Here is a 57671-nt window from a genome sequence, read left to right on the forward strand (position 1 = left end):
AAAGAATATTGATTTTTTAAGATATTATCTCAAATTGATAAAATGCACCATCAAAAAAGAAGAGGCTGTACCATTTATTTATGATACAGCCTCTTGCTGTTTAGTATATGTTCACGGTTATAATTTACACTCGTATACGATAGAACTGCAGCGATCTACTGTTTTCAATCCTTTCCGGTAGGAGCGGAAGCCGTGGAAGAAGCCCTGGAACAGGCGGCTTTTACCGGTTTTGTATTTTTCACTCAGCAGGCTTACATAAAAGCCATCAAACACCATGGGATGTTTCTTTACCAGCCTGATCTGGTGTTGCGCCAATAAACTTTCCATCGAAGCAGGAGAGAAATGATAGAGGTGGCGGGGTACATCGTAGGCCGCCCAGTAAGCTTTATAGTAATCTGCATCAACGGAAGTATAGTTGGGAACGGCTATCAGTAACGATCCGCCTGGCTTCAGCAGGGTACGGATATGATCGAGGTAACGATGCAGTTCGTGCACATGTTCCAGTACATGCCACATGGTAATGGCATCGTATTGCCCTGCAGGTAAAGTGTATAATGATTCAATGGGTAACGCGGTGATATTGTAGATATCTTTTGCATTACGGCGGGCATTTTCGTCGGGCTCCAGGCCGGTGACGGTCCAGCCGCCCTGTTGCATATAATGCAGGAAAGCGCCAGTGCCGCTGCCTATATCCAGCAGGGTGCCGGTTTTGATGCCGGCGGCATTGCGTACCCAGTTTTGTTTGGAGCGCAGGGTAATTTTCCTGACACTGTGATACAGCCGGTTAATAAGTCCCTGTTTGGTTTCAGAATGGGAAATATATTCCTGCGATTGGTAATAGCGGCCAATGTGGGCGCCATCGGGCACATTTTGCGTAAAACGGCCGCCACAGCCTCCGCAATGGAAGATGTTAAAGGATTCGTTGGATACAGTGTAGTCTTTGGCAGTAAGCGCTTCGTGTATCTGTGAAGAACCACAAAGCGGACAGTTGTTGTGATAGATTAAACTCATTTGAATGTTGAATACGCTGATATAATTATTTATATTCTCCCCATACTTCTCTCAGTACATCTGATATTTCACCCAGTGTACACAGGTGTTCTACGGCTTCCAGTACCAGCGGCATCAGGTTTTCGCTGGTACTGGCGGCCTGGCGTATACGTTGCAGGGAATTTTGTACCGCTGCATTATCCCGCCGTTCCCGCAGTGATTGCAGGCGTGCTGATTGTATGACGCGGATACTATCGTCGATACGGAATACTTCCGGTGCCACATGATCAGCCGCTGTAAATTTATTAACCCCGATGATTATTTTCTCATTATTCTCAATTTCCTGTTGATATTTATAAGCGCTGCGGGCTATTTCATCCTGGATAAAGCCTTGCTCTATAGCGCTGACAGCGCCTCCCATGGCGTCAATTTTATGAATCAGTTCCCAGGCTTTGCCTTCTACTTCGTTGGTGAGCGCTTCTACGTAAAAGGAGCCGGCCAGGGGATCTACCGTATCGGCCACGCCACTTTCATAGCCAATGATCTGTTGGGTACGGAGCGCAATACGGGCGGCTTCTTCCGTGGGTAACGACAACGCCTCATCGTAGCCGTTTGTATGCAGCGATTGGGTGCCTCCCAGTGTGGCTGCCAGGGTTTGAACCGCTACTCTTACAATATTATTCTGCGGCTGCTGAGCGGTGAGCGTGCTGCCGCCGGTTTGTGTATGGAAGCGCAGCATCTGTGCCTTGGAATCGGTAGCACCTAGTTCCCGCGTAATATGTGCCCACATACGGCGTGCTGCCCGGAATTTGGCAACCTCTTCAAACAGGTGGTTGTGCGCATTAAAGAAAAAGGAGAGCCGTTTGGCAAAAACATTAATGTCCAGTCCTTTCTCCTGCGCTGCTTTAAGATAGGCTTTCCCGTTAGCCAGTGTGAAGGCAAGCTCCTGCACGGCATTTGCGCCGGCTTCCCGAATATGATAGCCGGAAATGGAGATGGTGTTCCATTTAGGTACTTCCTTGCTGCACCAGGCAAAAATATCCGTAATCAGCCGCATAGAAGGCTGGGGTGGATAAATGAATGTGCCTCTTGCAGCATATTCTTTCAGGATATCATTTTGTATGGTGCCGGAAATTTTCTTCAGATCGGCGCCCTGCCTTTTGGCAAGGGCAATGTAAAGCGCCAGCAGTATAAATCCTGTGGCGTTGATAGTCATCGAGGTGGATATCTGCTCCAGGGAAATACCTTTAAACAATATCTCCATATCCTCCAGCGAATCTATGGCCACACCTACCTTTCCTACTTCTCCCTCTGCCATTGGATGATCCGAATCATATCCTATCTGGGTAGGCAGGTCAAAGGCAACGCTCAGTCCCATTACGCCCTGGCTCAGCAGGTAATGATAACGTTTATTGGATTCTTCCGCCGTGCTGAAACCTGCATACTGCCGCATGGTCCATAACTTATCGCGGTACATACTGGCATGTATACCGCGGGTAAAAGGAAAGCTGCCGGGTTGTTCTTCCATGGCTACCGGCTGTGTATACAGCGGCGCGATTACAATCCCCGAATCGGTTTGAATGGTCTTTTCCATAGTGTCTATAACTAGCGTTGCAATGTTACATAATTATTATGGTACTTCGCCGCTGAGAAAAATATTGATAATTTGTGTCAAAGTTTGGCTGGCCATTATGATCATTTATTGTTTACTAGGTATTACCCTTGCCCTGGCTTTATTTAGTTTATACCTCGTTTGGAAAGCCGGTAACCGCCCACTGCGCGGCACTTACAGCTACCTGCTGCTCGGCCTTTCCATGGGCTTATTCCTCTATTTATTTGGTACCTGGGTATATCTTTCTATTTATGCCAAATACGTTTTTGGCGTCCTCCTATTATTATGTATAGCTGCCTATACCTTGCGGAAGCATGATCATTCGGCCCGCCCGCTGCCCCGATGGAAGCACTATTGCAACCTGTTGTTTACCGGGCTGTTTGTTTTACTCGATATCGGTTACTTTACCGGTAGTACCGGCCACCCTCACACGGTGGAGCTGTCGTTTCCTTTCAAACCAGGTAAATACTTTGTACTACAGGGTGGTAAAGGCCTGCCTACCAATGTATTTCATTTTAGTCTCCGTGGCGCTATCTATGCCATGGATATCGTAAAACTGAATCCACAGGGAGGACGTGCCAGGAAGATCTTTTCCCGGCAGCTCGACGACTACGGTATTTTTGGCGATACGGTATATGCTCCCTGTGACGGGTTGGTACTGCGGGCGGAGAGCAATAACCCCGATAATATTCCACCCAATATGAACAGGGGGCCCAAAAATACCAACCAGGTATTGCTGGAAACTCCCGGTTATTATGTTTTCATGGGCCACCTCAAGATGGGAAGTGTATGCGTAACCGAAGGACAGTATGTGAGACAGGGAACCGCATTGGGCTGTGTGGGCAATTCGGGCTTCAGCACAGAGCCTCACCTGCATATACAGGTACATGCAAAACAGGCCGGCATCCCCTGGTACCGGGGACGGCCGCTGTATATATTATTTAACGGGAAAGGCTATCTGCTGAATGAAGTAATTACCGAGAAATGACCGCTATCTCATTACTTTCTTGGCTTCTGCATTGATAATCTGGGAAGTGAGTTCGGCAGGAGATTCGCCCGCCTGCATAAATACCTCCAGTATCTGTTTGTTTAACTCTATGGCTGGTGCATCCTGTGGCAATTGTACCGCTACCTGGTTAATAACGGAGATCGTTTGTTCTTTCAATGTTTTTACCGCCTCCCAGGTCATCGCCGATACATAAATCTGTTGGGTAATGTTATGTTCGTATTCGGCTTTAATATTCTGTACCATGGCTATCTGCATGTCTACAGCGCTGAGCCCCGGCTGGTAAATACGCCCGATCAGGCTCTGCGGCGTGATCCGGTCTACATATAACGCCATCCGTTCGTAGGCCTGCAGTTGTAATGGCAACACAGCAGCATTTACCGGGGGCTGCTTTTCATCTGCGGCTGTTCCGGCAGGCTTGTTCTTTTTGAAAAGGTCTTTTATGGTCGGATATACAATGGCTATTGCCCCCGCGGCAATGGCTATGTATAGTATATTATTCAACTCCATCGTTACATGTTATAAGAACAAATATATATAATATATTTATATATTGGTATCCCAACTCATTAATTTACAAAAGATAATCCTGATGCGGTTTCCTTTCCGGTCAGAAAAGAAGCACACCAGGATTATCATAAAATAGTAGTTATTTTTTCTTACGCCAGTTTGGCCAGCCAGGTTTTCATTCTTTCCACCCCTTTTTCCAGTTTATCCATGCTGGTAGCATAAGAGAGGCGGATGCAGTTAGGTTGCTGGAAAGCCACGCCTGTAACGGCAGATACATTGGCTTTATGCAGCAGGTACATACAAAGGTCGTCGGCGCCTTTGATATGTGAATCTTCGAACGATTTATTAAAGAACGCACTTACATCTGGAAACATATAAAATGCGCCCTCGGGATCGTTTACTTTTAATCCGGGAATGCTTTTCAGCGCCTCATGTATAAATGCGCGGCGTTTTTTAAATTCTGCCACCATCGCTTCCGCGGTACTGAGATCGCCGGTGAGCGCGGTCACAGCAGCCCGCTGTGTAATAGAACAGGTAGCTGAAGTAAATTGACTCTGAATTTTATCACAGGCTTTGGCAATATCCAGCGGTGCGGCCATAAAGCCCAAACGCCAGCCGGTCATGGCAAATCCTTTACTCAACCCATTGATGATAATGGTGCGGTTAATCAGATCACCAAACTGGGCAATGCTTTCATGCTTGCCTACATAATTGATGTATTCATATATTTCGTCGGAAATGATAAATATCTGCGGGTGTTTGGCAAATACAGCGGCCAATCCTTCCAGCTCCGCCTTGGAGTACACCGAACCAGTGGGATTACAGGGAGAGGAGAACATAAACAGCCTGGTTTTAGGCGTAATGGCTGCCTCGAGCTGCGCAGGCGTAATTTTATAATTGTTTTCAATGCTGCAGGGCACAAACACTACCTCTCCCTGGCACAGGCTCACCTGCTCGGAATAGGTAACCCAGTACGGAGTAGGAATAATCACCTCATCGCCCGGGTTTACAATACTCAGTACTGCATTAGCCAGGCATTGCTTGGCGCCGGTGGATACCACAATCTGTTCTGGCGTATAGTCAAGACCGTTATCTCTCTTAAATTTATGTACAACTGCCTGCTTTAATTCCGCAATGCCTGCCACCGGGGTATAGTGAGTAAACCCTTCATCGATCGCTTTCTTGGCGGCTTCCCGGATATGTGCCGGCGTATCAAAGTCCGGTTCTCCGATGCTGAGGTCTACGATGTCTATACCCTGGGCTTTCAACTCACGGCTGAGTTTAGCCATTTTAATTGTCTGAGGCTCGGAAATCCGTGACAGCCTGTCTGCTAATTGATTCATATCTTAACATTGTACCGCAACAAACCTACTGAAAAAAAGTAGATAATACATGGAAAGATCATACAGGGCTGCCATACAAACGCAGAACGGGCCGCAATCACGGCCCGTTCTGCGTTTGTAACAACAATATTTTTACTAGTTGTAGTAGCTATAGAAAGCATTTACCAGCGGTTTATCTATTCCAGTGCTACCGGAATTACCTGCATAATAAATAGTATACACATTACCAGTGTTTAATGACCCTACTCTCAACTGTGTAGAGTTAGCAGTTGCCAGTACTTGATCTGTACCTGCTCTTTTAATGGTAACGGTGTTATTGACGCTGAAGTTACTGAACTGCACAAATTTAGTTGCAGCATACAGATCGCTCAATCCCATGGGATTTCTGTTACTGTCGATCCTTTCGCTACCTACATAAAAATCTACTTTATCTGTACCATTCGACAAGTTCAGACAACGGATGTTAATTTTATTACCATCTGCAGAAGTGAAGTCTGACTGAATAACAACAGATTTGACCGGGTTCCCCATGGCAATGTAGGTATAAAAGGCGGTGGAATCGTAGTTGGTAGTTACACTGGTGATAACGCTATCGCCTTTTTTGTTTTTCAGGTCAAATTTATGGAGACCACCATATACCGCGTAACGGTAGTAAGAGCTGAAAGTAACATTAGTGGTATCGTTGCTGATTTTCTGGTCATTGTCATAGAACGAAGCAAAAACAGGGCTGTTGGAAACGTTCAACACAGTGATCTGCGCCTGTGCCCTGGGCGGTGTGTAGTTATTATTACTTTTCAGACAGGACGAAAATCCGGCTACTCCGGTCAACAGGGCAACAACGGCCCATACGCGATTTTTCTTGGTTAGCATTTTGCGCTCAGTTTTTAAAGTTGTGTTATTAGTCAGATATTTTTTCATCATTTACAAACCGGAAACGGGAAAGATCGGGCAATACAGCTTTGGGCCGCGCTTTTTCCGCTTCATAAATAACTTCTCCCAGTGTACGGAGAAAGGGTTTACCCGTTTTTTCAAAAGCTTGTTGATCATCTCCCAGGATACCCGTTGTATTAACAAAGATGCTGGCGGACAACAAAAACTCTGTGTTATTGGCAAAATCCACAATATAGGCAGTATCAGTTAAAAATCCGTATGCCCAACCGGGTTTGTTAAAGATCCGGATGCTTGCCGGAATCCGGGAGTGCCGGCTTCCTCCAAAAAGCAAAAACCGGGTATATGCCTGGTGGTATTGCTTTGGGTTGTAGCGTGGATCCGTTGATTCTTCCGGGTATTGCGACATACACCGATACAAAAAACTATAATCTTTGCTAGTTAAACGGAAACGTTGTCGTTTTGTTACAGCCTCCGGAAAAATTATGCTGCGTAGGATATGATGCAGGTCGGCGAGGGGAAGTTTATTACGGTGCGAGAAGTTCATGGGATAAGGTTCCAGCTGATCGAGATGGTTATAGTGACTGGTACCGGCGAAATCCGTTCTCGCTGAAAATGCCAGGGAGCTGTATTGGGCGGCCTGACGGTAAAATACCTGGTTGTCCACCCGGAACAAAACGGCATTGGTATGCCTGTTGGCTTCTTCATAGAGGGGAAGACCCACCCGGTGCCTGATCTGCGCCTGGTCATACCCCATTTCCCATAGGCGCCGGTTAAAGGTTTCCTGCCCAATCAGTTCATATAGCCGGTTGAAGGCGTCGTTGTCGCTGGTAAGAAAGATTTTTTTAATATAATGCCCCACGGAGGGCACGCCGGCGGCCGCTGAAGGGTCGCTATCCACCCCTGAATTGATATCGGGCAGCGGTTCGGTAAACATAGGTGTGGTCTGGTCCAGTCCCGGTACCTGTAGATCGTGGAGCTTTTCCAGGGCCAGGGCGGCGGCAGGCAACTTAACCGTGGAAGCAGGGTAGAAGTAAGTATCCGGGGATACCCCGTACCGGTATTCTGTAAAATGCGGCACCTGAGTCTGGTCCCTGTCTATCCGGGTAAAAATTACCTGTAAACGGTACCGCTCAGGATCACTAAAAATCTCGCCCAGGCGCTTTTTTTGACTTTTCAGCAAAGCTCCCAGAAAATTATCTGTTGCCGGATAATGTGGCGTTTGCATATATTTGTCGTTGTTATTGATTGTAAAGCAAAGGAATAATATTAAAAAGACCACAAACCAGGATCTGCAGATTTACAAAAAAGTATGCCAACCAGCCAGCAAACGCAGGCGCATACTGATTTTGCGCGTCTTTTAACAAGGGCTTTAATATATCGATTTAAATTCTATCTTTGCAACTCTTAAAATTTTTTTTTATAAACCCGAAACAAACAGTATGCAACTTAAAGGACTGGTAAGATTTTTTGCCATCGCACTGATCCTTATCTCTTTGTACCAATTGTCCTTCACGTTTTTAGTGCGGAACTATGAGAAGAAGATAGAGCAGCAGGCCGAAAACGATGTGGCCAAACAATACCCTACACCTGAAAAGAAATATCCTGGCAGTCAGGAACTGCAGAGTTTCTACTCAGATACACTGAAAGGGTTTATTAAACAGAGGAGACAAGAGATTTTGGACAGTACCAGCAGCACGAAGATTGCAGGTTTCCCATGGAATGTCAACTACACCAAGGCTAAAGAAAAAGAATTGAATCTGGGTCTGGATCTCGTGGGTGGTATGAACGTGGTACTGGAAGTAAACGTGGAAGACGTGATCCGCGCTTTATCCGGTCAATCCAAGGACGCTGCATTTAACAAAGCGCTGGAAAGGGCTAATGAACTGAAAAAGTCTAACCAGGCCGATTTTGTTACGCTGTTCGGACAAGCATACGCCGAAGTAGCACCCCAGGGTAAACTGGCTACCATCTTTGCCAACGCCTACCAAAAGGATATCAACTTTAACTCCTCTAACCAGCAGGTACTGGACATGATCCGCAAGGAATCACGGGTGGCTATCAAAAATACCTATATCGTACTGCAAAAACGTATTGATAAATTCGGGGTAGCACAGCCAAACATCAGCCTGGACGAGAATAAAGGGCTGATCTCCGTGGAACTGGCGGGTGTGGACAACGCCGCCCGCGTGCACAAATACCTGCAGGCTACTGCTAACCTTGAGTTCAGGGAAGTTTACAAAAACAACCCGGAGTTTATCCAGAATGTGCTGACGCCCATGAACGAGGCGATTAAAAATACCCTCAACACGCATGCGCCCGCAGCAACCGCCAGCACCGACACTACGGCAAAAGCGTCTGCTACTGCTGCCACCAAAGAAAAAACGGATACCAGTGGAAGCCTGACCTCTTACCTGTCTAAAACGGATACCAGTAAGAACGCCAGCAAAGAACTGCAAATCAAAGAACAGCAGAAACAAAATCCGCTGTTCATGGTACTGTTCCCGAATGTAGACATGCAAACCGGTTCTGTTTATCCGGGCCCGTCCATCGGAAGAATTTTACCTAAAGACACTGCCACTTTTAACCGTTACCTGCAAATGCCTGCCGTTAAGGCGGTACTGCCTAAAGATGCAGTATTTGCGTACGGTCCTGAAAATAAAGAAGATAAGCACGGCCCCATCGCGGTTTATGTACTGAAAGTAAACCCTGCTAACCCTGCTCCCCGTGTAGGCGGCGAAAGAATCGTGGACGCCCGCCAGGATATGGACCAGAACAACCAACCGGAAATCAGCATGACCATGGACAACGTAGGCGCCCATGAATGGAAAAAGTTGACCGGCGAACTGGCCCCTACCAATCCCAAAGATCCAACCACCCTCAACTATGTAGCCGTAGTACTCGATAATATCGTTTATTCCGCTCCGTCTATCCAGGGTGAAATCGCAGGTGGCCGCTCTTCCATCGCTGGTAGCTTTACCATTGAAGAAGCGAATGACCTGGCCAACATCCTGAAATCCGGTAAAATGCCGGCTCCTGCACAAATCGTACAGGAACAGGTGGTAGGACCTACCCTCGGCGCTGAATCTATCGCTGCAGGTGCGAAGTCTTTCATGATCTCCTTTGGAATCATTTTCGTACTCATGCTGGTATATTATAACTCTGCCGGCTGGGTGGCTAATATCGCGCTGGTGCTCAACCTGCTGTTTACCTTCGGTATCCTGGCTTCTATGGGCGCTACGTTAACAATGGCCGGTATCGCCGGTATGGTACTCACTATCGGTATGGCAGTGGATACCAACGTAATCATCTTCGAAAGAATCAAGGATGAACTTACCCATGGTAAGTCCTACCACGACGCCGTGGCAGATGGTTACAAACGTTCCTATGCACCGGTACTGGATGGTCACGTTACCTCCCTGCTCACCGCCTTCATCCTGTTCTACTTTGGTTTAGGTCCGGTACTGGGCTTCGCCACTACCCAGATCATCGGTCTGTTCCTGTCCCTGTTCTGCGGTATTCTGGTATCCCGTATGGTTACCGATTTCTGGATGAAGAAGAAAAGACACTTCGAATACTTTACTCCTATTTCCCGTAAAGTATTTAAACATGCTTCTTTCGACTTCGTAGGCAAACGTAAATACGCTTATATCATTTCCGCTGTGGTAATGGTAGCTGGTATCTCTTCCTTCTTCCACGGCTTCGACCACGGTATCGATTTCTCCGGTGGCCGTAGCTACACGGTTCGTTTCGAACACCCAATGAACAGACAGGAAGTGGCAGACGTACTGAAAAAGGAATTCGAATCTGAAGTATTCGTTAAAACTATCGGTAGCACTAACCAGTTAAATATCACTACTTCTTATAAGATCGAACAGCAAAACCTCGCTGTAGATAAGGAAGTAGCTGATAAATTATACAATGGCCTGAAGAAATTCTATGACAACTCCGTTACACAGGATGTATTCAATAACCGTTATGTAGTAGGATCTCAGACCGTATCGCCGACCATTTCAGACGACTTAAGGGCTGGTGCAGTAAAAGCAACGATACTGTCTATTGTGGTGATCTTCCTGTATATCCTGTTACGTTTCAGCAAGTGGCAGTACTCAATCGGTACTATCTTCTCTCTGCTGCACGACGTACTGGTTACACTGGCAGTGTTCTCCTGGTGCCGTTCTTTTGTACCATTCACCCTGGAAATCGACCAGCACTTCATTGCGGCGATCCTGACAGTAATTGGTTTCTCCATGAACGATACCGTAATCGTGTTTGACCGTATCCGTGAGTACTTCAGAACCGGTAACCATGGCCGTAACAGGGATGTAGTGATCAATAAAGCGATCAACGATACCCTGAGCCGTACCATTATGACCTCGCTGACCGTGTTCCTGACCATCCTGATATTGTTTATCTTCGGTGGTGAAGTAACCCGTGGTTTCGCCTTCGCTATGTTAATTGGTGTGATTACCGGTACTTACTCTTCCATCTTCGTGGCTGCTCCAGTACTGGTTGACTTCGACAAGAAGAACCAACTGGCTAACGAATCAGATGCGGTAGAAGTGACTGCTCAAAAAGCAACACCTGCTACTAAATAAGTGAGATAACTGAAATAATGTTTGATAAATAAAAAACCTCCTGGTCATCCGGGAGGTTTTTTTATGTGTGTCAGGAAAATAAAAAGCAGTATTAGCTGCCGGGTTGCCTGAATACAAAGCCCGTAGCCTCTTCGCCTTGCTGATAATCTATTTCCATGCCCATCAGGTACATGCCATGCGCTTTCTTCACAATGACCGGGATACCATCAACTTCGAAGAGGTCGTCATCTTCCATCCGGGCATCAAATCCCAGCATATAAGCCATACCGGAACAACCGCCTCCCTTTACGCCTACGCGCAGGAAAGGAGCGTCAGTAGCACCCTGTAACAGGTCCTTTATGATGGCTGCCGCCTGGGCAGTTAGTTGTATGGGAGATATATTCGCCTTGCTCATCTTTTCATCCATATTTTTATCAAAGTTAGGGAAACGGCCAGCGCGGGATACTACCGGTATACCCAAGGTAACCGCTAATGGGCGGCAGCCAGTGCCAGCAGCTGTTCATGCAGGGCCAATACCTGGGGAATGACCATCCGTTGTTCATCGTTATAAATAATGTAGTCGCTCAGGCGCATTTTAATGGTTTCATCAATTTGCTTGTTGATACGCGCCAGTACTTCATCGCGGGTAACGTTATCACGCTTCATCACGCGATGTATCCGCAGTGGCTGCGGGGCAAAAACACCGATGATCTTATCGAGGTGGTGAAAGGATTCTGTTTCAAATAACAGTGCGGCCTCCTTTAATACATAGGGGGCCTTTTGTTGTTGTGCCCATTGGTTGGAGTCGCGTATAGTAGCGGGGTGAACCAGGGAATTGAGCAGCGCCAGCTGGCGCTTGTCGTTAAATACGATATTGCCCAGGTATTTCCGGTTTAATACGCCATTTTCATCGTATACTTCTGCTCCGAAATGGGCTTTCACAGCTGCTATCAGCTCTGAATCCCTGGTCAGGATATCCTTTGCCCTTTCATCGGCATAATAAACAGGAACGCCTAATAGTTCAAATATTCTACTAACGGTACTTTTCCCGGAGCCAATGCCGCCGGTGATGCCTATCTTTAACATGCCTCAATTTAAATAAAAATAGGAATTACCCTATATGAATTACGGAGTTGCGGGTAGATATCACTATCTACTGGCAACTCCGTAATAAAATGGATAACTCCGTAATGTCTTATTTGGTATCAGCTGCTTTTTGCTGAGCTGAAGTATATTCCATGCTGATGGCAGAACGTTCGATAACGAAACTAGTTCCTGGACTAACTTCCATTAATACGGTATTGTTATCGTTAATTTTCTTCACTTTACCGTGTATACCGGCAATAGTAACGATTTTATCTCCTTCCTTCAGATTATCGATAAATTGTTTCTGCAGTTTAGCTTTCTTAGTCTGTGGGCGAATCATGAAGAGCCACATAACGAGAATCATACCACCAAAAAACAGGAACGAAATCATGGAGCTACCTCCACCTTGGGCTCCTGCCTGAGGTGCCATTAAAGAAATGTTCAGGATGTTCATCTATAATTGATTTAATAGTTTAATCTGGGCTACTTGGTAATAATATTACACTGAATCTTAGGACCTAGCACATAGCCATCATTATTATTGATTTTAACAGAGATTTCTTTCTCCGTATAACCAGATTTACCATGACTGTCGAAAATTACTTTCATATAGCCCGACTGGCCTGGTTTGATCGGTTCTTTGGGCCATTCCGGTACGGTACATCCGCAGCTGGAAATAGCATCTTCAATGAGCAATGGGCTGGTGCCTGTATTCGTGAATTTAAAGGAATACTCTACTTTTTCACCTTGTACAATCTCTCCGAAGTTGTGTACCTTTTCTTCAAAAGATAAGGCAGCGGATTGACCAGCCTCATTTTTTTGCGCACTACCAGCGGTTCCGGTCGCGCTGGCATTGTTTTTTGCGCTGTTGTTGCAAGCCGCTATCAGCAGGCTTCCACAGGCGAGTAAACAGAACAGTCTTTTCATGGTGTTGCTATTTTTTAGGTAAAAATAACTTTTCCCACTTACTTTTTGGGACGGTCCTGTTTCTGCACTAACTGCTCTTTTTCCAGGTCTTTCAGGATGTTATCAAGAATACCGTTGATAAACTGGCCACTTTGCGGTGTGCTGTAAGCTTTTGCCAGGTCAATGTATTCGTTGATAGTAACCTTGGTAGGAATAGTCGGAAAATAGAGAAATTCACATACGCCCATTTCCATCAGCAACATATCTACCGCGGCAATACGCTCAGAATCCCAGTTTTGCAGTTTAGGTTTGATCAGCTCCAGGCAGTACTCTTTTTTATCCATTACTGTCAGCAGCAGCTCCCGCGCATAATCCAGTTTCTCTTTACTGATCAGTTGGAGGAAGTTGAAGAGATGAGGTTTGTTGAAATAGTTATTGATCAGAATCCCCATCATTTCCTCATCATCACCCCAGTGCAGGAAGGTGTCTTCCATATGCTGGGCAAATAATTCACTTTTTGCCAGTATTTCTTTATAAATGAACTCCAGTATTTCCTTTTCACCGGCTTTAGTGCGGCTGTTATCCGCGATGTAAGCCTTATAGGTATCGGTAGCCACTAACTGGTTATATAGCTTTCTGAGAAGATCGTCATCCGTATGCAGCTTCATCTTCCACTGCTCCAGGTTCACCTGGAACCCCTTATCATTGACTATCTGGAAAATAAACTCATTTCCTGCAATTTTGGTATTTACCTGCAGGTCCTCGGCAGAGGGCAAGTGTTTGGAGGCACGGGCAGCCGCATCAATTTCTGCATATTGCGCTACCTGTACTACTGAATTAAGTATGTAGGTAAAGATCTGGCAGGTTTGGTCCAGCTTCTCATTCAAAAGTCTGGTAGCCGTACCTGGCTTAATGCTGCTTTGCTCCATCGTTTCCAAGGCATAAAGTGTTTGCATCACCTTTACCCGGATGTTTCTTCTACTGATCATCGTATAAAAAAGAACTGGTATAAGGGCGCAAAATTAGAGAAAAAAATTCATATTTGATATCCGGGAGAATTTTGCCCGCAAAGCAATCACGCGAAGTGATTAAACAGCAAAGCAGTAAAGGAATTTTGCCAATACAGATCCTGGTCTACTTTGTTCTTATTTTTATTCCCTTTGCAGCTTTGCTTCTTTGCCATTTTGCGGGCCTCCTTTTGCCAGGTACTGTCATTTTTTCGGCTAACCTGTCATGATTTGTCAGTATCCGCGCCAGTCCTAACGGTCCAACCTGTAAATTTGACCCGAAATCCGCCTTGGCACAATTCTCGTGGACGGGAAGAACATTAATTCTAAACATCTTTTTTAAATAAAAACTACTATGGCTAAACAATTAAGTATTAAACCTTTAGCTGACAGGGTAATTGTGAAACCTGCAGCGGCAGAAGAGAAAACAGCTGGTGGTATCATTATCCCCGATACTGCAAAAGAAAAACCCGTAAGAGGCACTGTAGTGGCTGCCGGTCCTGGTAAAAAAGATGAGCCGATCACTGTGAAAGTTGGCGATACTGTTCTGTACGGTAAATACTCTGGTCAGGAGCTTCCTATCGAAGGTGAGGATTACTTAATCATGCGTGAATCAGATATCCTGGCTATCGTTTAAGATAAAGCCGGATAATGCATTAATTCCTAAAAGAAAAATCTACAAAAAAGTATTATGGCAAAACAAATTTTCTTCAATATAGACGCCCGCAACAAAATGAAGAAGGGCGTGGATGTACTGGCTGATGCCGTTAAAGTAACCCTGGGACCTAAAGGTCGTAACGTAGTTATCGAAAAGAAATTCGGTGCTCCCGGCGTAACTAAAGATGGTGTTACCGTTGCGAAAGAAATCGAACTGGAAGACGCTATCGAAAATATGGGTGCGCAAATGGTAAAAGAAGTAGCTTCCAAAACTGCTGATCTGGCAGGTGATGGTACTACTACTGCTACTGTTCTGGCACAGGCTATCATCGGCGAAGGTTTGAAAAACGTAGCTGCCGGTGCTAACCCAATGGACCTGAAACGTGGTATCGACAAAGCTGTAAAAGCAATTGTGGATAACCTGAAGAAACAATCTGAAAGTGTTGGTAACGACACCCAGAAAATTGAACAGGTTGCTTCTATTTCCGCTAATAATGACAGCGAAATTGGTAAACTGATTGCCCAGGCAATGCAGAAAGTAACCAAAGATGGCGTAATCACCGTAGAAGAAGCAAAAGGTACCGACACTACTGTAGAAGTAGTAGAAGGTATGCAATTCGATCGCGGTTACCTGTCTCCTTACTTCATTACCAACAGCGAAAAAATGCAGGCTGAACTGGCTAACCCTTACATCCTGATCTACGATAAAAAGATCAGCACCATGAAGGATATCCTGCACATCCTGGAAAAAGTAGCGCAGCAAGGCGCTCCACTGGTAATCATCTCTGAAGACCTGGAAGGTGAAGCACTGGCTACCCTGGTGGTAAACAAACTGCGTGGTACCCTGAAAGTTGCTGCTGTTAAAGCTCCTGGCTTTGGCGACAGAAGAAAAGATATGCTGCAGGACATCGCTACCCTCACAGGTGGTATCGTTATCAGCGAAGAACAAGGTTACAAACTGGAAAATGCTGACCTGACTTACCTCGGTAAAGCAGAATCTATCACTATCGATAAAGATAACACTACTATCGTAGGCGGTAGAGGCGAAAAAGACGCTATCCAGGGCCGTATCGGACAAATCAAAGCACAGATCGAAGTAACTACTTCTGACTACGATCGCGAAAAATTACAGGAACGTCTCGCTAAATTAAGCGGTGGTGTGGCTGTACTGTACGTTGGTGCTGCTACTGAAGTAGAAATGAAAGAAAAGAAAGACCGCGTTGATGACGCATTACACGCTACCCGCGCTGCTGTTGAAGAAGGTATCGTACCTGGCGGTGGTGTTGCTTACATCCGCTCTATCGAAGCCCTGGACGATCTGAAAGGTGCTAACGAAGACGAACAAACCGGTATCTCTATCGTTAAACGTGCTATCGAAGAACCATTACGTCAGATCACCGCTAACGCCGGTATCGAAGGTTCTATCGTAGTACAGAAAGTGAAAGAAGGTAAAGGCGACTTTGGTTTCAACGCACGCTCCGAGAAATACGAAAACTTACTGGCTGCAGGTGTAATCGATCCTACTAAAGTAAGCCGTATCGCACTGGAAAATGCCGCTTCTATCGCTGCTATGCTGCTGACTACCGAATGCGTAATCGCAGACAAACCAGAACCGAAAGCTGCTGCTCCTGCAATGGGCGGTGGTGGCCACGGTATGGGTATGGATTATTAATCTGTATTATTACTATACAAAAAAACTCCTGCAGGTTCGCCCTGTCAGGAGTTTTTTTATCCCCCACTACAACGATTGTAACATTTTCCGACAAATCGCCGTTTAATACACTGGATAGTAAATAGAAGCGGATGAATACAACTGTAAAACTTATAGTAAGCGCATGCCTCCTCCTGATAATGGGAAGCTGTCTGAAAAAAGATAATATGTCGCAAATGCCCCAGGTAGATGTCCGGGCTGAAAATATCATTCAGGATTATCTCAATTCGCATAACCTGACCGCTCAGCGCGACGTTTCCGGCTTGTACTACCAGATTGTTCAACCGGGAGACAGTGTTCACTTTGTGAAAGCTACCTCTATTGCTACCGTGATCTATACTAACCAGCTGCTCACCGGGGAAACGGTAGGTTCCTCTTTTGGTCCAACAGACTTCGACCACCGGGAACTGAAAAACCATATCCCCGGATGGCAGATAGGACTACAAAAAATTTCCCTTGGCGGTAAAATCAGGCTGTACATCCCGCCTGCCCTGGCCTATGGCTCTATCGGTATCCCGGGTATTATTCCTCCGAATGCGGTACTGATTTCAGACCTGGAATTAGTAAGTATCAGATAAAAAGCATTTATTGCATACTTGTTATTTGTCACCTTAATTATATTAATAATCGAAACCGAAATTGTATGAAGAAAGTTTTTCTGTTGGGAGGATTGTTCCTGCTTGCACTGGTAGCCTGTTCAAAAAAAAATGATACGCCACCCTATGACTGGGGAGTACAGTATAACATTGATTCCGCCAAAATCGTTGCCTATATTGCTGCAAATAATATTCCCAATGTACAGCACGAACCAGGTGGTATTTTTTACCAGGTGATTACACCGGGCACAGCCGACAAACCCAATGCAGCGGCTTATGTAACAGTAGACTATGTCGGTACGCTACTCAATAAAACTACTTTCGAAAGCAATCAGAACATTAAGTTCGGTTTAAATGAGGTCATCCAGGGTTGGACCGTTGGAGTCCCTAAAGTAGGAAAGGGGGGTGAAGTAAATCTCTTCCTGCCTTCCGGATATGCTTACGGACCAGGAGGTAATGGAGCTATTCAGCCTAACACGGTATTGATCTTTAATATTAAGCTGAAAGATTTTACAAATAGATAATAACGTGTCGGACCGTTAACAATACAGCGCCGCGCAAGGTAAAACTTGCGCGGCGCCGTTGTTTTATTCGCTGCCTTTCCGTTAATTTTACAGATAAATCAATTAACTAGTGGCACACGAATGTATTTCCGTATTCGATATTTTTAAGATTGGCGTTGGCCCGTCCAGTTCACATACCCTGGGCCCCTGGAGAGCAGCACTCCGCTTCCTGGCTGACCTGGAAAAAGATCATAAATTAGCAACTGTCAGTAAAGTACAGGTATTACTATATGGCTCCCTGGCTAAAACCGGCCATGGACACGGTACCGACATCGCCGTACAACTCGGCCTCTCCGGAGATGACCCCGTAACGTTCGATGTTAACCAGATCAATCCTAAAATGGATGATATTCGCCGTCATCGCAAAATGATGCTGGGCGGTAAATATGAAATAGACTTTGATCCCGTAGAAGATATCGATTTCCTCTTTGAAGAATCATTGCCCTTTCACCCAAATGCCATGACCTTCCTGGTTACTTTCCAGGATGGACAACAAGTTGCCTCCACCTGGTATTCCATTGGTGGTGGCTTTGTGGTACAAGAAGGCGAATCCGGTAGTAGCGCCGAACAGGTAGACCTGCCATTTCCCATCGACACTGCCCGCCAGTTACTGCAATGGTGTATCAAAACAGGTTACAGCATTTCCGAACTGGTGATGGAGAATGAACAGGCCTGGCGCTCAGAAGCAGCTACCCGTGAGGGGTTGCTCAAAATCTGGCGCGTCATGCAGGAATGTACTTTCCGCGGCTGTCATACCGGTGGCGACTTACCCGGCGGCCTCAAAGTAGCCCGCCGCGCAGCCTTGCTCAATAAAAAACTCTTACAGGGACGCACCTACAGCGACTATAGCTCCTGGATTACTGCCATCCGCGCAGGTGGAGAGCATTTTAGCTATACGCTCGACTGGGTAAGCTGCTTTGCGCTGGCCGTAAATGAAGAAAATGCTTCTTTTGGCCGGGTAGTAACGGCTCCCACCAACGGCGCTGCCGGCGTAATTCCAGCCGTATTGCAATATTTCATCGCTTTCTGCGACGGTTTCCACGAAGATAAAATTCAACAATTCCTGCTTACTGCCTCTGAAATAGGCAGCATCTTTAAAAAACGATCTACTATTTCGGCCGCCATGGGCGGATGCCAGGCGGAAATCGGCGTTTCTTCAGCCATGGCAGCTGCTGCCCTCACCGAATGTTTGGGAGGCTCCCAACGCCAGGTGCTGATGGCCGCAGAAATAGCTATGGAACATCACCTCGGGCTTACCTGCGACCCAATCGGCGGACTGGTACAGGTGCCCTGTATCGAAAGAAACACCATGGGTGCTATTAAAGCGATCACCGCTTCCCAGTTGGCATTGCAAAGTAATCCTGAACTGGCAAAGGTATCCCTCGATGCTGTGGTAAAAACGATGTGGGAAACCGCACAGGACATGAATTCCAAGTACAAGGAAACCTCCGATGGAGGCCTGGCCGTTAATATTCCTATCAGTTTGCCGGAGTGCTAACCCGGTACAACCAACGATGATAAATTACGAATGGCAGATATAAGCAGAGATATAAACGAATGCTTGTGGTTATATAAGGAAAGAACTATATTTTCGTTTATACATTATTGCAACTGTTTAGATCCGTTATTCGTAATTTAATTCATCACTTTTTATGCGTGCTATCCTTGCCATTACGCTGATTTTCCTCTCCTTTTCTTTATCAGCACAGCAATTCGGAGGAAATCCACCTTCGCTTAAATGGCAGCAGATCAACAACGATACCGTCAGGGTGATCTTCCCTAAAGGCATGACTGCCCAGGGCGAACGCGTAGCCAATATCGTACATTACCTCAACCGCTATACACGTAACTCTATTGGGCCGCTGGAAAGGAAAGTAAACATCGTTTTACAGAACCAAACCATGCAATCCAATGGATACGTACAACTTGGGCCCTTCCGCTCTGAGTTTTACCTGACCCCTTCTCCTTCTTCCCTCGACCTGGGCTCCCTGAACTGGGAAGAACAACTGTCGGTACACGAGTACCGACACGTACTGCAGAATATGAATTTCCGCCAGGGCGTATCTAAGGTGTTTTCCATTCTCGGTGGCCAGCTGGGACAGGCTGCCATTACTAACATTGCGGTACCCAACTGGTTCTGGGAAGGCGATGCCGTGGTAATGGAAACCGCACTCACCCCACAGGGCAGGGGCAGGCTCCCCGGCTTCTTCGATGGCTTCCGTGGACTGTCGCTGGCAGGTAAACATTACGCCTATATGAAAATCCGTAATGGCTCGTACCGCGACTTTGTACCGGATCATTACCCTTTGGGGTACCTGATGACCAGCTATGGCCGCGAACATTATGGCACAACCTTTTGGAAAGATGTTACGACAGACGCAGTGCGCTTCCGGGGACTTTTTTACCCCCTGTCGCATAGCCTGAAGAAACGTACCGGCTATAATATCACCGGCTTTTACCAGGCCATGCTCAAAGAATACCAGCCCCTGTGGAATAACTATGCCGCCCGCCCTGATACCACGGCGGCTACCGGCATATTACCGGTGGCAAAAACGGTTACGAACTATAAATATGTATATGCCGCCGGCAACAGCGAATGGGTAATACTTAAAGATGCCCGTGATAAAGTACCTGGATTTTACCTGCTAAACGCAGCTGGCCAGGAGCGCCTGCTGGTAAGGCCAGGCATCGTGTACGATGATTTTTTCAGCTACCGCAATGGCCGCATCGTATGGGCTGCTGCCCGCTTCGATGCCCGCTGGGGATGGAAAGACTTCTCCGTTATCCGTATCTGGGATAACGCCAGTGGCCAAACGAAAACCATCTCCGCCAGGGGAAAATTCTTCTCTCCGGATATCAGCGAAAACGGGCAACTGGTGGTTGCTGTAACTACCTCTCCCAACATGCAATACAGTTTACAATTGATTAATACCCAAACCGGTAAGATAGAAAAACAATTGCCCAATCCGCAAAACTGGTATTATACCTATCCCCGCTTCGCCGCTGGCGACCAAGCGGTGATCACCGCCGTACGCAACAGCAAGGGGGAGATGGCGCTGGTACGGCAATCGCTTTCCACCGGAGAAAGCACTGTGCTAACACCTTTCAGTTATACCGCCCTGGGCATCCCGGTAGTGAAAGCCGATACCGTTTATTTTACTGCAGGATATAAAGATGTGAATAACGTATATGCCATGACGTTATCAGACCGGAAGGTATATGAAGTAACCGACCGGGGAAATAGCGCCATGCACCTGGCTATTGATCATAACAGCGATAGTCTCGTTTTCAGTGAGTTTACCATTAAAGGATATAAATTATACCACGCGGCGTTAGATGAAAATAACTGGAAGCAGGTATCCGGTGAAAGCCGCAGCGCCTGGCTGCATCCTGAGTTTAAAGAGGGCGGTAACATCCTGGAGATCGTGCCTCGGGATTCGCTGCCAGTAAAGAAATATGCCCAGTTTACCCATCCGTTTAACTTCCACAGCTGGGTGCCGTCTTTCAATGACCCGGATTATGGCATCTCCCTTATCGGCGAAAATATATTAAGTACCACCAATACCACGATTGGGTATACTTATAACCGGAATGAGGAAAGCTCCAATATCGGCGCTGGATTTACTTTTGCCGGTTGGTTCCCGGTGCTGTACCTGGGCGCCGACTATACCATTAATCGCAACGGACTGGATCAGAACCGGCAAAGAGTATACTGGAATGAGGCTACCGCTTACCTGGGTTTCAGCATACCGCTCAATTTATCTGCCGGCATGTACAGCCGCAGCCTGTCTTTTGGCAGTAACTATAATATCCGCCACCGTTACCTGGATAGTAAATACAAGGGAAATGATTTACAGTTCCTCTCCAATTCCATTATCTTCAGTAATCAACGCGTCAAGGGTACGCAGAATATCTTTACCCATTTTGGTCAATACCTGGCCTTGCAGTACAACCATTCTATTACCGGCTTATTTGCAGAACAGCTATATGGGCGGTTAGATCAGTACCTGCCGGGGTTATGGCACAATCATAACCTGGTGTTGCAGGGAGCTTTCCAGCAAAGGGACAAGTCATTCAATTATACCTTCACCGACAATTTCGTATATGCAAGGGGGTATAATACGCCGTTATATACCCGTATTTATAAGCTAGGCGCGAATTATCACCTGCCATTGGCCTATCCCCACTGGGGCTTTGCACAATTGCTCTACTTTAGCCGTATCCGGGCCAACCTGTTTTATGATTATAGTGTAGCTAATTTTTACCAACAGAATGTCAATACCCGCTTTACCTCTGCAGGTACCGAATTGTTCCTGGACACGCGTTTAGGTAATGCGCTGCCATTCACATTCGGGGTACGTTTCAGTCACCTGTTCGATGAAGATCCGGTAGACAATGCGCAGAACCGCGTGGATTTTATAATCCCGATCCAGCAATTATTTAATTATTGAGTTATTTAACGTTAATGCGGATGGAAGGCGCTTTGTAGTATTTTTCTTCCGCATATTTGATGATGATTTCATCGAAGTATAAGACATCGCCTGATTGCAAAGATTCCTTCAGGCCTTTGCTCCAGAGCGGAGTAAGGGTCGGTGATTTAAAATTATCTCCCGTAAAATCTTTATAGATGGCCGGTTGGCCGGTAGTATCATTCAGATAAGGCTCATGCTTTTCGTAGGTAAAAGCAAAGGAAATAACTGGGTACTTGTTATTTTTTTCATCTCTTACTACCAGTGCAGAATCCAGTAGTTTGGTTACTTCCGTTTTAGGCAGGGTATCGCTCAGGTAAATACCCCAGCTGCTACGCAGCTTCATGGGTCTTTTGTTGCTGGCAGCGGTAGTGGTAGCGGCAGAAACTTTTTTATGGGTTTGCGCAAATACCGGCATGGCAACAGCGGAGAGTAAGCAACTAAGTAACAGGTGTTTTTGCATGATAGTACCGGGATATAAAAAAATCGCCCGGTATAGTAACGACCGGGCGATCATAAAAATTATAAGGATTTTAAACTTTCCTCGATCACCGAAATTTTTGCTTCGGCATCTGCTTTTTTCTTACGTTCTGCTTCTACCGCTTCAGGTTTTGCTTTCTGTACAAAACCTTCGTTGGAAAGCTTCTTCTCCACAGATACCAGGAAGCCTTTCAGGTATTCCAGGTCTTTCAGCAGCGTGGCTTTCTGTGTAGTGGTATCCAACTCGGTTTCAGTACCCAGGTAAAATTTATCTTTACCGATAACCACTGTAATACAACCAGGTACTGGTTCCTGTACATAATGAATAGCAGATGCATTCACCTGTTTCACGAGCATACCTTCCAGTTGTTTGAAGGTATTGTCGTGTTTGGTTTCTACGTGCAGTACAATCGGATCTTTCGGCTTAATCTGGTTTTTATTACGTGCGTCACGGATGCTGGTGATCACTTCTTTAGCCAGCGCTCCTTCCAGCAGGGTAGCATGTACCGGTGCCGCAGGTGTGCTAAATTGTTTCATCATCAGGGAATCATCGTCGCTGCGAACTATTAACTGCTGGTATACTTCCTCTGTAATGAACGGCATATATGGATGCAGCAGTTGCATCAGTTGTTCGAAGAAGTAAACCGTTTTGTTATATACGGAAGCAGCGATAGGTTGTTCAAAACCAGGTTTCACCCATTCCAGGTACCAGCTGCAGAAATCATCCCAGACAAGGCTGTAGATGGCTTTCAGTCCTTCGCTGAGACGGAAATCTTTATGCAGCGCAGCTACTTCAGCTTGTACTTCATTCAGCCTGCTTTCAAACCATTTTACGGCGAAGTTATTGATGGCAGCTTCCGCAGCGCTATCATTTTCCTGGCGTTGCTCCCACATTTTCACCAGCTTCAGGGCATTCCATATTTTATTGCAGAAGTTACGTCCCTGTTCGCAACTGGCATCATCGTAGAGTAAGTCGTTACCGGCAGGAGAGGAGATCATGATACCAAAACGTACGGCATCCGCGCCAAAGGAGTGGATCAGTTCCAGCAAATCGGGAGAGTTACCTAACTGTTTACTCATTTTACGTCCTTGCTTGTCGCGTACCATACCCGTAAAGTATACGTCGCTGAAAGGCTTCACGTCTTTATATTCGAGGCCAGCCATAATCATACGGGCCACCCAGAAGAAGATAATATCCTGACCAGTTACCAATACGGAGGTAGGGTAGTAGTAGTTGATATCTTCGTTGCCAGGTTGGGAAATACCATTAAATACTTCCATTGGCCATAACCAGGAGCTGAACCAGGTATCGAGGCAGTCCTCATCTTGTTTAAGTTCTGCTGCGCTGAGGGTAATATTGCGGGCGGCAAACTGCGTGACTGCTTCCGCAGCAGTGGCAGCTACTTCAAAAGTGCCATCCGGTGCGTACCAGGCAGGTATTTGTTGTCCCCACCAGAGCTGACGGGAAATACACCAGTCCTTCACATTTTCCATCCAGTATTTGTAGGTAGCCAGGAAGCGGTCACCGGGATGTATTCTTACATCGCCATTTACCACTGCATCCAGGGCTGGTTTGGCCATTTCAGCCATTTTTACAAACCATTGGGTGGAAATACGGGGCTCCACTACGGTGGTAGGGTTACGCTGACTGTAGCCAACGCGGGTAGTGTACTCCTGTTCTTTTACCAGCAGGCCGGCTTCAGCCAGGGCGGCAACTACTTTCTTACGGGCCACGAAGCGATCTTCACCTACGAAAACAACAGCGGCAGCACTGAGAGTACCGTCGTCGTTCAGGGTATCTACGATTTCCAGGTGATGTTTAAGGCCCAGGTTATAGTCGTTGATATCGTGTGCTGGTGTTACTTTCAGCGCACCGGTACCAAATTCTTTATCTACATAGGTATCAAATATTACCGGTATGCGGCGGTTTACTAAAGGCACAGTAGCAAAATGACCTTTCAGGTGTGTATACCTTTCATCTTCGGGATTTACGCAGATAGCTGTATCGCCCATAATGGTTTCAGGGCGCTGGGTGGCGATAGTAATGAACTCGCCGGTAGGCGTGCCTGCGGCGTCGGTGATGGCATACTTTACATGATACAGTTTTCCCTGTATGTCTTTGTATTCCACTTCCTCATCGCTCAATGCAGTTTTTGCCTTGGGATCCCAGTTGATCATACGTGCACCGCGATAAATCACTCCTTTCTTATAGAGATCAATAAAAACGGTGATTACCGCTTTATAGTAATGATCATCCATGGTAAAGGTAACCCGGTCCCAGTCGCAGCTGCAGCCGAGCTTTTTTATCTGGTGGTAGATGATATCACCATATTTATCTTTCCATTCAAAGGCATGTTTGAGAAACTCTTCGCGGGTAAGCTGGGATTTTTCAATTCCTTTTTCCTGCTTGAGCATATTTACCACTTTCGCTTCAGTAGCAATGGACGCGTGATCGGAGCCCGGTACCCAGCAGGCATTGAATCCGCTCATACGGGCACGGCGCACCAGGATATCCTGTACGGTTTCATTGAGCGTATGGCCAAGATGCAATACCCCGGTCACATTGGGAGGGGGGATGACGACAGTAAAAGGTTGACGGCCATCCGGTTTAGACCGGAAGTAGCCTTTGTTCATCCATTGTTGGTACCATTTTTCCTCCACCGATGCCGGCAGGTAATTTTTCGAGAGTTCCATGCTATTCATAATATAAGGTTGCAAAAATAACGGAGATTAGGGAGAGATGAAAATTTAAAGAATGAGGATCTCTCCCGGTACTACGCCATTTCTGCGATTATTTCGCAGGTACGCGCTACCATTTCCGGTGTAATATCGAGATGTGTGACTATTCTGACCTGTGTAGGGGAGATGGGCATTACCAGGATATCTTCGCTTTTAAGGTAGTCGGCAAAGTATTGCGGTGTCCAGTCGCCGGTGACTTCAAAGATGAGAATATTGGTTTCTACCGGCAGCATATGGCCAACAAAAGATTTTTCCAGCAGGGCCTGGGCTATTTGTTTGGCGTGCAGGTGATCTTCGGCGAGCCTGGCGATATTGTTTTCCATGGCATAGATGCCGGTGGCGGCCATGTAGCCGGCTTGCCGCAGGCCGCCGCCGAACTTTTTGCGGATGCGCCGGGCAGATTTGATAAATGCTTCACTACCAAGTAATACGGAACCCATCGGGCAGCCCATGCCTTTATTGAGGCATACAGAGATGCTGTCAAACAGTTGCCCGTATTGCTCCGGATTTTGCCCTGTGGCTACCAGCGCGTTAAAGAGCCTGGCTCCATCGAGGTGGAGCGCCAGGCCATGCTCCTGGCATACAGCTTTGATTTTTTCCATTTCCTCCCAATCGTAGCAGCATCCGCCGCCCCGGTTGGAGGTATTTTCCAGGCATACCAGGCTGGTACGGGCTTTATGTACATCGTCGGGGTTAATGGCAGCTTCCACCTGGGCTGCGCGGATCATGCCGCGGTCGCCGATAATGGCGTGTACCTGGGCGCCGGAGTTGAAGGCTATGCCGCCGCCTTCATAAATATATACATGTGCAAGATTACTGCAAACCACTTCATCCCCCGGCAACGTATGTACTTTAATAGCAATCTGGTTACTCATTGTGCCGGAAGGGCAGTACAAGGCTGCCGCTTTGCCAAAATAGGCTGCCATCATGGCCTCCAGTTTGTTGATGCTGGGATCTTCACCAAAAACGTCATCACCGGTTTCTGCCTGTAACATGGCCTGTAACATGCCAGGGCCGGGACGTGTAAAAGTGTCGCTTCTAAAGTCAATCATTTTATTGAAAAATTTGCAACGCCTTAACCAATAAATTAGTTAAGATGTTAATTTGATAATGATTCTTTATCAATTGTTAAAATTTGTATAAAGCAGCCTTTTATGGGGACTAAAGCACTATAAAATTCCGTTTTAAAACTGTATTTTGTTATAAGGCTGACAAATATAAGAAGGATTTGGTAGAGTGATTGGTTAGCACGATCTTTGCAGACTTATTTTTGAGGAAAACGATAAAAGCGCGGGAAACTTTGTAAGTTAATAATTTTTGAAAATTCGAACAAAAATTTTCTTTCGCTGTTATTTTATTTATAAACCAATACAATTTTTCATATGAGGCAACTTAAAATTGCCACCCAGATCACCAATCGTGATTCGCAGGCGGTAGAAAAATACCTGCAGGAAATCTCGAAGATCCCTTTGTTAACACCCGAAGAGGAGACCGTTTTGGCGCAGCGCATTAAAATGGGCGATCAAAAGGCTCTTGAAAGATTGACTACAGGAAACTTACGTTTCGTTGTATCTGTTGCAAAACAGTATCAGCACCAGGGGCTTAGCCTCAGTGACCTTATTAACGAAGGTAATCTTGGCTTGATCAAGGCAGCACAACGTTTCGATGAAACGAAAGGTTTCAAATTCATTTCTTATGCAGTATGGTGGATTCGCCAATCCATCCTGCAGGCGTTAGCAGAACAAGGTCGTCTTGTCAGGTTACCGCAGAACAAAATTGGCACCTATAATAAAGCTAACAAAGCTTACATGGCATTTGAACAGGAAAACGAGCGCGAACCTTCTACCGAGGAACTCGCAGAAATCCTGGAAATGTCTGAATCAGAAATTAACAATATCTTCCAAAGCAATACCCGCCACATGTCACTAGATGCACCTGTGCACGAGGCCGAAGACGTTGCCATGGGCGATCTGCTGGAAGGTGGAGATATTACTGACGATGACGTTATGAGAGATTCACTCCGTGAGGAAATCCGCAGGGTCCTGAAATCCCTGAGCCCCCGCGAAGCTGAAATTGTGAATGCTTACTTTGGTCTGGATGGTGAAAACGGCGCAACAATCGAACAAATCGGTCAGAAATACGATCTGACAAAAGAAAGAATCAGGCAGATTAAAGAACGTGCTATCAAAAGGCTGCAAAAAGCCCGTTATAGCGGCGCTCTGAAATCATATCTGGGATAATCCTTTTGCTCCATTGGCCATACCGCTGTATCGCGGCATGACCAGTTGAATAAATCTACTAATCCTCTTTATTCTATAAGAACACCGGCCTTGTAAATACATGGCCGGTGTTCTTATTTACTACACACCCCTTATTTTTGCAGTCTATGCGTAACTGGCTCTTCTTCCCGTTGCTTACACTGATCTTTTCCGCCTGTGAAAAAGATATCAGCGTTCACCTGCCGCAGCAGGCGCCGCAACTGGTAGTGGAAGGCCGGATCGAAGATGGGACCTATCCCCTGGTAATACTCACCAATAGCCTCGGCTATTTTTCCCGGATAGATCAGGCTACCCTGCAAAACTCCTTCGTGCATAACGCCACCGTCACCGTTTCCGACGGCAGCAAAACCATGAAACTGGTAGAACAATCCGTAGATACCGGTAACCTAAAGCTCTTTGCATATGTACCAGATACCAACCAGCCGGCTGCCAACCTCTTTACAGGAAAAGTGTCAGGTACCTATACGTTAAAGATTAGTGCTGACAATAAGACATACGAGGCAGTGACAACCATACCCGCTGCGGGAATGAAACTAGACTCTATGTGGTACAACTCCGTTGTGGTAGACGGGTACGATAATAAGGTGCGCCTATGGGTGAAAATCACTGATGCACCGGCATTTGGCAACTATGCCCGCTACTTTACCAGCCGGAATAGCGAAACATTTCTACCCGGACTCACTTCTGTACTGGATGATAAGCTGGTGAACGGCACAACATTTGAAATTCCCCTGGACGCCGGCGTGAATAAAAATGAACGGCTGAATGCTACTACTTATGCATTATTCAACACGGGTGATACAGTAACCCTCAAGTTTTGTAATATTGACAAAGCAACGTGGGACTTCTGGCGAACACTCGACTTTGCATTTAACAGTAATGGGAATCCATTTTCATCGCCCATGAAAATATTGGGAAATATTCCCGGCGCATTAGGCTACTGGGGCGGATACCAGGCAACCTATAAAACAATTATTATAAGCAAGTAATTATACAGCAAAAAAAGTATGGAAAACAAGCAACAAGAGCATGTACATTTATTGATCATCGGTTCCGGACCTGCCGGCTATACCGCTGCCATTTATGCTGCAAGAGCCAACCTTAAACCAGTATTATACCAGGGTATTCAACCTGGAGGACAATTAACCATCACCACAGAGGTAGAAAACTATCCCGGCTACCCCGAAGGTATCCAGGGCCCTGAAATGATGGTAGATTTCGAAAAACAGGCTACCCGCATGGGGGCTGATATCCGCTATGGCTTAGCTACCTCCGTGGACTTCAGCAAACAACCTTATAAAGTAATCATCGACGAGGAAAAAGAAATTACCGCAGATGCGATCATTATCGCTACCGGTGCTTCCGCTAAATGGCTGGGACTCCCGTCAGAACAGCGCCTCAATGGTAGCGGCGTTTCCGCCTGCGCCGTATGCGATGGCTTCTTCTTCCGTGGGAAAGAAGTAGCGATTGTTGGAGCCGGCGACACCGCTGCAGAAGAAGCACTGTACCTTTCTAAAATGTGCAGTACAGTACATATGCTGGTACGCCGCCATGAAATGCGCGCCTCTAAAGTAATGCAGGACCGCGTACTGAAAACATCCAATATCATCGTTTACTGGAACTCAGAAACAGACGAAGTATTGGGTGACAACAAAGTAGAAGCCATCAGGATCCTCAATAACAAGACACAGGAAAAGAAAGAAATTCCGGTAAGCGCGTTCTTTGTGGCTATCGGTCACCAGCCTAATTCTGCCATCTTCAAAGATTACCTGGAGCTGGACGAACAGGATTATATCGTAACAGTACCCGGCTCCAGCCGTACTACTGTAGAAGGTGTATTTGCCTGCGGCGACGTACAGGATAAGATCTACCGCCAGGCGGTAACAGCAGCCGGCAGTGGATGTATGGCTGCCCTGGATGCCGAAAGATACCTGTCAGCGAAAGAACATCACGCCTGATTTTAACTTTATAATGTTATCCGGATAACCAGTTACTATGATAACCAGTTGTCCGGATAACCTGCTAATAACAGCACTAATTTTTTTGAATGCTCACTATTGCACTCGAACAGGCAAGCTTTTATGCCTACCACGGCTTATATCCGGAAGAAACCATTATTGGCAATTACTTTATGCTGGATGTAGCCGTTCGTATACCCGGCACCGTGCCAGTAGATGACTTGTCTGAAACGGTGAACTACCAGGGCATTTATGAAATCGCTCAAACGGTGATGGCGGTTCCCCGCCCATTGCTGGAAGAAGTGGTATATGAGCTGTCGGCTGCACTCAAACAACGTTACCCCGCTATACAACACAGTATGGTTACCCTGCGCAAAATGAATCCCCCTATGGGCGCCAGTATCCGTAACTCGCTCGTATCGTTGGAGAAAGATTATTAGGTCCCCGTTTTTGGGATATGAATGATGTTTCTCATTTGTAATTTTCGTAGATTTATAGCATTAAGTTATTCAACAACGAAAAAACCTGTCCTATGTTGAAGAGGATCATGGCAGTTTGCTTTTTGTTATCAACAGCCTTATTGGTAAAGGCTCAGAGTGTTAGTGACATGGTGGAAGAAGCCAAACAGCTGGAAAAGCAAATGAAGGAAAGTGAAGCATTCGAGAAAGATAAAGATATTCTGAAAATACAGCCCACCCAACTGGAAGCCCTGAACCAGGCCAGCCAGTTATGTTCCCGTATAGGCAACCGGCAAAAAAATAAGGAAGATAAAGTCAACTATTATAACCAGGCAAAAAGGTATGCACTGCAGGCCTTGAAGGTAGATCCCAACAGCCCTGACGCCAATTTAGCGATGGCTATCGCTATGGGACGCATGGCCCTGATCTCCGGCGCCAAAGATAAAGTGGCCGCCTCCAAAGATGTAAAGAAATACGCCGAGCTGGCTATTAAATTCAACCCTTCCCTGGCACAAGGTTATCACGTATTGGGTAAATGGAATTTTGAAGTAGCCAACCTGAACGCTTTTGAAAGAGGTGCTGCTAAAATGTTGTTTGGTGGTCTGCCGGATGGTTCTCTGCAAAATGCTATCGCGGATTATGAAAAATGCCGGCAGTTGGACCCCGCATTTATCCTCAATTATTACGAACTGGCCCGCGCCTATAAAGAAAATGATCAGCAGGAAAAAGCCATAGACGTGCTTAAAAAGGCATTAACGCTGCGCAATATCGCCCAGGATGATGCCAGTATCAAAGTGGATTGCCGGAAAATGCTGGACGATCTCCAGTAAACACCAGTCAGATCTCTTTCCCTTTCCACCTGCCGCTGCGCAGGTACCAGTAACTCAGCCCAAAGATGATAGTCCAGTAGATGAAATCGGCTCCCCAGGCCCATTGCAGCTCACTGCGCATACGTTCTATCACAATATCGCAATAGAGCATATAGCCTATCACCGCCGTGATTTCTGTAACCAGGTTCATACGGGTGTTGCCCGTACCAATTACCCCACTCATGGTTACCGCCGATATCGCCATGAGAATAGTACTTAAAGTAATGATCCGTATGGAAGGAATAGCTACCGTAATAAGGTCAGCATTATTTGTATAGATATGCAACAGTGTGTAAGGAAACAGGTTGACCAGGATACATACGGTAGTAGCACAAATCACACTGATACCCACTATTTTCCGGATGGCTTTGAATACGAGTTCAGATTTCCCTTGCCCGATCACATTACTGACCATTGTATTACAGGCCGCGGCCAGCGACCAGGTAAAAATCCCGAAGAATCCGAAAATACTGCGGAGCATATTAGACACAGCCAGTGGTCTTTCCCCCAGGTGTTCGATAAAGATGAAAAACACAAACCAGCTGCCAATGCTAAACAGGAATTGGACGATCAAAGGCGCTGATACATCCAGGATATTCCGGACAATAGCCCAATTGACCCGCAAGTAGCCAAACAGGCTGTATTTCCGGTGGTAGCCTTTGATGAACAGCATACTGCAAGCCACCAGGCAGCCGGTAAATTCAGCGATGATTGATGCTATGGCCGCTCCATTCAGGCCTATTGCGGGTAATCCCAGCTTACCGAAAATAAGGGTGTAGTCGAAGAAGATATTCATCATTTCCTGGCAGAGGGAAATCACAATCAATATCTTAGGATGCCCGCTGCCAATATAAAAGGCATCGGCCATATTGAGCAGCATCAGAAAGGGGAGTCCCCAGATACGGATGCGGATAAACGATATCGCTGCTGATAAGATATGTTGGTCGTGCAGACTTTTGGCAAAAAACCAGGGAGCAGCCAGCAGCGTGATTAGTATAGCCATCAGGGAGAAGACCAGGCCCACCTGTATCCCATTGGAAAACAATTGCCCGATACCCGCATACTGGCCTTGTCCGGCCCTGCGGGCAATCAGCACCTGTAATCCGTTGTTGAGGCCATACACGATCATATACATTACCAGGTAATAAATACCGGCGATCCCGTTGGCCGCCAGTTCAAATTCGCCCAATCGCCCCAGGAAAGCGGTATTGGTGATATGATTGATTTGTGGAATAATCAGGGCAAGGCATATAGGTCCTGCTATCTTTATAATCTGCCGGGTGGTTACTTCCAGTTGCATCTATCTTCTGCTGATTGTGGGTATAAAAACAAATATATGGGAATCTGGTGATCATCTCCCCTGATAAAACAACAAAACGCCCTCACCAATTAACTAAAAAGACTATTATTGTAATTCATTTGAAAGGTAAATTATGCCCGTGGCTTATAACATCCATCCCGCATTTACAGTAGACGATGAAACCCTGCTGGAAACTGACCTGACGGCCTGCTATTTATTTGTACTGGTAGGAAGCGGCACCTTTAGTTATGTGGTGTATGATCCGGCTGTAAGGAAATTCCTGGCATTGAAGTCCTATCATTTTACCCCCCGGAAAATGGCCCTGGCCGACCTGGAGATGATAGAGAATGTGTTTGATACGGACAAACTGTTGTTTACTGCTTTTAAATCTATACTGCTGGCCTTTAATACCGGTAGCGGCGTATTAGTGCCCCACCTGTATTATATGCCATCTATGAAGAAAGAATACCTGCACCTGGCCATGCCGGAAAAGATGCAGGAAGCCATCTTGTCGGATCTTCTTCCCGGATTACCCATGGTCAATGTTTACAGTGTTGATAAAGACCTGCTGGGCTTCCTGAGAAAAGAATTTTCAACAGACCTGGTGATCCATGCCAATTCTGCCCTGTTACAAGCCTATCCGCTGGACCTGGATTTCGACGCGAGCGAAGGCGTAGCTTTTGTGGAAGTACAACAGCAAAGCTTTACCCTCACTGTTTATGAGAAAGGAAAACTTCTGATCCAACAGGAGTCGGACTATGAAACAGGGTTGGATGTAGTATACACCCTGGTAAGTACCCTGCGCCAATTAGGATTGGATGAACAACAGGTGAAGGTAAAACTGGGAGGCGTACTGGCTACCGATACAGGCGTATACCAGGAAATGTACAAGTTTATTCCACACCTGGAATGGATGCAACGATTACCAGGTTTCCACTATATCACTAAAATGCAGGAAATACCTGGTTATTATTTTCATAATCTATATGCGTTAGCGTTATGCGTATAATTGGAGGAGCGAGTGGAGGAAGAAGGATACAACCACCGGCGAAAATGCCGCATACCCGCCCTACTACAGATATTGCCAAGGGCGGTTTATTTAATATTCTTGAGAACAACCTGGATATTTCGGCGTTGAAAACACTGGACCTGTTTGGCGGTACCGGGAGTATTAGTTATGAACTGGCCTCCAGGGGAGCTACTGATATTACCGTGGTAGAAAAAGATCCGGCTATGGCGGCTTTTATCGGCAAAACAGCGCAATCGCTTGGTATTACTACCCTGAAAACGGTAAAAATGGACGTTTTTAAATACCTCCAGCAGTGTACAGAGCAATTTGATCTGATTTTTGCAGACCCGCCTTATATGATGGAAACGCTGGATCAGTTGCCATTGCTGGTATTTGAAAAGGAATTACTGCATCCGGAAGGTTGGCTGGTAGTAGAACATACGCAGCATGGGAAATTCAAGGATTACTCCTATTACCGTTCTGAAAGAAATTATGGAGCTACGGTTTTCTCCATTTTTATCAACCGGGAAGCACTCAAACGTTGACAGATATTATTTAAATCAATACCACTATCATGAGGATTTGTTTATTCCCGGGTACATTCGATCCCATTACACTGGGACATACGGATGTAATTAACCGCGGGCTCGATTTGTTTGACCGCCTGGTGGTCGGCATTGGTGTAAACAGCAGCAAAACGCCGATGTTTGCGCTGGAAGAGCGGATAGCCTGGATTAAAGAAATATATAAAGATGATCCCCGGGTGGAAGTGGCTTCCTATTCGGGGTTAACCATTGACTTTTGTAAGCAGTTGGGCGCTCGTTTCATTCTCCGGGGGATCCGTTATGTCAGTGATTTCGAGTATGAAAAGGCGATTGCAGATGTAAACCGGACGATAGCGCCGGGTATAGAAACCATTTTCCTGACCACTGTACCACAGTATTCCAGTATTGCCTCCACGCTGGTAAGGGATATTCACCGCTATGGCGGAGATGTGGCTCCTTTCCTGCCGGAAGTAGTGATGGAAGGCATCAAGCGTATTAAGCAATAACTTTAAAGCAGTAGATATGAAAACGATCTGGCACAATACCAAGATTTCGCTGGATGATCTGAATGAGATGGGAGAAGATACCATGGCCACTGTTTTAGGAATGGAGTTTACAGAGATAGGACCGGATTACCTGAAAATGATGATGCCGGTAGATCATAGAACCGTACAACCTTATGGCCTGTTGCACGGTGGCGCGTCTGCTGCGTTGGCGGAAACCGTGGGCAGCATGGCATCAGGGCTCATTATTGACCCGGAAAAACAGATTTGCGTTGGAATGGAAGTCAATGCCAACCATGTGAGAGGGGTAAGAAGCGGGTATGTACATGCCTGCGCCCGTCCTTTGCATATTGGGGCCAACAGCCATGTATGGGATATTCGTATTACAGATGATCAGCACCGGCTGGTTTGTGTAAGCCGGCTCACCGTAGCCATCCTGGCTAAAAAGTAAACAGGCAGTACAGGTTCATTTGGAAAGATGATTCCAAATGAACCTGGAGCTTATATATGCGCTGCCCTGAAAACTTCCCTGATATTTTCGTAGGAGTATTTCAGGTATTTATCCACGTTTTCAGGCTTGATCCATTGCAGGTCCTGGATGTCTTCTTCAATCTGAGGTACTGTCAGTTCGGTCCCGGTAAAGTGCATACGGTACCAATAGGTATGTTTCAATACCTTCTTATTCCTCATCGGGTAATAATGAAATGTTTCCGTGATTTTCTTTTCCAGGGAAACGGTATGTAAACCGGTTTCCTCTGCTACTTCACGCAGGGCACAGGTTTCCAGGTCTTCCCCAGGATCACGCTTACCTTTTGGCAAATCCCATTTTCCCCGGCGGAACATCATCAGCACTTCGCCGGCAGGATTGGTGATTAATCCGCCCGCTGCCACCAGGGTAGTAAAATGCAGAGATACCTTTTTAAAGAGTTTTTTTACATCCGGCGCGATGAAAACCGCCGCGTCTTTTTTCCCATTTTCCAGTTTCTGTAACACACTTTCCATTTTCTCAGGGTCGGGATTATTATACGCTTTAGCATGGGTAAAGTGTGCCGGCATCGCTGTATCCGCAGTTAGTAGAAGAGGTCGCTCGTTGAGATAGATCGTAATGTTTTCTTGCATGCCGCAAATGTAAGCAGAAAGCAGAAAGCTGAAAGCAAAAAGCTATTAAGACGAAGTATCTATGCGGATCGTCATCCGCTTTAATAGCTTTTTGCTTTCAGCTTTCCGCTCTTAAAAAAAACAAGTACTTTTGGCGATTGTATGAATAAAGTAAGCGAAAAACAAGTTGCAGAAAAGTTACTGCAGGTGCAGGCCGTAAAGTTAAGTCCTGCTCAACCCTTTACATGGGCTTCCGGCTGGAAATCGCCGATCTATTGCGATAACAGGAAGATTTTATCTTATCCTTACGTGCGCGACTATATTAAATCTGAGTTGTGCAACCTGGTATTTGAAACCTTTCCTGACGCGGCAGTAATTGCCGGCGTAGCTACGGCGGGGATTCCGCACGGAGCGCTGGTAGCTGATCAACTGAAACTTCCTTTTATTTATGTAAGATCCAAGCCGAAAGAACATGGCATGGGCAACCAGATTGAAGGCGTATTGCAACCTGGTCAGCCGGTGGTGGTGGTGGAGGACCTGATTTCTACCGGCAAAAGCAGCCTGGAAGCGGTACAAGCTATTCGTGCAGCTGGTGGTGAAGTAATTGGCATGGTGTCTATCTTCAATTACGGGTTTGAAGTGGCGGTAAAGGCTTTCGAAGCGGCCGGTGTTCCTTTCCATTCGCTCAGTAACTACAATGCAATGATTGCGCTGGCAGAAGAAAAGGGTATTGTTTCTGCCAACGAAATCAGCACCCTGCAAGCCTGGAGAACCGCTCCGGAGCAGTGGGGCCGTTAGTTCAATGGTATATCACTTTTTTTGTATATTCGGGTATAATATTACAACTATGCGTATCCTAAAATTAGTCGTGCTATTCCTGTTTGCCAGTGTGGGCATGGCCATGGCACAACAGAAGCAGAAGTCGATCGAAACCGTAAAGATCAGCACACCTACCGTGCAATGTGAATCCTGTAAAAACCGTATTGAAAGGTATATGTCGCATGAAGAAGGCGTACAAGCCGTGAAAGTAGACTTCAAAAAACATATCACCACGGTAAAATACTGGACCGACCGTACCAATATTGAGAATATCAAGACAGGTATTGCCAATGCGGGATACGATGCAGATAACGTAACGGCTAATCCTGAATCTTATGCCAAACTGCCTACCTGCTGTAAGAAGCCGGAAGATGGTGGTGGAATGGATCCCAAGAAAAAGCACTAATGAACAACCGCAGCAGCCTTTAACCCAGTTAAAGGCTGTTGTGTTTTACACTGATCCGCTTTTAAAACCTACTCCCATTCCCATACTGTTTAACCCGCTGAAGCACCATCTCGCTGCGCTCCAGCATATGCTTTTACAATCGGAGCCATCCGAAATTCAACAAAAATTACTGGCGCTGGGCAATTCCCAGATGGATATGTATGCCGGGGAGCTGGATACTACTGTTATTTTCAATGAGGTCAGAAACTGGTTACAGGAAAGAGGGATCTATGAACGAGCAGCCTATGCGGCTTTCCTGGTGCAGCAACATGGGTATGCCACAGTGGTATTGACGGATACTTCCCGCTGGATATTACGGATGGCGGCCGATCAGCAGTTATATATCCATCTGCATCCGGGACGTTATAGTCCCCATACATTTAGGGTAAAAGCTACAGCGCTCAAAACGGCCCTGGCTTACCGGGTAGCGGAACGGCATCGATTATTGATGGGTGACTTGCTGCGGGATCTGAATGTATTGCGGAAAGACCTGCAACTGTCGCCTTTAAGAAGCACCGCAGAAAGCAGTCATATTATGGAAATTATTGACTTATTGAGGCGAACCGGATCAGAAGAAATTTAAGGCTTGTTTGGTTTCGCACTTAATCGGGAAGGGCAGGAAGATGCCTCCTTTACCTACTTTACAGCGGCCATTGGCCCGGATGGTGACCTCTTTGTTGGAGAAGGCAGACATAGCATTTTTGAAAACGTTACCCATATTCACTTCTAATTTTACGGGGAAGTAAAAAGTATCTCTGGCTGGTATGGCAATGGTAGAATCCTGCATAGAATGGCCTACCTGGGTATCGTCAAAAAAAAGATCGAAGTCGGCATCTTTTAACTGGAGCCGGTAATTATTCGGATTGTAATATGCCAGCGTCAGCCGTACAATACTTTTAGACATACCGAACTCGTCCATACTCACACCGGCTACCCTTACAAACTGGATATCTTTGTTTTTTTCGCAAGAGCTCGCTAGCCCCCAGACAATAAAAATGGCCAATATTAATCTAAGCAGTTTCATCAGTAAGCCGGTAATTTAATTTATGTCAAACCTACTGCAAAGCTTTTAGTTCTCAAAACGGCATAATTGAATTGGGAAACTTTTAACGATACCCTCCCCTTAGATGGTAGAGGGGGCTTAAAAGAATGATGCATTAAATACATATAAATAAAAACTTTCTTTAGGGAAATATGTTATCTTAGTGTTCCTTCCTGTGTTCGCTAAAAATGAACGAAAAAGCAACTAATTTCTTTAGTATTTTTGCATTTCAGAAACTTTTTGACCAGAATAATGTCTGCTAATTTTATTAGCATATTATTATAATTGCTATGAATTCTTAACCAATTACTTAAAGTAAATTGTTAAGTAACTAACTTGAAGTAACTGCCAGGTAAAAAAGGGAATGTTCGGGTACCTGGTTTTAAAAATTTGACATTATGACAGCGAATGCAGAAAAGAAGATATTATTAATTGAATCTCAGTATTTTCCACCCATTGATTCATATAAAGCTTTATTAAAACACGATATATTACAAATTGAGAAATATGAGCACTATCAAAAGTTGAGTTACAGGAACCGTTGTTATGTAGCGGGACCAAATGGACGAATGATTTTAAGTGTGCCCCTGACCCGGGGGAAGAACCAACGGACAGTAATGAAAGATGTCAGGATCAGTAATGAGGAAAAATGGCAGAGTTTGCACTGGAAAACGCTGGTGTCTGCTTATCGTCGCTCTCCCTGGTTCGAATATTATGAAACCGATCTGCAGGAGTTATATGAGCAGGAATTTAAATATTTGCTGGATTGGAACCTGGCTTGTTTTGAATGGATGAATAGCAAGCTCGGCATTGACGTGCCGGTTATCTTTACCGAAAGTTACCAAAAGGAGACGAGCGGAGTGACAGATGCCCGGGATACGATACTGCCGGGACCGGTAGTTACGGGAGCGGCTGCTTCCTACACCCAGGTATTCCAGGAACGTATCGGATTTCTTCCGGGATTAAGCTGCCTCGACCTGCTTTTTTGTGAAGGAAAACAGGCGTTGAAAGTGCTGTTGGAAGGCAGCGAAAAATAGTGTTTAATATTATTTAACTTCTTGATTTGTAATTGTCTGTATATTTGCCGGGGTAATGATACCCGTAAAATCAATACCTCCCGAAAAAAATTAGGGTGGCAATCAACAAAATATTTAGATTTGCAACCTATTTTGCTGGGGTTCGAACTGACGTAGGTGTGTAAACCAGGAGTTTCCCAGTGAGGGAAAAATGGATTGTTATCCTGATATTTTTTTCTATTACTAATTCCTAAAATTCATTTGCAGTACTAAATGAACAACACCTACACAGACCTGGTTAAGCAGACTTTTGAATTTCCCCAGGAGGGCTTTGAAGTAAAAGATAACTACCTGGAATTTAATGGTCTGGATATTAAGGCATTGATTGACAAGTACGGAACTCCATTTAAGTTGACCTTCCTTCCTAAGATCGGAATGCAGATCAACAAGGCTAAGAAGATGTTCCAGGACGCCATTAAGAAGAACAGGTACGATGGAGAATACTTTTATTGCTATTGTACTAAAAGTTCGCATTTCTCCTTCATCATGGAGGAAACGTTGAAACATGGTGTTCATATTGAAACTTCCTTTGCCTACGATATCGACATTGTCAATAAGTTGTATGAGCGGAAGAAGATCAGTAAGGATACTTACATTATCTGCAACGGGTTTAAGACCAAGGCCTATACCCGGGCTATCTCCAGGCTGATCAATAGTGGATTCAAGAATGTGCTGCCTATCCTGGATAACAAGGAAGAGCTGGAAGATTATAAGAGAAACGTCCGGATCAAGGATAAAGATAAAGTGAAACTGGGCATACGTGTAGCAGCAGAGGAAGAGCCTAGCTTTGACTTTTATACTTCGCGCCTGGGCATTCCTCCCCGTGATATCCTGGAATATTACGTGGATAAAATAAAAGGTAATGAGAAGTTTGAGCTGAAAATGCTGCACTTCTTTATGAATAAGGGGATTAAGGATGACATTTATTACTGGAGCCAGTTTAACCGTGTAATGAATCTCTACTGCCAGCTAAAAAAGATCTGTCCTGAGCTGGATAGCATTAATATAGGCGGTGGTTTCCCCATCAAGCACTCTCTTGGCTTTGATTATGACTATAATTATATCGTAAACGAGATTGTGGCCAATATCAAGAGCATGTGTAAAAAGAATAAGGTACCTGTACCGAATATTTACACAGAGTTTGGCTCATTTACAGTAGGTGAAAGTGGTGCTGTGATCTATAGTGTAGTAGGAGAGAAAATGCAAAATGACCGTGAGTCCTGGTACATGATCGACAGCTCTTTCATTACTACCCTGCCTGATACCTGGGGTATCGGGGAAAAATTCCTGATGTTACCGATTAATAAATGGGACCAGGAATACCAGGAGGTACATCTCGGTGGACTTACCTGTGATGGATACGATTTTTATACATCTGAAGAACATATTAACGCTGTATTCCTGCCTAAGCAACAGGCATCCGGGGAGCCACTGTATATCGGGTTTTTCCATACCGGCGCTTACCAGGACCAATTGAGCGGCTATGGTGGTATCAAGCACTGCCTGATTCCTTCCCCAAAGCATGTGATTGTGGGATACGATAAAAATGGCCAGCTGAAAGATTGGTTATATGCGAAAGAACAAACTTCTCAGAGTATGCTGAAGATTTTGGGTTATTAAAAAAATGGGTTAGTAATCCTACTGAAAGCCCCCCGATTATTCGGGGGGCTTATTTTTTTTCATTTTTTTCTCTCAGTATAATAAAAAAAAGGCCTTCATTTTATTGAAAGCCCATCATGGCATAGGTTATAAATAATATTCACCGGCATAAGGAAAATAGGTGATGAATTCGATAGCGTAAAGATAGTGTTATCCTATAGCACTGATAAGCCCCAAAAGTTGTAATTTTTTTTAATCTCTTTTTGATCAAATTATTAGCTAAAGCAATAATTTATTATCATGTTGGGCGAAAATAGGACAAATGGTAATATTTACTCATCCATATCCATTGGAAGGTTTCCATAGCATTTCAGGTGGCATAACACAGATGTGTAAGACTACATTTCCCCGGGTTCGTTCAGGAAATCAATAGCGGTGCCACATTGTTTTTCGATTTCTGTAAAACAGGCTTCCAGGAATTCCGTTTCTCCTTTCAGAAAGGCAGATTTCCCTGAGCGGGAAAATCCTTTTACCAGCAGAAACTGTTTGGTCAAATGCTGGTTAATCAGGGAAAGGTGCTGTTGTTGCTTTTCGGCCGTTCTTTTTTGCTCCAGGGAAATAATATTCCTGTAGTATTGCCCAAGCGCCCTGATGAGGAATAGCAGGTACATGCCTACAATCAGCGGGTTAGCCAGGTATTGAAAGGCAAGTGAATAACCGGGACTTACATACACCGCAATATTATTGAGTTTAACATAGGCGATGGTGACCAGGTAGGCGCAAAGGATAAGACTCCATACCAGTGTAGCCAACAGATTGACCGTGATGTAACAAAGAAGGATACTCATAATCCATATCAGTGTGTACTTGGGGCTCAGGTCCTGGTTGTTGAGAAAAGACGAAATGATGGGAATGATAAGTGTGGTCATTGAGGTAATCAACCCCACCTTCTTTGCTGCCATGCCCTTCCTGAGCAGGAGCAGGCAGCCTATGAGGATGCCAATCATTATTGGGATGAGTATCATATTCACCCGGTTCATACTGAGCATATTGATGAACAGTATAAACAAAAGCAGTGCAGTATAGAAGAACGCATAATCAAAGATGAGTTTGATCTTTGCCTGTTCGTACGTGTTTGGCGTGTGAAGGATCACATTGCCAATTACAGCCTTTTCTGCATTGAAGTAGATATTTTTTATGAATGACCAACCTTGTCGGAAGCGCTTTGCCATTAGTAGGTGCTTAGGCAGGCAAATTATTCTTTAATCAACTAGGAGAGATTCAACGTTTGTGTGAATTCTACACAATAGAAAAATGTAATATGAGCTTACGATAGACAATAAAAAAGGTTGCTCTATACCGAGCAACCTTTAAACCCTACTGTTCTGAAGTTCCCTTGCGGGAACCTGCTTCCCTTATTCCACTACTATTTCTTTAGGAGCGTCCTGTTTGTTTTCCTTTTTGCCAAGGGTTACTTTCAGGATACCGTTGTCATATTTTGCATTGATCTTGCCTGCGTCTACCAGTTCACTGATCGTGAAGGAGCGTTTGAAAGATTTGAAGTTGAATTCCCGGCGCACCTGTTTGTCGGTTTCATTCTTCGCTTCGGTTTTCTTTTCTGCGCTGATGGTAATCGCTTTATCATCGGCACTGATCTTGAAGTCTTCTTTAGAAAATCCGGGAGCTACAACATCGAGCAGGAAAGCTTCCGGTGTTTCCACGATGTTTACCGGAGGATGAGTGGTAAAATAATCGTTGGTCAGAAAATCGTCTTTTACATACTTATTCAATCCTCCATTGAGAATGTCTTCTACAAATCCACCAAATGTTTTGGGAAGCGGGCTGTGGTTAAATTTAATGTGTGTCATAGTTGCTATAAATTTTTTTTAGTGAAATCAATTTTTTGTTTTGATACTGGGTACAGATCAAATGGGATACCATGCCAGTAAAACTGCTATTTTGTTAGTAAAAACGTTACAGATTGTGACACAATGTCGCTTGTATTGTATTTTTTATGTCAAAAAGTCTAGGATGGTATCCATTTTTTTACTTTCTGCGGGTATATAACTAACTTTGTGAAAAATACAAACAGAAAAAACTCTAATTATATGTATCCAGCGGAACTAGTAATGCCCATGAAGGCAGAATTGACAGATAACGGCTTTGAAGAATTGCTCACGCCAGAAAGTGTTGACACTACATTGCAGAAAGACGGAACTACCCTGGTGGTTATCAATTCCGTATGTGGTTGTTCGGCAGGTACTGCCCGTCCGGGTGTATTGATGGCGGTAGCGCACAGCGAAAAGAAACCAGACAGACTGACGACCAGTTTTGCCGGTTTTGATGGTGAAGCGGTTAAACAAATCCGGACCCACCTGATGCCTTATCCCCCTTCTTCTCCAGCGATTGCTTTATTTAAGAATGGTGAGTTGGTACACATGATTGAACGTCATATGATTGAAGGCCGGTCTGCACAAATGATTGCAGCCAACCTGCTGGACGCATTCGAACAGTATTGCTAAATATTCACATTTCTAAAATCCAATTTAGAAATTCGAAATTGCATCGTACTTTGGTGGTTTGATTTTCCTTTTGATTAAATTCGGCTTTGTTCATAGGAAAACTCAGATCACCAATTTTTTTACGGCTATGTATCCTAATCTATATTACGCGTTCAGAGATCTGCTCGGCTTAGAATTACCATTTTTAAAGATTTTCCAGACGTTTGGTTTTTTTGTGGCCATCGCTTTTCTGGCGGGGGCTTATATTTTAACGCGTGAGCTAAAACGCCGAGAACAACTGGGTATGCTGACCGGCATCCCCGAAAAGATAGTGACCGGGTTACCGGCTTCCCAGGGAGAGATTATTGGCAATGCCGTAGTAGGTTTTCTCTTAGGATACAAAATTCTCGGTATATTTTTTAATTGGGACACTGCTTCCCAGGACTTACAAGGTTTCGTGTTTTCCAGCCAGGGTAGCCTGTTTGCCGGCATATTGCTGGCCGCAGCCATGGGCGGGTATAAATACTATTCCAAAAAGAAAACAGCAAAAGCCAAGCCCGAAGAACATACGGTGTTGGTAATGCCTCATCAGCGGGTGCCGGATATTATTGTAATGGCCGCCATTGCTGGTTTACTGGGCGCTAAAATTTTTCACAATCTTGAAAACTGGAATGACTTCGTACAAGACCCGGTAGGAGCCTTGTTGTCGTTCAGCGGACTGACCTTTTATGGAGGATTGATTGTAGCCACCATCGTAATTCTCAGCTATGCTAAAAAAAGGAAGATAAATATCCGTGCCCTGATCGATAGTGCGGCGCCTGCATTGATGCTGGCGTATGCGATTGGAAGAATGGGTTGTCATTTTTCCGGAGATGGCGACTGGGGAATTTATAACAGTGCCTATACTATTGATACCAATACAGGGCATACCTTAAAGATGGCGCCCGCCAACTTTAATGATGCCATACAAAAGAACGCCGCGTTCTTTCAACAACAGTATCCCAGCATCGATAGAATCCCGCATGCCGCTTTTGAGAAGCCAGCTGCCCTGGGTTTTTTACCAGACTGGCTTTTTGCCTACGGCTATCCTCATAATGTGATTAAAGAAGGCGTACAACTGGCCGGTTGTGAGGGACAATATTGCAAGGTGCTACCCATGGCCGTATATCCTACACCGTTATACGAAATACTGGGATGCCTGGTCTTATTTTTTGTGCTTTGGGCTATTCGTAAAAAAATAAAAATACCAGGCGTGCTGTTTGGCATATACCTGATATTAAATGGCATTGAGCGGTTCTTTATTGAAAAGATCCGGGTAGATACCCGCTATGATATTTTCGGTTATCATCCCACACAGGCGGAGATTATTTCTACGCTCCTGGTCATTGGTGGTATCGTACTGATTACCATCTACCGCAAAAGCAATGCTGCGTCCAATAAGCTTTCCTGATATTAATATATGCAACGTCACTCTTCTCTATTACCTCTGTCGCACGAACACAAGCGTCTTTTATTCGTATGCCGTTATCTGAAAAAAGATGCTGCACCCTATGAAGGGTTTCCGCTGGAAACCCAAGCGAGATTTGAATATATCGTCAAAGTATTCCAGGAACTAATGGTACCCCATATACAGAAGGAAGAATATCTTTTTGAAAAATGCGTGGGGAAAAATTTGGCTATTGACGCCATGATAAAGGAATTACAGGAAGAGCACCTGGTAATATCCAGGATGTACAGCACACTTACCGACAGCACAGACCTGGACACTGCTATGGATGCGTTGGCCAGGAGCCTGGAAGCCCATATACGGAAAGAAGAACGGGAGTTTTTCGAATTACTGCAACGTGAATTACCGCAGCTCCTGGATACATTACAGCTGGAAAATCAATAAATGTATTGAACGTGTTATTGTACGACTTTACGGGAAGTATTAATTTTTCATTAGAGTTATAATCGCACTGAGAATCCCTAATATTGGTCTGTCTACTATCCTGATATTTATTGTTTCTCCTTGTTTGTTGAGCTGGTAAATAACCTGTGGCTATTTAAATGGTTTTATGCGTACGTTATATTACAGCTTCATCATGTGTTGCTGCTTATCTGTAAGCCTCCAGGTGTTGGGATTATCAAGGGAAGACAGTCTTAGTAAATACGACAAGCTGGACTCATCGGAAATAATTGCAGCTTCTTTTACTTATAAGGTAGGTGAACAAGAGCTTGGTCAGGGCGCTATTTTGTGTGTCCCTGATGGATATCGCTTACTGGATGCCCGGCAAAGCCGGTTATTGGCGGAAAACATCTGGGGTAATCCGGAGGATCCAAATATGCTAGGGGTGCTGTTGCCCCCCAAGACCGCCCCTACAGACAAAGATTTCAGCGGATTTGTGATTTCATTTGAGCCTTCCGGTCACCTGGACGAACAGGAGGCGGGAAAGATCAACTATAGCCGATTGTTATATACCATGAAGGAGGAGCTGAAAAACTATAATGTATTGCGCAGCCGGCATGGCGAAGGGGCTATTAATAGTATGGACTGGGCTTTTCCTCCCTATTTTGATAAGAAGAATCATTCCCTTCACTGGGCCAGGGTATTGCATTTTGCCGACAAGCAACCCGCCATACTTAATTATGAGGTTCGGTTTTTGAGCAGAAGTGGTGCATTATGTTTTACCGCTGTCGGCAAACCCACAGATATGGCTCGTTTGCGGAAACAAATGGAGTTGGTGACTGCCGCTGCCCGTTTTTCTGCAGGAAATAGCTACACTGATTTTAATCCCAGGACAGACGTGGCCGCCCAATGGACTCCTGAAATTACGATGGTGAGCACCAGTATATTATCTGTCGATAAAATCCTGTCGGGATTACGGAGTATATTATTAACAGTATTGGTATCCCTATGTATGGTATTATTTGTATATGTTATGCAGTATTATCATCACCACCGTCGTAAACCTACCTATCGGAAGATGATAGATGAGCGTTTGAACTAAAGTCAAAAACCAACAACGATAAAACTATAAAGCGAATAACCCGGGAAATTCTCCCAGGTTATTCGCTTTATAGTTTTTTATGCCCAAACGTTTTCAAGATTTTCCTGTAACATAATTATTTCTTAGTCGTCTTTTTATCGTTCCAACAACATTTACCATTCATCCCATTCTATAAACCGCTTGTGTAATGCTATGTACTGTGTAATACATAATACCTACTTTTACATCGTAGCAGTTAATCTAATGTAGTGGTTTAACCATTGTAGTATATTAACTAAGGTTCTAAAGAAACAAACTATCAGACCAAATAACATCTAAAACACTCTAAATCACCCTTATATGAAACCAGGTTTTAAAGCTATCGCGTTATCAGTGAGTATGTTAACCACGGCTTTAACTACAATTGCCCAAAATGCTCCAGGCGTAGGAGGGCAAATCACCCAAAATGGAAATAGACCGGTAGAGTTTGCTACTGTGACTTTATTAAAAGCAAAAGATTCATCGCTGGTAAAAGGAGCGATTGCAGATATAAATGGTAAATATGAATTTGAACAGGTGAAACAGGGCCAGTACCTGGTAGCCGCAGTATCAGTGGGTATGAACAAAGCCTACAGCAGTGCCTTTGAAGTAGGAAACGGCCGTGTAAGCGTACCTGCTGTTACCTTACAGGCAGTTTCCAAAGCTTTAAAAGGAGTAGATGTAACCGCCCGCCGGCCTTTTGTAGAGCAGAAGGCTGACAAAATGGTGGTGAACGTAGAAAACAGCATTACCGCTTCCGGTGGTTCCGCGATGGAAGTACTGGAGAAGTCGCCTACTATTACTGTCGATAAAGATGGTAACATTTCCATGAAAGGTAAGGCGGGCGTAGTGATTATGATAGATGGCAAACCAACCAATATGACCTCCCAGGACGTTGCCGAGCTGCTTAAAAGCATGCCAGCTGCCAATCTCGACCAGATTGAGCTGATTGCAAATCCTTCCGCCAGGTATGATGCAGCCGGCAACGCGGGAATCATCAACATAAAACTAAAAAAGAACGCCAACTACGGAACCAACGGTAGTGTAAATCTGGGAGGTATACAAGGGGAGCGACCCCGCTATAATGGTGGCCTGAACCTGAACCATCGCACTGCTAAAATGAACATATTTGGTTCCTATAACTATAGCCATCGGGAAAACCAGCAGGAACTCACTGTTTACCGTTCTTATATGGAAGATGGCCAACAGAAGGTCTACGACCAGGCCAACAATATGACACAAAAATCGAACTACCAGGGCGGAAAAATAGGGGCAGATTACTTCCTCAGTAAAGGACATACAATTGGTGTGATGATAGATCTGAGCTCAAATCACCGGTTTTTCCCTACCTATGCCAATACCCTTATTGGTAACGGACAGCGGGTAGATTCTATCCTGAGCACAAATACTAACTATGACGGGAAATGGAAGAGAGGGGCTTATAATATCAACTACCGCGGTGTGCTGGATTCTACTGGCAGGGAACTGAATGTGGACCTGGACTACGCCAGGAATACCAACCGTCAGCTGACCGACTTATACGCCTTTTCACGTGGTACCAATGAGAAACTACTACTGGGCAGTGATACTTCCCGTTCTAACCAGCCCTCTACTATTGATATTAAAACAGCAAAAATAGATTATATCCAACCATTGAAGCATCAGGCTAAACTGGAAGTTGGTGCGAAAGTAAGTTTTGTGACCAGCGATAATAATGCCCGCTTCGATTCTCTGAGAATGGGTAACTGGATGCTGGATGAAAACCGTACCAATCATTTTATCTACAAGGAAAATATCAATGCCGCTTACATCAATTACAACAGGCAGTTTAAAAAGATTGGTGTACAGCTGGGGCTTCGCGGAGAACAGACGCATATTTCCGGTAGTTCTGCCTCACAGAAAGCGCAACAGCCAGTGCTGGTAAAAAATGATTCTACCTATTTCAACCTGTTTCCCAGCATGGCATTGACGTATAATATGAATAAGAACAATACATTTGGCTTAACGTATAGCCGTCGCATTCAGCGCCCGAGTTACGACGATCTTAATCCGTTTGAATTCTATCTCGACAGGTATACCAAACAAGCCGGTAACCCTTATCTGAAGCCACAATACTCCAACAACTTTGAAATTACCCATACATTTAAACAATTCCTGATCACTTCCATTGGTTATTCACATACTAAAGACATGATGACCCGGTTGCTGGAATCAGATGTCGATAAGTCCACCGGCGACAGTTCCATTCTGCGCTACAAATATATGAACGTGGCGAAATCGGATAATTTCAACCTGAATGTGTCTATGCCAATGCCTGTTACTAAATGGTGGACGAGCTTTACCACATTATCTGTTTCCTACTCCAATTTCCAGACAGTTGTGAATAATAATAACGTGAAAACAGCTTCTGCTGCCTTCTTTGGCCGTACCCAGCACACCTTTACCATCACTAAAAAAATTGCTGCTGAAGCTACCTTCTTCTATGTGTCTCCGCAGGTGACTGAGGAAGGGTTATTTAAAATGAAGGCAATGAGTTCACTGGACCTGGGCGCCTCTATGAAAGTGCTGAACAATAAAGGATCGGTGAAACTGAATGTGAGTGATATTTTCAGGACCAGCTACTTCCGGGGTGATTTTAGCAATGCGGGCAGATATACAGCGGTTGCCAACAGGTGGGATTCACGGCAGGTGCGTTTAAGCTTCAACTATCGCTTTGGGAACACTAATGTAAAAGCAGCCCGTACCCGTCAAACCGGTCTGGAAGCAGAACAGAGTCGCGTAAAAGGAGGTAATTAAGATGGTTTTTTAGGTATATAAGGATGGAAAAACGTAGTCAGTTAGCTGGCTGCGTTTTCCTTTCACACTTTCCAACATGAAGATGTACAGGTTTCATCACAAGAAATAGCGGTTTGGTATAATTTGATGATGTTGGGTAGGTGATTCCGCTAATTTTGAAAAACTTTTTATCCCCGGCCCCTTTCATCCATTTTTTATAATTGTTTAATAATTAATAAGATAGGCATATTTGAATTAGTGAATACGGGCATCGTATCACATTAAACGGGAAAAAACTAATTGCCGCCGTGCAACCTTTTTTACAATTACTGTCTTTATAATGAAAGCATCAGCCACTAACTTGAATCAAACGCAAATAGCAGAGAATGTAATAGACCGCTGCAAGAAGGGGGATGTACGCGCATTCCATGACTTGTACAACGCCTATGCGGCTGCTATGTATAACATCTGCCTGCGTATGACCAACAACGTGAGCGATGCAGAGGATACTTTGCAGGAAGCATTTATCCAGGTACACAAGCATATTGGAAAGCTGGAAAGGGACGCCAGCGTCAGTGCCTGGATAAAACGGATTGTGGTAAACCACTGTTTAAATACCTTACGTAAAAAGAAAGTGTATTTTGAAGACGTGGAAGAGGTAGAAGTAATGGCGGAAGACGGCATTGATGAGGCTCAGTTCAGCTGGACCGTTGCCGCTGTGAAGTCTGCCATCCATGGCTTACCACACGGATACCGCACGGTGTTGAATCTTTATCTTTTTGAATCGTATTCACACCGGGAGATAGCAGAGATGCTGGGTATCACAGAGTCGACCGTTAAAACGCAGTACATGCGTGCAAAGGAGAAGGTAAGACAGATTGTAAAACAGCAAAATGTAACTCGTTGATGCCAGACAATTTTGAAAGTTTTATCCAGCAGCACCGGGATGAATTTGAGGGACCGGGGCCATCGCCACGGGTTTGGGCTGCATTGGAAAAAGACCTTACGGAACAGCGCCAGGGGAGGGTAGTACAGCTTTTACGGAAAAACTGGTTTAAAGCCGCAGTGATAGCTGTATTGATGATTAATGCCGCCGCTATATTCTATTTTACCGGGCATAAACGGCACCAGCAGCAGGAGCTTTCGGCTATATCGCCGGATTTGCAGGAAGCCCGGACCTACTATACCACACGTATAAACGCCAAACTACAATTAATAGATGCTTACCCTGCCAATGAGCTGGGGCTGGACAGTACCGCCCGGCAGGAACTGCAATTGCGTAATGATACCTATAAAGCACTGGAGAAAGAGTTAAAAAATAACCCGGGCAATGAAAGAATCCGTGCTGCACTCATACGATATTACCAGCTGAAGCTGGATCTCCTGGACAAAATATTGGAAGAACTGCAGGATAGACATGCAGTTCCCGGTCATACAAAAAAACAATATGAAGTTGAGATTTAGATGCTTATTATTTCTGCTACTGCCGCTACTGGCGCAAGCTCACAACGGATCTACGGTGTACAAGAAAACAATTGTGAAAACGTTTTCGGTTGGTGATAATGCGGCATTAAATCTTTCCAACAAGTATGGCAAGATTATTTTTCACGCCTGGAACAAGAACGAAATCAAAGCTACTATCACCATTACGGGCTTTGGAAAGAACGATGAACAGGCGCGTGCCATTGCAGAAATGGTAGATATTGACGCTGATCAGAGTAACAGCAGCGTATCGATGCGTACGGCCTACAACCCTGGTAAAAGTAGTTCCGGGTGGTTTTCCTGGGGTGGTAAAATGGACTCCAAGGATTATGTAAACATTGACTACGATGTATATATCCCGGAGAGTTTAAGAAAACTGATGGTCGCTAACCAGTTTGGAGATGTGATAGCAGATAAGTTTAGTTTCCCGGTGGTAATGGAATTAAACTATTGCACCTTTGATATCCGGGAAGCGGAAGACCTGAGTTTCCGGATCAATTACTGCGATAAAGGCAAAATTGGTAAAGCGGATAAAGTAGACGTAAGAGGAAATTATTCTAATGTGCGCGCCGACCAGCTCGGTAGCCTGAGCACCAGCTCTAACTATAGTGAATATGCCGTGGACAGGGTAGGCGAATTGAAGATCTCTGCCAACTATGATAATTATAAGATAGATCATGTTGATCAGGCAAGTGGCAGATGCACCTATTCCGATGTGCGCATGGAGGAGTTGCAACAGGCTATTAATATGAACATGACTTACGGAGATGTGAAAGTAGGCAAAGTGGGCACTGGTTTTAAATCGGCCGATTTCCAGCTTACCTATTCTGATATCAAGATAACTTTTTCCCGCCGTCAGCCACTCTCTATCGTTGCCAACCTGGTGTATGGCAATATAAAAGTGGACGGGTTTGAACTGAAGAACGTTGTTTCCAACAAGAAAAACGCGAACCATGATTACTCTGCGCAGGCAGGGGGAGGCAGTGAATCATCTCCCTATATAAAAATACGGGGCACCAACTCAGATGCTAAACTAGATACTTACTAACCTGTTATAACGCCATTCTAAAACCTGATAAAAGAGTTACACTATGAAACGTTTTGTTAATTATTTCCTCTTTGCATTACCATTGTTGTTGACCACTACCTTACTTGTTTCCTTTTCCTGTAACAGGAATGAACGGATCAGGGGGAATGGTGAAGTAAAAGAGGAATCCAGGAACGCAGCTCCATTTAAAGATATCAGCACCTCCGGTGTTTATAAAGTGATTATACAGCAGGGCAGTAGCCACAGCATTCGCATAGCCGCAGAAGAGAACCTGCTACCTTATATCCAGACAGAGATATCGGGTGGGGAGCTACAGATTTATACCAAAAAGGGCTATAATATTCAACCTACCAAAGATATTGTGGTATATGTAACCTTGGAGAAGGTGGGCACTTTATCGGCCAGTGGAGCCAGTGCATTTATCAGCAAGGGTACGCTGAACAGCGATTTACTGGAGCTGAGATTCAGCGGGGCCGCAGATGCCAAATTGGATATTAATGCCCGAAAGCTGAAGGTGGGAGTATCCGGCGCCAGCAAAATTAAGCTGAGCGGCACTTCCGACCGTGCTGAATATGGGGTATCCGGTGCTGCCGATATCAGGGCACTGGACCTGGCCACTGATGATGCGCAGGTGGATATTTCCGGTACCGGGAAAGCAGAAGTGTTTGTTCAGAAAAAGCTGAATGTCGGCATTTCCGGTATGGGTAGGGTACACTATAAAGGAGATCCTTCCGTTACCAAGTCGATATCCGGTGCGGGTAATATCAGTAAGATTTAATAACAAGTTAGATTTAGAGTATATATCGGGCCGGTAGTTCTCTACCTGCCTTTTCTTTTTTATATTTGCTGTTCGAATATAAAATTTATAATTATGCCGTCCTTTGATATTGTCAGCAAAGTAGATTTACAGACCCTGGATAACGCTATTAACACGGTGAAGAAAGAGATCACGAACCGATATGATTTCAAAGGATCACATGTGGAGATAGCATTGAATAAGAAAGAACTGACGCTCAATATAGAGGTAGAGAGTGATATGAAGCTGGGGCAGTTGCTGGATGTGTTGGTTAGCCGCACTATGCGCCAGGGCTTGGATGCCAGTATTTATGACCTGAGTAAGGAGCCATACCAGAGCGGGAAGGTATTTAAGAAAGATGTGACGGTACGTAATGGGATCAAACAGGATGATGCGAAGAAGATTGTGAAGCTGATTAAAGATTCCGGGTTGAAGGTACAGGCCGCCATTATGGATGATATTGTGCGGGTAACAGGTAAGAAAATAGATGATTTACAGGATGTTATACAAGCGTGTCGGGAAGCCAACCTGGGTATTCCATTACAGTATATAAATATGAAATCCTGATTTTTTTAATAATAATCTTTGGGTGTTAAAGAAATTTAGTTAACTTTGCACCCTGTATTTACAATAATTTTGATATGAAACAGGGAATCCATCCAGAAAGTTACAGATTTGTGATATTTAAAGATATGTCAAACGGAGATAGCTTTTTAAGCCGTTCTACCGCGCCTTCCAAAGAAACTGCAAAGTGGGAAGATGGTAACGAGTATCCGTTGATTAAGTTGGAAATTTCCAATACTTCTCACCCTTTCTATACTGGTAAGAACGTATTGGTGGATACCGCAGGACGTATTGATAAATTCAACAAACGTTACGCTAAGAAAGCTTAGTTGCTAAGTAAAATATTTTTTAGGGAAATCCCATCGGCTTATCGATGGGATTTTTTATTTTAGTTCCCTATGGAGCGTAATTACATTCTTATTGACACGCCCGTACGTGAACTGTTGTTCCCCTTTACGCATACAAGACCCGTTGCCACCTGCAGAGTAGGAATACTTACCATACAGGAAAAATGGGAGCGTTGGCTGGGTACAGGAGTGAGCCATTTTACCGTACCGCATCTGCAGGATAAGTTTCCCTTGCAGCATAAGTTACCCGATACTGTTAATATTTTAATCTGTGGGCACCTGTTGCCCGATGCTGATTTACTGGCAGCGATCCGGGCCCTGGAGCCGGAGCAGGAGTTGTATAAAGACAACCAGTTGCTGGCGAAAGCGGTATTGGGGGCGGAGGTACCAGTATTGACCAGTAGTCATCGTAAAAATTATCCAGGGGAAGTACTGGGAATTTATAAGCCTTGGGATATCTTTGCGCTCAACGACAAAGCAATCAGGGCAGATTTTAAGCTGTTAACGGCGGGCAGAACCTCTGCTCCCATATCATCCACCAATCAGATCATACATCCGGCAGACATTTTCCTGGAGCCCGGGGCTACAGTAGAGTGTAGTGTATTAAATGCAGCTACGGGACCGATATATATCGGGAAAGATGCGCAGGTGATGGAGGGTTGTTTGATCAGGGGGGCTTTGGCGATGAATGAGGGAGCGGTATTGAAGATGGGAACGAAGGTGTATGGGGCTACCACGCTGGGGCCTTATTGTACTGGTGGGGGAGAGATTAAAAATAGTGTGTTCTTTGGTTATTCCAATAAAGGGCATGATGGTTACCTGGGAGATGCGGTGATTGGCGAGTGGTGTAACCTGGGCGCCAATACTTCCTGTTCTAACCTGAAGAATAACGTATCGGCGGTGCATGTTTGGATAGAGGGCTTGGGACGGCCTATGGCAGCGGGTAACAAATGTGGGGTATTGATGGGAGATTATAGTCGCTGTGGTATTAACACCATGTTGAATACCGGTACCGTAATAGGAGTGTCCTGCAATGTATTTGGGGGACATTTTCCGGCCAAATTTGTACCTTCTTTCAGTTGGGGCGACGATGGACAGTATCGTTTGCCGGAGGCGCTTAAAGATGCCGGTAAATGGATGGCGTTGAAAGGGCGGACGCTAACGGCAAAAGACAGTAGTGTACTGGAGGCGGTATATGAATTAATTTATCAGAAAGACCTTAAAACTTAATATCACAGTATTTATGAGAAAGAAAATTGTTGCAGGTAACTGGAAAATGAATCTTACGCTGGCGCAGGGCGAGCAGTTGATCAACGACATTCTGCAGGCTGGGCTCCGGTTGAAAGAGGGGCAGGAAGTAGTAGTAGCTACGCCGTTTCCTTACTTGCAGAAGGCGAAGTCTTTACTGAAGAACTATCCTGGTTTTTATGTAGCGGCACAGAACTGTTACAGTGAAAAATCCGGCGCCTATACCGGCGAGGTATCTGCCGAAATGCTGCAATCAATTGGGGTGGATTATGTGATCCTGGGTCACTCTGAGAGAAGGGAATATTTCCAGGAGAGCAATGCGATGCTGGCAAAGAAGATTGACCTGGTGCTGGCGAATGGATTAAAGCCTATTTTCTGTTGTGGAGAGCCGCTGGAAATACGGCAGGCGGAAACACAGAATGCTTTTGTAGCGAAGCAGTTGGAGGAGAGTTTGTTTCACCTGGCAGTAGAGCAGCTGAAGCAGGTAGTGATTGCGTACGAGCCTATCTGGGCGATTGGTACGGGTTTAACTGCCAGTGCAGCGCAGGCGCAGGATATGCATGCTTTTATCCGGTCACAGATTGCTAATAAATTTGGCCGCGAGGCGGCGTTGCATACGACTATTTTGTACGGAGGCAGTGCCAAGCCAGGTAATGCTGCTGAACTGTTTGCCCAGGGGGATGTAGATGGGGGGCTCATTGGTGGCGCTTCTTTGGTAGCAGCAGATTTTGTGGCTATTATAGAAAAGCTGTCATAAGTAAATAATTGAGGAATACGCAGTTAATAAAGCTGCGTATTTTTTTAGTAAAAAATGCTAAAAAAATTAGTATTTCCGAAAAAAGGTTGTATATTCGTATTGTCATTCTAACAGGAAGAATTAAAATATCAGGTTATGAATACGAATTATGAGATTTCGGAAGAGTTATTTGATTATTTGTTGGTAGTGAATCCGGATGCTTCGGTAGCTAAGGATGTGACCCGTGTTCGTCAGTTTGTAGCAGCGGAGTTGGGTGATCCGGGGATGTCTGGTGCGCCGGTTCATGTGGCGTTGTTCAGGTCTGCTTTTCCTGAGCGTTTCCAGGAAGACTTTGTGATGATGCTCGAAGGAGTGGCGCGTAAGCAATCGGGTTTTGCGGTGTATACGGCCAAGATGGATGCTTATCGTCATACTGATGGCAACAATAGTGTTTTCATTAATGTGGCTAATCCCAAACCACTGGTGGAGTTACATCGGAGTATTATGCAGGCTTTCGAGCTGAAGCCGCAATCTTTCCGTCCGCATATTATGCTGGCCCGGGGATTACATGATGCGGAGGTAAATATGATTATGCCATCGCTGGCCCAGCAGGTATTTGTACGCAGTTTCAATTGCCATTGTTTCAGTTTGCTGAAACGTTCTGCCAGCGGCGGTAAATATGAACGTGTAAGAGATTTTGTATTTGGAGATATTGAACATATGGTTGGTTCATTGTTTAATTATGCTGCGTAGTCAGCTCATGATTATCTGACCAGGGCATTAGCGGATAGCAGATTCGCAGCATGGATGAAATTGGACGGATATAGTAGCGGATGTAATAATTTGTTTACCCCTATATTACCCCTATATCAATTTTCATCAGTGTTTGATTCCCTCAAGTTAGCCACCTTTCATACTGTTGCTGTTGCAGTCTTAAGCTGCTGTCTGCTGATGGAGGCGAAGCGTGCAACATATTATTAGATCCGTTGTTCCCCCGGTTTCCTGCGGTGCTTCGTATCTACTGTCTGGTAATGCCTGGTTCAGATATTTTGATATAAATAGATCTTGAATAGATCCAATAGGCTATTTGTTCATTCGGATAAATTGTTCGTTAAATGCCTTGTTGATGTTCAATTCCCCTTCAGCTTTTGGAATAAACTTTGGGTTGTTTGTATCTTTGCCGGAAAATTGGCTTTTTAAGTAGCTATTTAAGTAGCGATTGTTGTTATATAACATATTCAACATCAAGCCAATACTAGATAATTTTATAAATATTTATGGCAACAGGAACAATGGTACACAAGGAAATTATTGTGAAAGGTCGGGTACAGGGGGTAGGATTCAGGGCTAATGCTAAACGCGTAGCAGATTCGATGAATGTACAAGGGCAGGTAAAAAATCTGTTGGATGGAAACGTGTGGATCCTGGCAGAGGCGCCGGAAGATGCAATGGAGGCCTTTATCGACTGGTGTAAGTCTGGTCCGGCAATGGCGGCGGTGAAAGAATTAGACATTACCACAGGCGAAGTACAACATATCAAAGGGTTTACTATCCTTTATTCATAAATCCTCCCGGTACGGTAACAGCAGGTGTTCAGTTACCTATGCCATCATCAATTGTAGTGAAAAAGTTAACTGTAACGGGTTGACAAGAGGTGCAAAGAAATTTACGGAGCATCGCAACTGAATACCACCGTGTAAATTTCTTTGCACATTTTGTCATATGATAGCGTTAGTTGAGACTGGTATATTTCTTTTGTAAAGACTTGTCCAGTGCAGCTTTGGGCACTACAATGGTAATGGTATTTACAGCAAAATAAGCTTCAGAAACATTCAGGTAGCCACCAAATGGGCTGGCATTCTTACCCCAGGAATTTTTCACCAGGAAAAAAGTTTTACCCTTAGGCGTTTTTTCTATACCGGTGATATGCATCAGGTGGTCATCCTGTGTAATCAATTCTTCGTATAGCTGTTGCCGTGAATCCTGTGTATAGCTGGGTTCCTGCATTTCAGGGTCTATGCTATCCTTGGGCAGGGGAACACTAGCGGAAGTAAGCAGTGCGTAACCGCGGCTGCCGGCAAATCCTTTATTGCTTACATCGGCATCCCATAATACCGTATAGCCTTTTTGCAGGGCGGTTTCAGTGATGCTGGTGAGCTCTTTCAACGGTACATTGAAGTAAGCGCCGTTAGAGAAATTATCCGGCACCTCTACAATAAAAGATTTATAGAAAGGATGATGAGTAAAGGAAGTCAGGAAAACATAGTCGTCTTCATTAAACTGTACCACTTCTTTGGCAAAGCTTTGCGGCGTATAGGTTTTTCCATTGTATTCAAAGGTAGCAGGAGGCTTACCCATGTAAGTATCGAGGATACCGGTAAATTCGCTTATCCAATTATCGGGAACGGGAGATACTTTAATGATACTGTCCAGATATTTTTTCATCGCTATCACCATTTGACCGTGGTCGTGTATGGTGGCATTATTTTTTAAGCCGCTGTAAACGTTTTCCGGTTCTATGCCATAAGCGGCAATAGCGCGAATGACATCATGCGCCAGTCCTCCTTCGTCGAAGCGGGTAAATCCCTGGCGCCGTACATAGTTCTTGGCTTTTTCTATATAAACGTTACGGGCGGTAAACATTTCAGACAGATCAAGCTCGGGTAATCCTTTACGCAAACTTTCCGATTCTATCATGGAAGTGGAGGAGAAGTCCCAGCAGGTGCCTGTCATGCCCTGGTTTTTCACGGGAGTGGCGGCGTTGATCCTGCCTTTTTCGAGGTTCTTAATCACCATGCCCTTTTCCTGTGCATTGACTGTGGTGGCGGCAAGCATGGCAAGTGTAATACAAAACGCTTTCATAAACTATTTCATTAAGTTATATCTCTAAAGGTAAGTGAACCCACTTAAAAAAAAATACCATTACCGTATGAACGGCAATGGTACCTGTTTTATCCGCGATAGAATGACAGTGATCGGCTTTTTAGGGGCATTATGATTTTTTAATAGTCACATGCCGTCCACCC

The 57671-nt window shown here is 45.0% G+C and carries 58 protein-coding genes (1 of these 58 running past the window's edge); 37 read left to right on the forward strand and 21 right to left on the reverse strand.

Going from position 1 to position 57671, the window contains the following annotated elements; all coding sequences use genetic code 11:
• Window positions 1–117 precede the first annotated feature (117 nt).
• Window positions 118–1011, reverse strand: a complete 894-nt coding sequence (locus FHW36_RS29100) for a class I SAM-dependent methyltransferase (RefSeq protein WP_145674848.1) — start codon at window positions 1009–1011, stop codon at window positions 118–120.
• 25 nt (window positions 1012–1036) lie between these two features.
• Window positions 1037–2584 (reverse strand): acyl-CoA mutase large subunit family protein, encoded by a 1548-nt coding sequence (locus tag FHW36_RS29105; RefSeq protein WP_145674849.1) that lies wholly within the window; start codon window positions 2582–2584, stop codon window positions 1037–1039.
• A 22-nt stretch (window positions 2585–2606) separates the two neighbouring features.
• On the opposite strand from FHW36_RS29105, the gene FHW36_RS29110 reads away from it, so the two are divergent.
• Entirely contained in the window at window positions 2607–3590 is a 984-nt protein-coding gene (locus FHW36_RS29110) for a M23 family metallopeptidase (protein ID WP_186452671.1), read from the forward strand.
• A gap of 3 nt (window positions 3591–3593) precedes the next feature.
• On the opposite strand, the gene FHW36_RS29115 is transcribed toward FHW36_RS29110, so the two are convergent.
• From FHW36_RS29115 to FHW36_RS29130, 4 genes are all read right to left on the reverse strand, one after another.
• The gene (locus FHW36_RS29115; protein ID WP_145674853.1) at window positions 3594–4118 is read right to left on the reverse strand and encodes a DUF7935 family protein; all 525 of its coding nucleotides are present in this window, start codon (window positions 4116–4118) and stop codon (window positions 3594–3596) included.
• A 149-nt stretch (window positions 4119–4267) separates the two neighbouring features.
• Window positions 4268–5461, reverse strand: a complete 1194-nt coding sequence (locus tag FHW36_RS29120) for a pyridoxal phosphate-dependent aminotransferase (RefSeq protein WP_145674855.1) — start codon at window positions 5459–5461, stop codon at window positions 4268–4270.
• Between the two features lie 135 nt (window positions 5462–5596).
• Entirely contained in the window at window positions 5597–6331 is a 735-nt protein-coding gene (locus FHW36_RS29125; RefSeq protein WP_145674857.1) for a DUF4397 domain-containing protein, read from the reverse strand.
• Between the two features lie 28 nt (window positions 6332–6359).
• On the reverse strand, window positions 6360–7577 hold the full coding sequence (locus tag FHW36_RS29130) for a serine hydrolase (RefSeq protein ID WP_145674859.1): 1218 nt from the start codon (window positions 7575–7577) through the stop codon (window positions 6360–6362).
• 214 nt (window positions 7578–7791) lie between these two features.
• Between FHW36_RS29130 and secDF the strand changes: the two genes are divergently transcribed.
• Window positions 7792–10947, forward strand: coding sequence for a protein translocase subunit SecDF (gene secDF / locus FHW36_RS29135; RefSeq protein WP_145674861.1), 3156 nt, complete (start codon window positions 7792–7794; stop codon window positions 10945–10947).
• A gap of 91 nt (window positions 10948–11038) precedes the next feature.
• Here secDF and FHW36_RS29140 read toward each other — a convergent pair whose 3' ends face one another.
• From FHW36_RS29140 to nusB, 5 genes are all read right to left on the reverse strand, one after another.
• Window positions 11039–11341 (reverse strand): HesB/IscA family protein, encoded by a 303-nt coding sequence (locus FHW36_RS29140; RefSeq protein ID WP_145674864.1) that lies wholly within the window; start codon window positions 11339–11341, stop codon window positions 11039–11041.
• 74 nt (window positions 11342–11415) lie between these two features.
• Window positions 11416–12012: a dephospho-CoA kinase gene (coaE, locus tag FHW36_RS29145; RefSeq protein ID WP_145674866.1), complete on the reverse strand. Its 597-nt coding sequence runs from the start codon at window positions 12010–12012 to the stop codon at window positions 11416–11418.
• Window positions 12013–12121: 109 nt separating this feature from the next.
• On the reverse strand, window positions 12122–12466 hold the full coding sequence (yajC, locus tag FHW36_RS29150; protein ID WP_246121254.1) for a preprotein translocase subunit YajC: 345 nt from the start codon (window positions 12464–12466) through the stop codon (window positions 12122–12124).
• Window positions 12467–12495: 29 nt separating this feature from the next.
• The gene (locus FHW36_RS29155) at window positions 12496–12939 is read right to left on the reverse strand and encodes a DUF1573 domain-containing protein (RefSeq protein ID WP_145674869.1); all 444 of its coding nucleotides are present in this window, start codon (window positions 12937–12939) and stop codon (window positions 12496–12498) included.
• Window positions 12940–12977: 38 nt separating this feature from the next.
• Window positions 12978–13907 carry a transcription antitermination factor NusB gene (gene nusB / locus FHW36_RS29160; protein ID WP_145674871.1) on the reverse strand — a complete coding sequence of 310 codons (930 nt, stop codon included), beginning with the start codon at window positions 13905–13907 and terminating at the stop codon, window positions 12978–12980.
• Between the two features lie 373 nt (window positions 13908–14280).
• Here nusB and FHW36_RS29165 point away from each other — a divergent pair, with 373 nt between their 5' ends.
• The 6 genes from FHW36_RS29165 (at window position 14281) to FHW36_RS29190 (ending at window position 21903) form a co-directional block, all read left to right on the forward strand.
• Window positions 14281–14562, forward strand: a complete 282-nt coding sequence (locus FHW36_RS29165; protein WP_079473337.1) for a co-chaperone GroES — start codon at window positions 14281–14283, stop codon at window positions 14560–14562.
• 54 nt (window positions 14563–14616) lie between these two features.
• On the forward strand, window positions 14617–16254 hold the full coding sequence (groL, locus tag FHW36_RS29170; RefSeq protein ID WP_145674873.1) for a chaperonin GroEL: 1638 nt from the start codon (window positions 14617–14619) through the stop codon (window positions 16252–16254).
• A 206-nt stretch (window positions 16255–16460) separates the two neighbouring features.
• The gene (locus FHW36_RS29175; RefSeq protein WP_186452672.1) at window positions 16461–16871 is read left to right on the forward strand and encodes an FKBP-type peptidyl-prolyl cis-trans isomerase; all 411 of its coding nucleotides are present in this window, start codon (window positions 16461–16463) and stop codon (window positions 16869–16871) included.
• 65 nt (window positions 16872–16936) lie between these two features.
• Window positions 16937–17413 (forward strand): FKBP-type peptidyl-prolyl cis-trans isomerase, encoded by a 477-nt coding sequence (locus FHW36_RS29180; RefSeq protein WP_145674878.1) that lies wholly within the window; start codon window positions 16937–16939, stop codon window positions 17411–17413.
• A gap of 109 nt (window positions 17414–17522) precedes the next feature.
• Window positions 17523–18950, forward strand: a complete 1428-nt coding sequence (locus FHW36_RS29185) for an L-serine ammonia-lyase (protein ID WP_145674879.1) — start codon at window positions 17523–17525, stop codon at window positions 18948–18950.
• A gap of 154 nt (window positions 18951–19104) precedes the next feature.
• The gene (locus FHW36_RS29190) at window positions 19105–21903 is read left to right on the forward strand and encodes a TolB-like translocation protein (protein ID WP_145674881.1); all 2799 of its coding nucleotides are present in this window, start codon (window positions 19105–19107) and stop codon (window positions 21901–21903) included.
• Between the two features lies 1 nt (window position 21904).
• On the opposite strand, the gene FHW36_RS29195 is transcribed toward FHW36_RS29190, so the two are convergent.
• From FHW36_RS29195 to FHW36_RS29205, 3 genes are all read right to left on the reverse strand, one after another.
• On the reverse strand, window positions 21905–22384 hold the full coding sequence (locus FHW36_RS29195; RefSeq protein ID WP_145674883.1) for a hypothetical protein: 480 nt from the start codon (window positions 22382–22384) through the stop codon (window positions 21905–21907).
• Window positions 22385–22443: 59 nt separating this feature from the next.
• The gene (locus FHW36_RS29200) at window positions 22444–25095 is read right to left on the reverse strand and encodes a valine--tRNA ligase (protein ID WP_145674885.1); all 2652 of its coding nucleotides are present in this window, start codon (window positions 25093–25095) and stop codon (window positions 22444–22446) included.
• Window positions 25096–25175: 80 nt separating this feature from the next.
• Entirely contained in the window at window positions 25176–26192 is a 1017-nt protein-coding gene (locus FHW36_RS29205; protein WP_145674887.1) for a threonine aldolase family protein, read from the reverse strand.
• A 330-nt stretch (window positions 26193–26522) separates the two neighbouring features.
• Here FHW36_RS29205 and FHW36_RS29210 point away from each other — a divergent pair, with 330 nt between their 5' ends.
• The 5 genes from FHW36_RS29210 to FHW36_RS29230 all read left to right on the forward strand — a co-directional run bounded on the left by FHW36_RS29210 (window position 26523) and on the right by FHW36_RS29230 (window position 30665).
• Window positions 26523–27380, forward strand: coding sequence for a sigma-70 family RNA polymerase sigma factor (locus tag FHW36_RS29210; protein ID WP_012793808.1), 858 nt, complete (start codon window positions 26523–26525; stop codon window positions 27378–27380).
• A gap of 146 nt (window positions 27381–27526) precedes the next feature.
• On the forward strand, window positions 27527–28408 hold the full coding sequence (locus FHW36_RS29215) for a DUF4249 domain-containing protein (protein ID WP_145674889.1): 882 nt from the start codon (window positions 27527–27529) through the stop codon (window positions 28406–28408).
• 18 nt (window positions 28409–28426) lie between these two features.
• On the forward strand, window positions 28427–29377 hold the full coding sequence (trxB, locus tag FHW36_RS29220) for a thioredoxin-disulfide reductase (RefSeq protein ID WP_145674891.1): 951 nt from the start codon (window positions 28427–28429) through the stop codon (window positions 29375–29377).
• A gap of 89 nt (window positions 29378–29466) precedes the next feature.
• On the forward strand, window positions 29467–29817 hold the full coding sequence (locus tag FHW36_RS29225) for a dihydroneopterin aldolase (RefSeq protein WP_145674893.1): 351 nt from the start codon (window positions 29467–29469) through the stop codon (window positions 29815–29817).
• A 92-nt stretch (window positions 29818–29909) separates the two neighbouring features.
• Entirely contained in the window at window positions 29910–30665 is a 756-nt protein-coding gene (locus tag FHW36_RS29230) for a hypothetical protein (RefSeq protein ID WP_145674895.1), read from the forward strand.
• A gap of 7 nt (window positions 30666–30672) precedes the next feature.
• Here FHW36_RS29230 and FHW36_RS29235 read toward each other — a convergent pair whose 3' ends face one another.
• Window positions 30673–32004, reverse strand: coding sequence for an MATE family efflux transporter (locus FHW36_RS29235; protein ID WP_145674897.1), 1332 nt, complete (start codon window positions 32002–32004; stop codon window positions 30673–30675).
• A gap of 139 nt (window positions 32005–32143) precedes the next feature.
• Between FHW36_RS29235 and FHW36_RS29240 the strand changes: the two genes are divergently transcribed.
• From FHW36_RS29240 to FHW36_RS29255, 4 genes are read left to right on the forward strand one after another with little or no spacing between them, the layout of a single operon-like run.
• The gene (locus FHW36_RS29240; protein ID WP_186452673.1) at window positions 32144–33013 is read left to right on the forward strand and encodes a DUF3822 family protein; all 870 of its coding nucleotides are present in this window, start codon (window positions 32144–32146) and stop codon (window positions 33011–33013) included.
• The gene (locus tag FHW36_RS29245; RefSeq protein WP_145674902.1) at window positions 33004–33558 is read left to right on the forward strand and encodes an RsmD family RNA methyltransferase; all 555 of its coding nucleotides are present in this window, start codon (window positions 33004–33006) and stop codon (window positions 33556–33558) included. Before FHW36_RS29240 ends, FHW36_RS29245 begins: the two co-directional genes overlap by 10 nt.
• Before the next feature lie 29 nt (window positions 33559–33587).
• Complete coding sequence (coaD, locus tag FHW36_RS29250) at window positions 33588–34064, forward strand: pantetheine-phosphate adenylyltransferase (protein WP_145674904.1); 477 nt, start codon at window positions 33588–33590, stop codon at window positions 34062–34064.
• A gap of 16 nt (window positions 34065–34080) precedes the next feature.
• On the forward strand, window positions 34081–34512 hold the full coding sequence (locus FHW36_RS29255; protein WP_145674906.1) for a hotdog fold thioesterase: 432 nt from the start codon (window positions 34081–34083) through the stop codon (window positions 34510–34512).
• 50 nt (window positions 34513–34562) lie between these two features.
• Here FHW36_RS29255 and FHW36_RS29260 read toward each other — a convergent pair whose 3' ends face one another.
• On the reverse strand, window positions 34563–35180 hold the full coding sequence (locus tag FHW36_RS29260; protein ID WP_145674908.1) for an NUDIX hydrolase: 618 nt from the start codon (window positions 35178–35180) through the stop codon (window positions 34563–34565).
• 141 nt (window positions 35181–35321) lie between these two features.
• Here FHW36_RS29260 and pyrE point away from each other — a divergent pair, with 141 nt between their 5' ends.
• Genes pyrE through FHW36_RS29275 form a run of 3 tightly spaced genes read left to right on the forward strand, consistent with a single transcriptional unit; the run spans window position 35322 to window position 37006 of the window.
• Window positions 35322–35957: an orotate phosphoribosyltransferase gene (gene pyrE, locus FHW36_RS29265; RefSeq protein WP_145674910.1), complete on the forward strand. Its 636-nt coding sequence runs from the start codon at window positions 35322–35324 to the stop codon at window positions 35955–35957.
• Window positions 35958–36006: 49 nt separating this feature from the next.
• Window positions 36007–36384, forward strand: a complete 378-nt coding sequence (locus FHW36_RS29270) for a heavy-metal-associated domain-containing protein (RefSeq protein WP_145674912.1) — start codon at window positions 36007–36009, stop codon at window positions 36382–36384.
• Window positions 36314–37006, forward strand: coding sequence for a hypothetical protein (locus FHW36_RS29275; RefSeq protein ID WP_145674914.1), 693 nt, complete (start codon window positions 36314–36316; stop codon window positions 37004–37006). The genes FHW36_RS29270 and FHW36_RS29275 overlap by 71 nt, the downstream gene beginning before the upstream one ends.
• On the opposite strand, the gene FHW36_RS29280 is transcribed toward FHW36_RS29275, so the two are convergent.
• A complete protein-coding gene (locus tag FHW36_RS29280) occupies window positions 36992–37447 on the reverse strand; it encodes an NDR1/HIN1-like protein (RefSeq protein ID WP_145674916.1) in 456 nt (151 codons plus the stop codon). The two genes, FHW36_RS29275 and FHW36_RS29280, sit on opposite strands and share 15 nt — an antisense overlap.
• Before the next feature lie 416 nt (window positions 37448–37863).
• Between FHW36_RS29280 and FHW36_RS29285 the strand changes: the two genes are divergently transcribed.
• Complete coding sequence (locus FHW36_RS29285; protein WP_145674918.1) at window positions 37864–38502, forward strand: WbqC family protein; 639 nt, start codon at window positions 37864–37866, stop codon at window positions 38500–38502.
• A 252-nt stretch (window positions 38503–38754) separates the two neighbouring features.
• Entirely contained in the window at window positions 38755–40161 is a 1407-nt protein-coding gene (locus tag FHW36_RS29290) for a type III PLP-dependent enzyme domain-containing protein (protein ID WP_145674920.1), read from the forward strand.
• A 377-nt stretch (window positions 40162–40538) separates the two neighbouring features.
• On the opposite strand, the gene FHW36_RS29295 is transcribed toward FHW36_RS29290, so the two are convergent.
• Both FHW36_RS29295 and FHW36_RS29300 read right to left on the reverse strand, forming a co-directional pair.
• A complete protein-coding gene (locus tag FHW36_RS29295; protein WP_145674922.1) occupies window positions 40539–41372 on the reverse strand; it encodes a hypothetical protein in 834 nt (277 codons plus the stop codon).
• A gap of 183 nt (window positions 41373–41555) precedes the next feature.
• Window positions 41556–42008 (reverse strand): Hsp20/alpha crystallin family protein, encoded by a 453-nt coding sequence (locus FHW36_RS29300; RefSeq protein ID WP_145674924.1) that lies wholly within the window; start codon window positions 42006–42008, stop codon window positions 41556–41558.
• A gap of 240 nt (window positions 42009–42248) precedes the next feature.
• Here FHW36_RS29300 and FHW36_RS29305 point away from each other — a divergent pair, with 240 nt between their 5' ends.
• The 15 genes from FHW36_RS29305 to FHW36_RS29375 all read left to right on the forward strand — a co-directional run bounded on the left by FHW36_RS29305 (window position 42249) and on the right by FHW36_RS29375 (window position 56210).
• The gene (locus FHW36_RS29305; RefSeq protein ID WP_145674926.1) at window positions 42249–42662 is read left to right on the forward strand and encodes a BrxA/BrxB family bacilliredoxin; all 414 of its coding nucleotides are present in this window, start codon (window positions 42249–42251) and stop codon (window positions 42660–42662) included.
• A 127-nt stretch (window positions 42663–42789) separates the two neighbouring features.
• Window positions 42790–44091, forward strand: a complete 1302-nt coding sequence (locus FHW36_RS29310; protein ID WP_145674927.1) for a prolipoprotein diacylglyceryl transferase — start codon at window positions 42790–42792, stop codon at window positions 44089–44091.
• Between the two features lie 9 nt (window positions 44092–44100).
• Complete coding sequence (locus FHW36_RS29315) at window positions 44101–44532, forward strand: hemerythrin domain-containing protein (RefSeq protein ID WP_145674929.1); 432 nt, start codon at window positions 44101–44103, stop codon at window positions 44530–44532.
• 166 nt (window positions 44533–44698) lie between these two features.
• Window positions 44699–45631: a DUF2167 domain-containing protein gene (locus FHW36_RS29320; protein ID WP_145674931.1), complete on the forward strand. Its 933-nt coding sequence runs from the start codon at window positions 44699–44701 to the stop codon at window positions 45629–45631.
• A gap of 339 nt (window positions 45632–45970) precedes the next feature.
• On the forward strand, window positions 45971–48445 hold the full coding sequence (locus FHW36_RS29325) for an outer membrane beta-barrel family protein (RefSeq protein ID WP_145674933.1): 2475 nt from the start codon (window positions 45971–45973) through the stop codon (window positions 48443–48445).
• Between the two features lie 319 nt (window positions 48446–48764).
• The gene (locus FHW36_RS29330; protein WP_145674935.1) at window positions 48765–49331 is read left to right on the forward strand and encodes an RNA polymerase sigma factor; all 567 of its coding nucleotides are present in this window, start codon (window positions 48765–48767) and stop codon (window positions 49329–49331) included.
• Window positions 49331–49888 (forward strand): hypothetical protein, encoded by a 558-nt coding sequence (locus FHW36_RS29335; protein WP_145674937.1) that lies wholly within the window; start codon window positions 49331–49333, stop codon window positions 49886–49888. Before FHW36_RS29330 ends, FHW36_RS29335 begins: the two co-directional genes overlap by 1 nt.
• Window positions 49872–50954, forward strand: coding sequence for a DUF4097 family beta strand repeat-containing protein (locus tag FHW36_RS29340; RefSeq protein ID WP_145674939.1), 1083 nt, complete (start codon window positions 49872–49874; stop codon window positions 50952–50954). Before FHW36_RS29335 ends, FHW36_RS29340 begins: the two co-directional genes overlap by 17 nt.
• Before the next feature lie 43 nt (window positions 50955–50997).
• On the forward strand, window positions 50998–51732 hold the full coding sequence (locus tag FHW36_RS29345) for a head GIN domain-containing protein (protein WP_145674941.1): 735 nt from the start codon (window positions 50998–51000) through the stop codon (window positions 51730–51732).
• 93 nt (window positions 51733–51825) lie between these two features.
• Window positions 51826–52317, forward strand: coding sequence for a YajQ family cyclic di-GMP-binding protein (locus FHW36_RS29350; protein ID WP_145674943.1), 492 nt, complete (start codon window positions 51826–51828; stop codon window positions 52315–52317).
• Window positions 52318–52391: 74 nt separating this feature from the next.
• On the forward strand, window positions 52392–52643 hold the full coding sequence (locus tag FHW36_RS29355; RefSeq protein ID WP_145674946.1) for a type B 50S ribosomal protein L31: 252 nt from the start codon (window positions 52392–52394) through the stop codon (window positions 52641–52643).
• 69 nt (window positions 52644–52712) lie between these two features.
• A complete protein-coding gene (locus tag FHW36_RS29360; RefSeq protein ID WP_145674947.1) occupies window positions 52713–53891 on the forward strand; it encodes a putative sugar nucleotidyl transferase in 1179 nt (392 codons plus the stop codon).
• Between the two features lie 13 nt (window positions 53892–53904).
• Entirely contained in the window at window positions 53905–54666 is a 762-nt protein-coding gene (gene tpiA, locus FHW36_RS29365) for a triose-phosphate isomerase (protein ID WP_145674949.1), read from the forward strand.
• A 135-nt stretch (window positions 54667–54801) separates the two neighbouring features.
• Complete coding sequence (locus tag FHW36_RS29370) at window positions 54802–55398, forward strand: 2'-5' RNA ligase family protein (protein ID WP_145674950.1); 597 nt, start codon at window positions 54802–54804, stop codon at window positions 55396–55398.
• A 524-nt stretch (window positions 55399–55922) separates the two neighbouring features.
• On the forward strand, window positions 55923–56210 hold the full coding sequence (locus tag FHW36_RS29375) for an acylphosphatase (RefSeq protein WP_246121255.1): 288 nt from the start codon (window positions 55923–55925) through the stop codon (window positions 56208–56210).
• Window positions 56211–56376: 166 nt separating this feature from the next.
• Here the strand turns inward: FHW36_RS29375 and FHW36_RS29380 are convergent, their stop codons facing one another.
• Both FHW36_RS29380 and FHW36_RS29385 read right to left on the reverse strand, forming a co-directional pair.
• A complete protein-coding gene (locus FHW36_RS29380) occupies window positions 56377–57507 on the reverse strand; it encodes a C1 family peptidase (RefSeq protein ID WP_145674951.1) in 1131 nt (376 codons plus the stop codon).
• 130 nt (window positions 57508–57637) lie between these two features.
• A protein-coding gene (locus FHW36_RS29385) for a M56 family metallopeptidase (RefSeq protein ID WP_145674952.1) crosses the window boundary here: on the reverse strand, window positions 57638–57671 show its 3' end. Its footprint extends 2435 nt past the window's final position; the window shows 34 of its 2469 coding nt (coding positions 2436–2469); its start codon lies off the right edge, out of view; its stop codon occupies window positions 57638–57640.

The organism is Chitinophaga polysaccharea, from assembly GCF_007829335.1.
GTDB classification, from domain to species: Bacteria; Bacteroidota; Bacteroidia; order Chitinophagales; family Chitinophagaceae; genus Chitinophaga; species Chitinophaga polysaccharea_B.

Excerpts from the sequence above, each read along its gene's own strand:
- FHW36_RS29300 (WP_145674924.1), bottom strand. The coding sequence starts at position 42,008 with ATGACACACATTAAATTTAACCACAGCCCGCTTCCCAAAACATTTGGT.
- coaE (WP_145674866.1), bottom strand. The coding sequence starts at position 12,012 with ATGTTAAAGATAGGCATCACCGGCGGCATTGGCTCCGGGAAAAGTACC.
- FHW36_RS29285 (WP_145674918.1), top strand. The coding sequence starts at position 37,864 with ATGACAGCGAATGCAGAAAAGAAGATATTATTAATTGAATCTCAGTAT.
- FHW36_RS29345 (WP_145674941.1), top strand. The coding sequence starts at position 50,998 with ATGAAACGTTTTGTTAATTATTTCCTCTTTGCATTACCATTGTTGTTG.
- nusB (WP_145674871.1), bottom strand. The coding sequence starts at position 13,907 with ATGATCAGTAGAAGAAACATCCGGGTAAAGGTGATGCAAACACTTTAT.
- FHW36_RS29165 (WP_079473337.1), top strand. The coding sequence starts at position 14,281 with ATGGCTAAACAATTAAGTATTAAACCTTTAGCTGACAGGGTAATTGTG.
- FHW36_RS29215 (WP_145674889.1), top strand. The coding sequence starts at position 27,527 with ATGCGTAACTGGCTCTTCTTCCCGTTGCTTACACTGATCTTTTCCGCC.
- tpiA (WP_145674949.1), top strand. The coding sequence starts at position 53,905 with ATGAGAAAGAAAATTGTTGCAGGTAACTGGAAAATGAATCTTACGCTG.
- FHW36_RS29100 (WP_145674848.1), bottom strand. The coding sequence starts at position 1,011 with ATGAGTTTAATCTATCACAACAACTGTCCGCTTTGTGGTTCTTCACAG.
- FHW36_RS29310 (WP_145674927.1), top strand. The coding sequence starts at position 42,790 with ATGTATCCTAATCTATATTACGCGTTCAGAGATCTGCTCGGCTTAGAA.
- FHW36_RS29380 (WP_145674951.1), bottom strand. The coding sequence starts at position 57,507 with ATGAAAGCGTTTTGTATTACACTTGCCATGCTTGCCGCCACCACAGTC.
- FHW36_RS29130 (WP_145674859.1), bottom strand. The coding sequence starts at position 7,577 with ATGCAAACGCCACATTATCCGGCAACAGATAATTTTCTGGGAGCTTTG.
- FHW36_RS29295 (WP_145674922.1), bottom strand. The coding sequence starts at position 41,372 with ATGGCAAAGCGCTTCCGACAAGGTTGGTCATTCATAAAAAATATCTAC.
- FHW36_RS29120 (WP_145674855.1), bottom strand. The coding sequence starts at position 5,461 with ATGAATCAATTAGCAGACAGGCTGTCACGGATTTCCGAGCCTCAGACA.
- FHW36_RS29180 (WP_145674878.1), top strand. The coding sequence starts at position 16,937 with ATGAAGAAAGTTTTTCTGTTGGGAGGATTGTTCCTGCTTGCACTGGTA.
- FHW36_RS29245 (WP_145674902.1), top strand. The coding sequence starts at position 33,004 with ATGCGTATAATTGGAGGAGCGAGTGGAGGAAGAAGGATACAACCACCG.
- FHW36_RS29370 (WP_145674950.1), top strand. The coding sequence starts at position 54,802 with ATGAATACGAATTATGAGATTTCGGAAGAGTTATTTGATTATTTGTTG.
- FHW36_RS29340 (WP_145674939.1), top strand. The coding sequence starts at position 49,872 with ATGAAGTTGAGATTTAGATGCTTATTATTTCTGCTACTGCCGCTACTG.
- FHW36_RS29230 (WP_145674895.1), top strand. The coding sequence starts at position 29,910 with ATGTTGAAGAGGATCATGGCAGTTTGCTTTTTGTTATCAACAGCCTTA.
- FHW36_RS29260 (WP_145674908.1), bottom strand. The coding sequence starts at position 35,180 with ATGCAAGAAAACATTACGATCTATCTCAACGAGCGACCTCTTCTACTA.
- FHW36_RS29305 (WP_145674926.1), top strand. The coding sequence starts at position 42,249 with ATGTATCCAGCGGAACTAGTAATGCCCATGAAGGCAGAATTGACAGAT.
- FHW36_RS29270 (WP_145674912.1), top strand. The coding sequence starts at position 36,007 with ATGCGTATCCTAAAATTAGTCGTGCTATTCCTGTTTGCCAGTGTGGGC.
- FHW36_RS29290 (WP_145674920.1), top strand. The coding sequence starts at position 38,755 with ATGAACAACACCTACACAGACCTGGTTAAGCAGACTTTTGAATTTCCC.
- FHW36_RS29125 (WP_145674857.1), bottom strand. The coding sequence starts at position 6,331 with ATGCTAACCAAGAAAAATCGCGTATGGGCCGTTGTTGCCCTGTTGACC.
- FHW36_RS29355 (WP_145674946.1), top strand. The coding sequence starts at position 52,392 with ATGAAACAGGGAATCCATCCAGAAAGTTACAGATTTGTGATATTTAAA.
- FHW36_RS29315 (WP_145674929.1), top strand. The coding sequence starts at position 44,101 with ATGCAACGTCACTCTTCTCTATTACCTCTGTCGCACGAACACAAGCGT.
- FHW36_RS29235 (WP_145674897.1), bottom strand. The coding sequence starts at position 32,004 with ATGCAACTGGAAGTAACCACCCGGCAGATTATAAAGATAGCAGGACCT.
- FHW36_RS29175 (WP_186452672.1), top strand. The coding sequence starts at position 16,461 with ATGTCGCAAATGCCCCAGGTAGATGTCCGGGCTGAAAATATCATTCAG.
- FHW36_RS29140 (WP_145674864.1), bottom strand. The coding sequence starts at position 11,341 with ATGAGCAAGGCGAATATATCTCCCATACAACTAACTGCCCAGGCGGCA.
- yajC (WP_246121254.1), bottom strand. The coding sequence starts at position 12,466 with ATGAACATCCTGAACATTTCTTTAATGGCACCTCAGGCAGGAGCCCAA.
- FHW36_RS29225 (WP_145674893.1), top strand. The coding sequence starts at position 29,467 with ATGCTCACTATTGCACTCGAACAGGCAAGCTTTTATGCCTACCACGGC.
- FHW36_RS29280 (WP_145674916.1), bottom strand. The coding sequence starts at position 37,447 with ATGAAACTGCTTAGATTAATATTGGCCATTTTTATTGTCTGGGGGCTA.
- FHW36_RS29350 (WP_145674943.1), top strand. The coding sequence starts at position 51,826 with ATGCCGTCCTTTGATATTGTCAGCAAAGTAGATTTACAGACCCTGGAT.
- FHW36_RS29105 (WP_145674849.1), bottom strand. The coding sequence starts at position 2,584 with ATGGAAAAGACCATTCAAACCGATTCGGGGATTGTAATCGCGCCGCTG.
- coaD (WP_145674904.1), top strand. The coding sequence starts at position 33,588 with ATGAGGATTTGTTTATTCCCGGGTACATTCGATCCCATTACACTGGGA.
- FHW36_RS29210 (WP_012793808.1), top strand. The coding sequence starts at position 26,523 with ATGAGGCAACTTAAAATTGCCACCCAGATCACCAATCGTGATTCGCAG.
- FHW36_RS29200 (WP_145674885.1), bottom strand. The coding sequence starts at position 25,095 with ATGGAACTCTCGAAAAATTACCTGCCGGCATCGGTGGAGGAAAAATGG.
- FHW36_RS29335 (WP_145674937.1), top strand. The coding sequence starts at position 49,331 with ATGCCAGACAATTTTGAAAGTTTTATCCAGCAGCACCGGGATGAATTT.
- FHW36_RS29155 (WP_145674869.1), bottom strand. The coding sequence starts at position 12,939 with ATGAAAAGACTGTTCTGTTTACTCGCCTGTGGAAGCCTGCTGATAGCG.
- secDF (WP_145674861.1), top strand. The coding sequence starts at position 7,792 with ATGCAACTTAAAGGACTGGTAAGATTTTTTGCCATCGCACTGATCCTT.
- FHW36_RS29320 (WP_145674931.1), top strand. The coding sequence starts at position 44,699 with ATGCGTACGTTATATTACAGCTTCATCATGTGTTGCTGCTTATCTGTA.
- FHW36_RS29115 (WP_145674853.1), bottom strand. The coding sequence starts at position 4,118 with ATGGAGTTGAATAATATACTATACATAGCCATTGCCGCGGGGGCAATA.
- FHW36_RS29325 (WP_145674933.1), top strand. The coding sequence starts at position 45,971 with ATGAAACCAGGTTTTAAAGCTATCGCGTTATCAGTGAGTATGTTAACC.
- FHW36_RS29190 (WP_145674881.1), top strand. The coding sequence starts at position 19,105 with ATGCGTGCTATCCTTGCCATTACGCTGATTTTCCTCTCCTTTTCTTTA.
- FHW36_RS29195 (WP_145674883.1), bottom strand. The coding sequence starts at position 22,384 with ATGCAAAAACACCTGTTACTTAGTTGCTTACTCTCCGCTGTTGCCATG.
- FHW36_RS29255 (WP_145674906.1), top strand. The coding sequence starts at position 34,081 with ATGAAAACGATCTGGCACAATACCAAGATTTCGCTGGATGATCTGAAT.
- FHW36_RS29110 (WP_186452671.1), top strand. The coding sequence starts at position 2,607 with ATGTTACATAATTATTATGGTACTTCGCCGCTGAGAAAAATATTGATA.
- FHW36_RS29360 (WP_145674947.1), top strand. The coding sequence starts at position 52,713 with ATGGAGCGTAATTACATTCTTATTGACACGCCCGTACGTGAACTGTTG.
- FHW36_RS29275 (WP_145674914.1), top strand. The coding sequence starts at position 36,314 with ATGCCAAACTGCCTACCTGCTGTAAGAAGCCGGAAGATGGTGGTGGAA.
- pyrE (WP_145674910.1), top strand. The coding sequence starts at position 35,322 with ATGAATAAAGTAAGCGAAAAACAAGTTGCAGAAAAGTTACTGCAGGTG.
- FHW36_RS29205 (WP_145674887.1), bottom strand. The coding sequence starts at position 26,192 with ATGATTGACTTTAGAAGCGACACTTTTACACGTCCCGGCCCTGGCATG.
- trxB (WP_145674891.1), top strand. The coding sequence starts at position 28,427 with ATGGAAAACAAGCAACAAGAGCATGTACATTTATTGATCATCGGTTCC.
- FHW36_RS29375 (WP_246121255.1), top strand. The coding sequence starts at position 55,923 with ATGGCAACAGGAACAATGGTACACAAGGAAATTATTGTGAAAGGTCGG.
- groL (WP_145674873.1), top strand. The coding sequence starts at position 14,617 with ATGGCAAAACAAATTTTCTTCAATATAGACGCCCGCAACAAAATGAAG.
- FHW36_RS29330 (WP_145674935.1), top strand. The coding sequence starts at position 48,765 with ATGAAAGCATCAGCCACTAACTTGAATCAAACGCAAATAGCAGAGAAT.